Below are 55,732 nucleotides of genomic sequence, written 5' to 3'. Positions count from 1 at the left end.
TGGTCTTCGGCAGAATTCAGTTTCTGCTCCAGTACCCGGCCGGCAATTTCCGTGCTCAGCGCAATAATCTGTTCCCGCACATCCAGAAGGGCCTTTTTCTTTTCCAGTTCCACGGTTTCCCGGCCGGTAGCCAGGAGTTCTTCCCGCTCCTTCTGGGCAGCTGCCAGGGCTTCGTCATGGAGCTGCTGGGCCATGGTATTGGCCTGGGCCACAATGGCGTTGGCCTGCTGTTTGGCTTCCTTCAGCTGGTTGGCATAGGTTTCCTTCAGTTGTTCTGCCTGCTGCCGGGATTGTTCTGCCGAGTCCATATCCTTGACGATTTTGGTCCGGCGGTCATCCATGGTTTTCAGCAGCGGTTTGTAGGCAAACTTGGCCAAAATCCACAGGAGGATGATGAAGTTCACAATCTGCGCAATCAATGTATAGTTAATACTTACCATTCTTTACCGACACTTCCTTTCTCCCTATGGGGTTCAAAACGGCCCATTAATGGACAAAAGGATTGGCAAAAATCAGCACAATGGCAATAACGGAAGCAATGATAGGAATGGATTCAACCAGGCCGATACCAATCAGCATGTTTACCTGGAAGCTGCCGGCCTGTTCCGGCTGACGAGCCATGCATTCCAAAGCCTTGGAAGCTACCGTAGAGTCCCCGCGGCTAGCTGCCAGGGAAGCACCTACCCCAATCAAAGCTGCTCCCAGAATGGAAGCTACGATAATAAGCGTGTTGTTGTCAATCATGTTTATACACCCTTTCCAGCAAAATTTTTATTTTTCTTTTTCGTGATGCACTTGTTTAAAGATAGGCGCCAGGGCAATCACCGTCAGCATGGTGAAGATGAAAGCCTGCAGGAACCCGATGATCAAGCTGAACCCAATCCACAGGTTGGGCACAACCCAGGGAACCAGCTTGTAAAGCACTACCAGCAAAATTTCACCGGCAAGAATGTTGCCAAACAAACGAAGGGCCATGGTCAGCGGTTTGGACAATTCCTCGATCAAATTCAGGGGAAGCATCAAGGCAAAGGGGGAAACCAAATGCTTGAAATACTTCGGCCCCTGCTGGATGATACCAATAATATACGTTGCCACGGCAACTGTCAGAGACAAGCCCAAAGCCACGTTGATATCGTTGGTGGGAGAGGTCAGATGCACAAAAATGGAAGGCATCATGCCCAATTCGTTGCCAATAAAGATGTACAGGAACAAGGTAATCACAAACGGGGTTGAAATCCGTCGTCCCTCGATTCCCAGGTTGGCATCCATCAATTTATCCAGCCATTCAATAAACATCTCTACCAGGTTCTGAATCCCATAGGGTATCATTTGTACCCGCCGCGTGGCTGCAAAAACAATTGCTGCCACAATAAACATGGTAAGCCAGGACATGTAGAGCGTCTGCATGTTCAGTGTAATGCCGGGCAGCACTTCGGTAGTCCCGTACTCGATGACTCCCGAACTTGCAGCTTCTGCAATTCCCATACCGCAATCACTTCCTTTTTGTTTTGTAGATTTCTATATGGCAGACGGCCATGTGAACCAACAGGGTAACGTTGAAAAAGACAAAGCCCAGCAGCACCAGCGCCGTTTGACCCTGGAGCTTCAGGGACAGCAGCGTCAGGAACAGCAGATAAGCCAGGCGGGTAAACATCATACGCCGCATATACGCGGCAGCCCGCTCCGGCGTTTTCCGCATACCCCGGGCAATGCCCCAAAGGACCAGACCGCTGTCTCCCAAGCCGGCCAGAGCGCCCCACAGGGCACCGGCTATGGTGTGCCAGACCAAAGCACCCGCCAGGATTGCCACTAGAGCCAGCAGGCCCTGGCGGATCATAATCTGTCTCAACTGTAAATTCAGATTTTTTTGAGCGGCAGGGCTAATGCCCTGGGGTTCAAAAGTACCCAATTGTTTCGTGACCATCCTTCACCAGCTTATTTTTTCTCCGTGGTAAACTCCGGCATCAGTTCCACCGGATATCCATGGGTGTGAAGCAGGAAGGAAACAATCCGCTGGGAGGCTTTGCCGTCCCCATAGGGATTGACTGCTTCAGACATTTGTTTGTAGTATTTGGGATCTCCCAACAGGCGGCTGGTAGCCGCATATACATCTTCCTTCCCGGTGCCGATGAGTTTTACGGTACCGGCTGTAACGGCTTCCGGCCGTTCAGTGGTATTGCGTAGCACCAGCACAGGTTTGCCCAGTGCCGGGGCTTCTTCCTGAATGCCGCCGGAATCGGTGAGAACAATGTCCACCTCGGCCATCAGGTTTACAAAGGGTTCATAGTCCATGGGCTCAATCAGGTGTACCCGGTCCATTTTGCCCAGGACCTGTTCGGCCACTTCCCGCACCTTGGGATTCTTATGCATGGGGAAAATGGCTTCCGCTTCCGGGTGGTCCTTCAGTACTTCCTTCAGGGCCGTGTACACATGGCGCATGGGAGCACCCAGGTTCTCCCGGCGGTGGGTGGTCATCAGAATCAGCTTATGGTCGCTGCGGATGGCCTCCTCCAGTTTAGGATTATGGAGATCAAAGCCAGGACGCACCGTGGTCTTTAAGGCATCAATAACCGTGTTGCCGGTAACGTAGATGCCTTCCGGGCTGATGTTTTCCTTTAACAGGTTGCTCTTGGCGGTTTCCGTAGGAGCAAAGTGGTAGTCGGCAATGGCGCCGGTGAGCTTCCGGTTCATTTCCTCCGGGAAAGGAGAATATTTGTCGCCGGTGCGCAGGCCCGCTTCCACGTGGCCCACGGGAATCTGCTTATAGAAGGAAGCCAGCGCCCCCACAAAGGTGGTGGTGGTATCCCCATGGACCAGTACCAGGTCCGGTTTGGCTTCTTCCAGCACAGCCTTCAGGCCCATCAGGGCTTTGTCCGTTACGTCGTACAAAGTCTGTCCGGCCGTCATGATATTCAGATCATAGTCCGGCTTGATCTGGAACAGCTGCAGCACCTGATCCAGCATTTCCCGATGCTGGGCCGTAACGGCTACAATGGGTTCCAAATAATCCGGATACTTCTTCATTTCCAGTACCAGCGGACACATTTTAATAGCTTCCGGCCGTGTACCGAAAATCATCATGACTTTCAATTTGTTCATAACACTCGCGCCCCTTATATCAAGATCTATCCTGTAAGATACCTATTTTCTTTGCGCCGATGAAAATCACTGCCAGCAGGAATACCAGCAGGCCCACGGCATACATCCCTTCCATTTCCGTCAGCAGCACAGCCGTCAGGCACAGGCCGGCGCTGATCAAATACATAAAGATTACAGCCTGCCGCTGGCTAAAGCCCATGGCCAGCAGGCGATGGTGGATATGACCCTTGTCCGGGCTGAAAATGGGATGGCCATTTTTGTAGCGGCGGACAATGGCAAAGGCCGTGTCCATAATGGGCAGGCCCAAAGCAATGGCCGGTACCAGAAGGGCAACCGTAGCCGCGCTCTTTACCGCACCAAAAATGGAAATGGCCGCCAGCATATAGCCCAAAAACAGGCTCCCGGTATCCCCCATGAAAATGGTGGCCGGGTTGAAATTGTACCGGATAAAGCCGATGATGCCGCCGGCCAGGGCCGCCGTAAGAACAGCCACCGGATACATTCCCTGCTGCAGGGCAACCATGATTACCGTAACGGAGGCAATGGCGGAAACGCCGGCTGCCAGACCGTCCAGGCCATCAATCAGGTTCACCACATTGGTGAAGCTGACAATCCAAAATACCGTAAACGGTATGGATAAGTAGTTCAAATAAAAATAACCACCCCAAGGATTGTTCAGCCATTCAATCCGGACCCCGAAAAATACCGGTACCAGAGCTGCCACAATCTGCCCCAGGAGCTTAACTTTGGCGGCCAGCTGGAACATATCATCCAAGATGCCCACAAGAGCAATCACCGTGCCGCCCAGCAGGATGCCCACCACGTCCCGGGTGAGTTCCATACAGGTCAGCGCCGCCGCCATAAAGCCGATAAAAATGGCCAGGCCGCCCATTCTCGGCATAATCCGGTGGTGCACCTTACGGGCATTGGGACGGTCCACCGCCCCTACGCGGAATGCCAGTTTCTTTACAAAAGGAGTAAGCAGCCAGCTTAAAATCAACGAAATGGTCAACGCCAATAAATATGTTTTCACAAAGCAGCCTTTCTGCGGAACACCGCCTACAAATTTCTTCAGCTTATACAGGTTCATTATAGTACAGTTTGAACAAATCTACAATTTTTTCCCGGAGATTCCCCGGACAAATTTGTGATTTTTTGCGAAAATATTTTGTCAGTCCGCAGCTGTACCTGTTTCTATATTTACAGCTTCTTTCCTGGGTGTTACACTGAAGGAAGTTAACGGAGGTGCATGATGTCTGAACTTATCCAATTATTTCTTGTTTTTGCCCGTATTGGGGCGGTAACCTTTGGCGGCGGGTATGCCATGCTGCCCATTCTCCAGGCGGAAGTGGTGGAAAAATACCACTGGGCCACGGAAGCAGAGCTGGCAGACTACTTTGCCGTAGGCCAGTGCACTCCCGGGGTCATTGCCGTGAACACGGCAACTTTCATTGGGGATAAGCGCAGAGGACCCATCGGCGGCATTGTGGCTACCCTGGGGGTTGCCACTCCCTCGGTGATCATCATTACGGCCATTGCCGCATTCCTGTCCAACTTTGCAGACCTGTTGATTGTAAAAGATGCCTTTGCCGGCATCCGGATCTGCGTCTGTGTCCTGATTTTCAATGCCGTCTTCAAGCTGGCCAAAAGCGCCCTGGTGGACAAACTCACCGTTGGGCTATTTCTGGTCATTATGCTGGTGAACCTGTTCGTGGATATTTCCCCAGCTTATCTGGTAGTCCTGGCCGGGATTGTGGGCTTGGCTGCCAAGAAAGTGAGAGGTGAACTCTGATGCTGCTGCTTCGACTGTTCTATGAATTTGCCAAAATTGGCCTATTTGCCATTGGGGGCGGCATGGCCACCATTCCCTTTCTGACCAAACTGGCCTCCACCACCGGCTGGTTTACGGAAACGGATCTGCTGAATATGATTGCCGTATCCGAATCCACCCCCGGCCCCATCGGCGTCAACACCGCTACCTATGTGGGCTACCACATTGCCGGTTTCCAGGGTGCCTTGATTGCTACTTTGGGGCTTATTACCCCGTCCGTCATTGTCATCCTGATTATTTTCCAGTTTCTGAAAAAATTTGGCGACAGCAAATACGTGAAGGCCGTCATGTACGGGCTTCGGGCAGCTTCTGCGGGCCTGATTGCCGCGGCAGGTTTCCTGGTAGCCAAGGTCACCCTGTTCCATCCGGAAGCCTGGGGCACAGGAAACGTTATGGCCCTGTTTAACGGCCGGGCCCTTTTGGTAGCCCTGATTCTTGTGTACCTGACCCGGCGCTTTAAAAGCGTCCACCCCATTGCGTTCCTGGCAGCTTCTGCCGTGGTGGGCATTGTGTTCCATTTTTCGATGTAAGCGTTTTTCCTTCCGCCGATACCCCGGCGGAATTTTTTTGCCTATTTTTGCTGGACTTTGCCGGCGGTTCTTTCTTTTGCCTTGACCTCAGCCACAAAATTCTGGACATACTCAATGAATTTTTTAAGGGCTGGGGACGCATCCCGGTAGGAAGGCAGGGCAATGCCCAGTTCCAATTTTTCCCCGGTGGTAAAGGGCAGCACCTTGACCCTGCCCTGCCAGCGGGAAGAGCTGAGCTCATTGTCCATGGAAACGCCCAGCCCCGCTTCCACCAGGCACCAGCAGGTGTACATATCGCTGGTGGTAAATCGCACATCCGGCTGGATATGGTACTTCTTGAAAAAAGCCTCGATGGTGGTTCCCTGGTGGGGAAAGGGTTCAATAAAGGGCAGCTGGGCAATCTCCTCAGGGGAAATGGCTGCCTGCCGGGCCTGGGGAAAGCTTTCGGGAATCCAGGCCACATAGCGGTCGCTGTAGAGAGGCAGCCATTCCCCACTGTAATTCTGGGGCCGGCTGAACAAAACGCAGCTCAGCCGCCGCTCCTGCAAGCCTTCCAAAAGCCGGCTGTTGCCAGCCTCCTGGACGTGGATCCGGATGCCCGGATAATCCCGCTGGAATTTTTGGAGGATGGTGGGCAGCCAGCGGGCAGCAATGCTGTAGTAGCTGCCTACAAACAATTCCCCCTGCTCCAGCCCCCGGATGGCAGCGCAGTACTCATTTAACCGGCCCTGCCAATGCAACAGCTCCCGAAACACCGGCAGCAGCTCCTCCCCTTCGTGGGTAAAGCCCACCCCCTGGGGCCCCCGGGTCAGTACGGGAAATCCCAGATCTTTTTCCAGCCCGTCCAATAGCCGGGTCAGCCCGGAAGGGGAATAGCCCAGCTCCTGGGCGGCTGCCGTAATGCTGCCCAGTTCCACCGCCTTCAGCAGGGCTTTATATTTATTGGTTTCCATGATTCCATCTCCCTTTAGGAAGCAGCTCATTATGCGGATTCCACACAATTATATTGTATAAGTTGCGTTTTACACAATACCTTTTTGGATTTATAATAGAGAAAATTTAAGGAAAAGAAGGAATGTTCCATGAGTACCCGAGCTGCGAAAATTTTGCTGGCTTTTGTTATCCTGACCCGGAGCTGTGCCTTTATTTTTTCCAAAATCTCCTTACAGGAACTGGCCCCCTTCATGGTGCTGGGCATTCGCTTTACCATTTCCTGTCTGATCCTGTCCCTGATCTTCTGCCGTCACCTGTACCGGGAACTGAAAGCGGATTCTCAGCTGCTGCCCAAAAGCTTTCTTCTGGGACTGACCCTGTTCTTTGTTATGGGCTGTGAAATGATGAGCCTGCGGACTTCCGCCGTGCACATGGTGGCCTTTTTGGAAAATACGGCCCTGGCCTTTGTCCCCATCCTGAACGCCATCATCTACCGGCGGCTGCCGGACCGGCACATCGTCATTGGAGTTCTGGCCATCCTTACCGGCGTAGGCTTCCTGACCCTGGGCGGCGCCTCCCTGAGCTTTGCCGCAGGGGACCTGTTCGCCATTGGTTCCGGGCTGTTTTACGGGGCCTACATTGTGGCCACGGGGATTACCGTGGAACACAGCGATGCCTTCTCCCTGGGCATCCTACAAATGGGCATGATGGGTCTGCTCAGCCTGGGGGCTGCCGCCTTCCAGGGTGTAGTAGCCCTTCCCACCCACACCCCCACCCTGCTGAGCCTGACCGTGCTGATTCTGATGTGCAGCTGCTTTGGCTTTACCTTCCAGCCAGTGGCCCAGCAGTACGTACCCAGCGACGAAGCCGGTATGTTCTGCGCCATCACTCCCCTGTCCGCCTCCATTCTGGGCACCCTGGTGTTCCAGGAAACCTTTGGTACCAACGGCTTTATCGGAGCAGCCTGCATTCTGGCGGGAATGCTCTACGTAAACTGGCCCCGGAAAGAAAAAACGCTGCAGGTCTCGGAAGCCCACAGCTAAAAACAGGCATAAAAAAATCGGAAGCTCCCAGGCTTCCGATTTTTTTATGCTCCGAAACGCCTTTTCCGGCGCATCCGCTAGGACTAACAAATATGACTAAAAATATACTGCAAGGCCTCTTTGGCTTGGGCATACCTTTCCTTACTGCCGCTGAGGATGACGCTGTTTTCACTGGAGCGTTCTGCGTTGTCGCTGCCCACACTTAAGGGGCTGTTGGCTGTCTCAAACTCGATATAGCCGCTTAGCACTGTGGATTCCAGCTTGGCCTGGATAGCCACAATGGACCGGAAGGGAATCACCTTGAAATTGTTGTCCCCCAGGTTCCACAGTCCGCCGCCGGTCTTGTCGATGACCACGGCATTTTGGTGCACATACAAATTGGCGCCCCGGCAGTCCACCGCATACAATTCTTCTCCCAGAAATTCCCGTACCGGGCTGGGCCGCATGGCTTCGTCCTTACCGGCACCCTTTAACGCATCAAATAATCCCACGATAGCTCTCCCTTTCTCTGCCAGCCGGGCGCAGGGTTTCCGCCCCGGCCCGTCCGTTCTCTAGTATGTTTTCTAGTATACCATAGGACAGCCGTGCTTTGGAACACGCTCCCTACTCCAGCGCCGGCCCACTGAACTTGCGCTCAATATACCGGAGCCGCAAGGTCAGAAACAGGGCGGAGAAAAAGATGCCCGTAATCAGCCCCAGCCAGTAGCCGTCCGGACCCAGGTGCACCCCGTGGTCCAAAAACAGCCCCGCCGGCAGGGAAATCAGCCAGTAGGCCGCCAGAGCCGAATAGAAGGTGGCCTTTACGTCCTTGTAGCCCCGGAGTACCCCCTGAATGGGGGCGGCGGTACTGTCACAGAACTGGAAGGCTACCGCAAAAATCAGGAAATGCTTGATGGGTCCAATGAGGCTGGGATCCGTGGTGTACAGGGCCGCAATCCAGTCCCGGCCCAAAAGCAGCACAGCGGCGAAAAAGGCTCCGGTCATCAGATTGGCCAGCCGGCCCGTGGAGGCGTACTTTTTGGCTAGCCGAAAGTCCGCCGCCCCCACATACGCCCCCACCAAAATGGTGAGCGCCAGGGAAAAGCTCAAAGGAATCATGTACAGCATACTGCAAAAGCTCATAGCGGCTTGGTTGGCAGCTACAGCGATGGTGCCAAAGCGGGCCACAAACAAACATTCCACCCCGAAAATACTGGTTTCCAGGAAGATTCCCACGCCCATGGGAAGTCCCACCCGGAGGTGTTCCCGCAAATGGGCAAAGGAAAAACCGGAAGGATCAAAAATCCGGTAGCCGGCAAACACTTTCAGGCGTTTTAACACCACCACAAAGCATAAAAGCAGGATCCAGCAGGAAATGGAGGTCCCCACCCCGGCGCCGGGTCCGCCCAGGGCCGGGGCTCCCAGCTTGCCAAAGATAAAGATATAGTTCATGGCGGCGTTGATGGGCACCGTCAAAAGAAACAGCCGCATGGTCACCTGGGTATAGCCCATGCTGTCTACAAAACAGCGGAGCATATTGGAGGCAAAAAGGGGCAGAACGCTGAAAGCGGAAAAACCCAGGTAGCGGTAGGCCACCCGGTATACTTCCGGGGTCAGGTTCATGGTGCCCAAAATGGACGGCAAAAAGAGAATCCCCGCGGTAATGACCAGCACCGTCAGGAGGCAGGACAGCACCAGCCCACTGAACACAGCTCCGGCAATGCTTTTGTTCTCCCCGGCCCCCCGGTAGTTGGCCACAATGGGGGTCAGGGCCTGCTGGATGCCGTTTAAACCGGTAAACAGGGGCATCCAGATATTGGCGCCAATGGCCACGCCGGCCAGTTCATTGGTGCCCGCGTGACCGCTCATGACCGTGTCAAACAAACTGAGCCCCTGGATGGCCATCTGGGTAATCAGGATGGGCACCATAACGCTCATGATGCGCCGTAACCGGGAAGTAAAGGTTCCTTCCCTGCTGCTGTTTTCCACGCAAACACCTCCTTGGTAAAAATAAGCAGAAAGGGCAACAGCCTCCGTCTGGAACCTGCCAGGTACAAGAAAGAGGGTGCGCAGCCTGCACACCCTCCCGGGGACGTATCCCCCAGCCTGCGGGCCGCCAACGGCGGGGCCTGCTGCCCTTTTATTTAGGTTGAAATTCAATATGCCGATTGATGTAGTTGTACATAATGTAGTTGGCAAGGGCATCTTTGGCTTCCGTATCCGGATGCTCCTCGTCCAAGGTGGCAATGATGTAATCATCGGCTGCATAGTAGTAGGCCTTGCCTCCAAAGTATCCCAAACCATAGGGATGAGCTGCGGTCGTCAGCAGATCCCGGCCCATGAATTCCTTGGGCACCTGCTGGCCTTCCAGGGTCAGCAGGGTAGGTGCCAAATCTTCCTGGCTGGCATACATGGTTTCGTCCAGCTGGAAGAGCGGCGCCAAATTTTTGGAGATAAAGAGCAAGGGAATGGGAGCTACACTCTGCTTATCCTGGGGATTATCCACCAGGGTCTTGTATTCACCCCCGGAATGGGGGTTGTGGTCCGCCGTAACGATAAACAGGGTCCGGTCATCCATCAGTCCTTCCGCATCTGCTTCCGCAAAGAAGTGCTGCAAGGTCTTGTCCACCCAGTACATGCCGCAGACCGTGGCCGTTCCCTGATCCCGTACGGATTCCGGCATTTCTGCATAGCTGTAGCCGTAATAGGGATAGGGCTGATGCATATCCAGGGTCTTGCAGACCAGCAGCAGCTTGTCGTTTTTGTGCTCATTCAAGATCCGCAGGGCGGCATCGTACATCACATCATTGTGAAAGCCCCAGCCGCTAGCACCCTTGTAGCCCATACCGGCAATGTCTTCCTTGGCCAGGTAATGTTCCATGCCAAATTGGGCCGGATACTCCCGGTACTCATTGTTGTAGTACCGGCTGGAGGCGCTGAGGAAATAGCCGGTGTAGCCCGCCCCCTGCATAGAGCGGTACAGGGACGGCTGGTTTTCTCCCGGCAGGTCCCCATCGTAGATCAGCTGGGAGCGGAAGGTGGCATTCAGGCCCTGGGTGGTAGGCACCGCCGAGGAGTAGTAATGGTCCACCTTGGGATACCGTTTCAGCAGGGAGTCCAGGTATGGAGTGGTTTCCGCCGGAATATTGGAATTGTAGTAATGAATGTAGTCCCGGTGCACGGATTCCAAAATCAGCAGCACCACCCGGTCGTAGGCCGGCTGCTGCCGGGGCACCGCTTCCGGTTTGGGATAGATGCCCAGCTTGGACAGGGCTTCCTTATCCTGGTCCGTCAAGGTCCGTTCCGTATACTTCCAGGGCTCCTTGACCACCTTATCCGTCTTGAACAGGGCCTTGCCCACAAAGTTCACGTTAATGGGATAAGCAATGCTGTTGCGGGTAGGTTTCCGGGTCTTTTCCAGGTCCACCTCGATATCCAGGCCGCTGACGCTGTCAATGGCCTTGTAGGTGCCTTCCGCCAAAAGCGCATAGGCCACATTCAGGCCCATGGCAAACATCACCAGGCACAGCAGGGACCAGGGCAGGTTGGGCTTTTTCCGTTTGGGATGCACCACCCGGAAAAGGGGAATAAAGGCCAGCAGCACCACTGCGATTACGGCCAGCTGCCAGGGTGCTGTGGTTTCCAGAATGCCCTTGGCCGCATACCAGTTCAGGTTCTCAAACAGCACGCTTTCCACGTGCATGGAGGTATTCCAGAAGTAAATGGCGTCCCCCAGCATAATGATGCAGGTGAAATAGTACGCCAGGAAATACAGGGCCTTCATAGGGCGGTTGGGCCAGTGGTGGTACAGCATGGCGCACAGCAGTACCAGGACAATATTGTTGAACAGCCCGGTAATTACGGAAAGGACGGTCATAAAGCCCGTATCCATTTCCAGGTAGGTGACCATAAACACCGCATCCAGCAGATACAGAATGCCCACCACTACCACCGGAAAATACCGGAGGGTTCTGTCCTTGATTCTCCGCCGCTCCCGGTACAGGAACAGGGCCACCCCCATAAGCAGCAGGTCCCGGAGGAAGCCATTCAGGGCATGGTACCAGCATTCTGCCCAGGGAAAGGGGCGAATGTCCTGGACCAGGGTCCAGTTGTAGACGAATTCAATTGCCAAAAAAAGGAGTACGATCAGTCCCCCAAGAGATATTTTTTTCACAGTAGCCGCTCCTTACGAAATAAATTGGAGTGCTTTGGGAAGCAGCGAAATGGACAACGGCGACGTGACCACCGCGTCTCCGTCCAGCTCTGCGGCAAACTGCTTCACGTTGCAGCGAATTTCTACCCGGGACGCCGGGTAGATTTCCACGCTTTTGTCCAGGCTCAGCATATCGGCTGCAATCAGGGCCGTATAGCGCAGGAAATCCACGCACCGGTCCTTGGTAAACAGGCACACGTGGAGCACAGGATTGGACAGGGAGCCCCCATTCACCAGGGAGAACCGGCCGGCATAGTAGCGGCTTTTGGTAACAATGGCGGAGCTGGCCTCGTGCCAAACCCCATCATCATCAATCATTACCTGGAAGCGGTACTTCCAGTTATGAAGGAGCATTTCGCTGCCCACCACCTTGCCGCTCTGGCGCACATAGGCCAGCGTAGACAGATATTTCTTTTCCTTGGGGGTCACCTTATCCACCACCAGGGAGTCCACCCCAATCCCGGCCACGGTCAGGAAAATCCTGTCGTTGGCCCGGCCCAGGCAGACCGGGGTGGTAAAGCCCTTGGAAACCTGGAACATCCAGTTGTTCACGTCGGTGCGCTGCTGGAGCTCTTTGGCCACCAGGTTCACAGTGCCTGCCGGATAGATACTGACATAGGGCCAGTAATCCGCATCCACACAAACTTCCACCAAAGCCCGCAGGGTCCCGTCCCCGCCGGCCACAATCACCCACTCCACCTTTTCTTCGCAGATCCGCCGGCCCACTTCCTGGGTGGCGGCAAAAGTAGAGACCTGGACGTATTCGAACCGATCCGGTCCGTACAGCTGCAGCAGCTGCTTGGCCATCTTATCCACGTTTTTGTGGATGCCGCTGAAAAAGGTCTGTTTTCCGGCACTATAATTGTGCACCAGCAGCACCTTGTGAAATGCATCGATGTCTACGATTTGACGAAGCATGGCAAACTTACTCCTTTAGTAAATCCATTTTTTCCTGGAACAATAGTTCCAAACTGTCACAAGGGCAGAGGCTGCAATTTTGGACGGCATTACGCTGTAGCCCAGGGCTCCAACGAAAATTCGCATCAGCAGCACATTCAGTACCAATCCCATGGTGGAAACCAGCAGCACCAGGGAAAACTCTTTGGATTTGCTGTACCGGACACCACTGGTAAAAACCCAGATATTGGTGGCCAGGTAGTGGCAGACTGTGGAACAGAAATAGGCCAGGGCTGTGGCCAGAAGATAATTCCAGCCCCAGACCTGACTAAACAGGTAAACCAGCGCCCATTCAAACAGGGCCGCAGTGCCGCCGATCATCAGGTAGCACAAAATCCGGACTTTTTCGTTATCCGATTTATGCAGTTCCATAGGCTCAGTGCCCCGCCAGCTGGTACAGCAGCAGCAGGACAACCCCGGGGACGCCGAAGAAACCGGCTACCAGGGCGGAAACCACATCAATATGCAGCGTTACGCCCACCAGGGAGCCTACCATATTGAAAATCCACAACAGCACCATGCCGCAGAAGCCGTTCCACAAAAGCTTCAGGGACAGGGAAAACATATTGATGACAATAAAGAGCACAACCAGCGCCGCAGCGCCTACAGCCCAAACTTCCATGGTATTTCACCTTTCATAACTCACGCCGGTTTTCCAGCGCTTTATACAGGGTCAGTTCGTCCGCATATTCCAGGTCCCCGCCTACCGGCAGACCATGAGCAATCCGGCTGACCTTCACCCCGGTGGGACGGATCAATCCGGCCAAATAATTGGCCGTTGCTTCCCCTTCCACATCGGAATTGGTGGCCAGGATCACTTCCTTGATTTTTCCGTCCTGGAGACGGCGGAGCAGTTCCCGGATTTTCAGCCGGTCCGGCCCAATACCATCCAGGGGGGACAGGACTCCGTGGAGCACGTGATACAGGCCCTGGTAGCCCCGGGTCCGTTCCATGGCAGCTACATCCTGGGGCTGTTCCACCACGCACACCAGGCTTTGGTCCCGCTTGGCGTCCTGGCAGATTTCGCACAGGTCCCCTTCGCACAAATCAAAGCACTGCCGGCACAGATGGACGTGCTTCTTCGCATCCAAAAGGGCCTGGGCCAGAGCCTCTACATCCTCCTGCTTCATGTCCAGCACATGGTAGGACAGCCGCAGGGCGGACTTGGACCCGATGCCCGGCAGCTTCCGCAGCTGTTCGTACAGCCGGGCCATGGGTTTTACCATTCGCATGATTTTGCCTTAAAACATGCCGGGCAGTTTCATGCCGCCGGTAACCTTGCCCAATTCCTTTTCGGTCATGTCGTCCACCATTTTCATGGCTTCGTTGACAGCCGTCACAATCAGGTCCTGGAGCATTTCTACGTCTTCCGGATCCACTGCGTCCGGGGACAGGGTCAGGCTTACCAGGTTCTTGTTGCCGTTGACCACGACCTTTACGGCTTCACCGCCGGAAGTGGCTTCTACGGTGCGCTCCTTCAGCTCTTCCTGGAGCTTGCTCATTTCGCTCTGCATTTTTTGTACTTTCTTCAGCATGCCCTGCATGTTGTTCATACCCATTCCGCCTTTAAACATTGGTTCATTCCTCCTGAAATTGTGTTATGGTTCTTCTTTATATACCTTACCGCCAAATACCGAAAGCGCCTTTTTTACGCCCGGAGGCAATTCCTCCGGTTCCGCCGGCTTTTCCTTGGCGGCTGGCTGCTCATTTACGGCCGGGGCCGGAGCTGCTGCCTGAGGCGCAGGCTCCGGGGCTGCCTGGGGAGCGGCCTTGGGCGCAACCGGAGCTGCGGGCTGGGGAGGCGTTTGGGGCGCCGCCCAGCGGGCCGGTTCCGGAGGCAAACCTCCAGCCTGGAGCACCACGGCTAGCCCAATGGGCTGTCCCGTGCGCTCCTTTAAAATATCCGTCATTAGATTGTGCAGATCCGGGGTTTCAAAGCGCTCTTTCAGGCTTTCCGAATCCACTACCAAAGTCAGCACCTGGTTGGCAAAAGAGCCCACCTGGGCCATTTTGGCGTATACCAAAAACGCCCGTTTCCGGCGCTGCTTTAGCCCCTGTATCACAGTCTGCCATAGTTCTTCCCCTTGTGCAACCCCTTCTCGTGACAGAGGTGTGACATTTGCGGCAGCAGCTGCTGGCGCAGCCGTAGGAACCACTGGCGCACTAGGCACCACCGGAGCTGCCGGGGGCTTGGGCTCTGCCTTGGGGAAAACGGCCGGTTCCGGCGTCCAGGCTGGCACCGCCGGTGCGTCAGGTACACTGGCAGTTTTAGGCGTAAAGGCCGGCGCTGCCGGCGAAGCAAAAGCCGGGGCTGCCGGAAGCGCACTGCCGCCTAAGGGTGCCGCTGCCGGAGCCGTAAAGCCGCCGGCGGTCAGGGCCGCCACCTGTTCTTCCAGGCTGCGGATCCGGGCTTCCAAAGCCGCTTCTGACGACCCCTGGTGCTTACACAGGTCATACAGGCAAAGCTCCCCCACGATTTTCTTGCGCAGGGACCGCTTGCATTCGGCCGCTGCCTGGTGCAGCTTTTCTTCGCTGGCCATCAGCTGGGGCCGGCTGAACAAGGGGGCCAGCCGGGCCAGTTCCGTTTCCTCATCGGTTACGTAAATATCCTGATAGGCCGGGTCCACCTGATACAGCAGGAGAGCCCGGAAATATTCCATCAGCTCCGCCAAAATCTGCTCTAGCTCCTTGCCCTGCTCCAAAAGAGCGTTCAGGGTAGCCAAAGCGCCGGCCAAATCCTGTTTGCCGATCTGCTCGGTCAGAAGCCGGATTTTTTCCCGGCCGGCGGAGCCAATCATCTGGCGCACCGCTTCGGCCGTAATGGGACTGGCCATGACGCTGCACTGGTCCAAAAGACTGAGTGCGTCCCGCATGCCCCCATCCGCCTGGATGGCAATCAGCCGCAGGGCTTCCTTTTCCGCCTGAATATGGCTGCCTTCCGCCACCTTTTCCAGATGCTCGGCAATCTCTGGCACCGTTACCCGGTGAAAATCGTACCGCTGGCACCGGGACAGGATGGTGGCCGGAATCTTCTGGGGCTCCGTGGTGGCCAATATGAACACCACGTGCTCCGGCGGTTCCTCCAAGGTCTTCAGCAGCGCATTGAAGGCATCGGTGGTAATCATATGGACTTCGTCGATGATATAGACTTTATAACGGCAGGCTGCCGGGGCAAAAAACACCTGATCCCGGAGCTTTTTCATTTCTTCAATGCCCCGGTTGGAGGCCCCGTCGATTTCAATGACATCGGGGGCTGTGCCTTCGGTAATTTCCCGGCACAGGGTGCATTCGTTGCAGGGGTGGGCTGTGGGGCCGTGCTCACAGTTCAGGGCCTTGGCCAAAATCCGGGCCGTACTGGTCTTCCCTGACCCTCTGGGCCCTGTAAACAGATACGCATGGGAAATTCTTCCCGATTCCAGGGCGTTGGAAAGGGCCGTTTTGATATGCGCCTGCCCCACCAGATCCTCGAAGGTCTGCGGCCGCCAGGTGCGATACAGAGCAACGTATGCCATACTTCCCATCCTTTCTGTTCTATCTGAACAATGTGCTTTAGCTATTATACCTTTTTTCCCTAAAAAAATTCAACTAAAATGTTGACAAGTGAGCGCAAATTGGTTATACTGTACCTCGTGGTTGTCTTCAAGACTACTGCAAACAATTGAATAGCTTTATCTAAGCAATTCAACCTGGAGAGTTGTCCGAGCGGTTGAAGGAGCACGCCTGGAAAGCGTGTATACGGGAAACCGTATCGAGGGTTCGAATCCCTCACTCTCCGCCATTTTGTCTGTCAGCCGCGTCAAGCGGCTTTTATTTTTCCGGCGGACTGCAGCGGCGGGTCCTGCGCAATGGAGTCCTGTGAACCTTGTCAGGTCCGGAAGGAAGCAGCAATAAGCAGATCCCTTCATGTGCCGCAGGGGTGCCTGTTGCTGCAGCCCGCCGGGAAAATAAAAAGAGCCTGTGAACTTCGGTTTGCAGGCTTTTTTTGTTGCCGCTCCCCCACTTCAGCCTGAGTTAATCAAAAACGCTTTCCCGCCAAACCTGCGAGAAAGCGTTTTTTATTTCTTAGTATTGGGCCAGCACCTTGCCCGGATTCAAAACATCCTTGGGATCCAGGGCTTTTTTGATGGTCTGCATCATGTACAATTCCCCAGGATCTGCCAGGGAAGCCAGCTGCTTCACCTTCTTGGCGCCGATGCCGTGTTCGCCGCTGAGTTTGCCGCCCATGGCGTAAATATAGGGATAGGCTTCTGCATGGAAATCATGAAGGGCCTTTTCCCAGGCTTCATCTGTCATATTCCCCTTCAGAATGGAGAAATGCAGATTCCCGTCCCCGGCATGGGCCAGGGTAAATACCTGGAAGGGATAGGATTCCGCTACCTTGGACAGTTCGTTGATGGTCTGGGCAATCTTGTCCAGGGGCACCACAAAATCGTCGCTGGTCATTACCTTGCTCAGTACCCGGACGCTTTCCAAACAATTCTTCCGCACCGTCCAAACCCGGTCGTCGGCAATCATCACATCGTCGGCGCCGTTTTCCCGGCACAGTTCATCCAGCTTTTCCAGCTTCTTTTCCAGTTCGTCCTCATCAAAGGTTTCCAGGGTAAGAATCACATAGGAGCCGTCCTCGTAATGGGCCAGCCGGATTTTGGAATAATCGCTGGCAGACCTTACGAAACCATTGTCCATAAATTCCACGCTGGTGGGATTTAGGCCTGCCTTCAGTAAAATGGGTACCAGGCTGACAGCCTTTTCCTGGTCGGTAAATACCGCCAGTACGTCCGCCTTATACGGTGCCAGGGGCAATAGCTTCAGGGTTGCCTTGGTAATGATGCCCAGGGTGCCTTCGCTGCCGATCACCAGCTGGTCCAGGCAGTAGCCGGTGCTGTTTTTCTTGCTCCGGGTGCCCAGGTTGGCGATTTCGCCGTTGGGCAGCACCACTTCGATGGCGTGGACCTGGTTCCGGGTGGTGCCGTAGCGTACGGCCTTGTCGCCCCCGGCATTGGTGGCCAGGTTGCCCCCAATCAGGCAGCTGTCGGCGCTGCAGGGATCTCCTGCGTAGAACAGGCCTACGGCCCGGGCTGCTTCCTGGACCTTCACCGTGGGAACCCCGGCCTGGGCAATCAGGTACATCCCGTCCGCGTCCACTTTTTCAATCTTGTCCAGCCGTTCCAGCAGCAGTACCAGCCCGCCGCACACGGCAATAGCTCCGTCGGAAACACTGGTGCCCCCGCTCCGGGGCGTAACCGGGAAACCGTACTGGTTGGCCAGCTTCATAATGGCTGCCACCTGCTCCGTAGTTTCCGGAGCCACCACCGCTTCAGGGGTCCGGAACAGCCGGGGATCCGTTTCCTCATCGGTTTTATACTGCTCCAGATGGTCCGGATCCGTCCATACATACTTTTCGCCCACCAGGGCGTTTAATTTTTCAAGCACTTCTTGGGTAATTGGATTGTAGTTTTCCATGCTGCTTTGCTGCCTTTCTGCTTACTGTCCTGCGCCTTCCTGCTTTCCTACGCCAGCCACTTCTCAGAAATGGTTGTTCACATAATGGCGGATGGTATAGTGGTACGTATATTTCCGGGGAATCCGGGTGCTCAGTAAGCATAGCACCTCATACCCGATGGTCCCACACCAATCCGCTACCTGATCCAGGGAAATGGCGCCATCCCCAAAGATCACGGCTTCATCCCCTGCGTGCACATTGGGCACGTGGGTTACATCCACCATGAACTGATCCATGCAGATCCGTCCAATAATGGGTGCCTTATACCCCCGGATGCTCACATAGCCCTTATTGGACAGCTTCCGGGAAACCCCGTCCGCATAGCCCAGGGGCAGGGTGGCAATCAGGGTAGGTTCCTTGGTTTCGTAGGTGCAGCCGTAGCTGACCTTTTCCCCGGCGGGAACCTGCTTTACAAAGACCACTTCGGCCTTGAGGCTCATCACCGGCCGAATGTCCAGGCACTGCTTCACTTCCTTGGAAGGCCACCAGCCGTAAAGGGTAATGCCCTGCCGCACCATATTGAATTCCGTGCCGGGCATTTCCGTAATGCCGGCGCTGTTATCCAAATGGATCAGGGGAATCTCAATGCCCCGAGCCTTGATGCTTTCCACGGCCTGGTTAAACAAGGCAACCTGATGCTGGGCGTAATCCTTGTTGGTTTCATCAGCAGTGGCAAAATGGGAGAACAGGCCTTCCAGCTCCACATGGGGCAGATGGCTGATGGCTTCGGCCAAATCCGCCGCTTCCGATGGACGGCAGCCAATCCGGTTCATCCCCGTATCCACGGCCAAATGGACCTTCACCGTCTTATTTTCCTGCAAGGCCATGGCCGAAAGGGCCTGGGCCGTTGTCAGGTCGTACACCGTTTGGGTAATCTGATAATCCACAATGGCTTTTTCGTGTTCCGGGGTCATGGTGCCCAGAATCAGGATGGGGGCCATAATCCCCGCTTCCCGCAGTTCCACGGCTTCCTGGGTCATGGAAACCGCCAGGTAATTGACGCCGGCGGCCAATGCTGCCGTAGCAACAGGCACAGCTCCGTGGCCATAGGCATCGGCCTTGACCACTGCACAGATTTTTGTTCCCGGTTTCAATACCTTCCGGGTCACCTGCACGTTATGGGCAATTGCGGATAAATCCACTTCCGCCCAGACATTTCTTACTCTCATTTGGACGCCACCGTTCTCCTAAAATTGGCGGTCACGGAATCTGCCGTGGACCAGCCAGAATCCAGCGGGCAGGTGCTTGCATACAAAACACGTCCCTGCACTGTTATCCTTTATCATAGCAAAGTCTTTGGGCAGGTTCAAGTTTTTTCCATCTCCGGCTTCCGTCAAAAAGTGTGCTGTTCTGGCAGGGCCTTTTGTCCATTGTGCGCAGCTTGTGCGCACAATTCCCCCCAAAATGCCAAAAACCGGAAACTCTCCCTTCCCTGCAAAAGCCAAACAGCCGCAGACAGCCTGGCTTGCAGGAAAAAAGAATTTCCGGTCTTACGTAACAAATATTGGCGGATGGGGTGGGATTCGAACCCACGATACCTTGCGGTATACTTGATTTCGAGTCAAGCACCTTCGACCACTCGGACACCCATCCGTGAGTTCTCATTATAACACAATTGTTAGAAAGAAAACAAATCTAAAATTCTTGAATTACTGCACCCCTATTCGGACCGCCGGGCCCGGAAAAACTCCTGGAGTACCTGAAGGCACTCCTCTTCCCGGACGCCGGCGGTAACCTGGGTGCCTACGCTGAGGGAAGGCTGCCCAGGAAAATTAAACAGGGAGCCGCAGCAGCCCGCTGCACTATCGTAGGCCCCGTACACCACCCGGCCGATTCTGGCGTTCCAGATGGCTCCGGCGCACATGGGACAGGGTTCCAGGGTCACGTACAGCACGGCGTCCGGCAGCCGCCAGCGGCCCAGCTTGCTGCAAGCCGCCTGGATTACCCGCAGCTCTGCATGGGCCGTGGCATCGGGCAGCTGTTCCCGTCTGTTGTGGTCCCGGGCAATGACCGCCCCGTCCACAACCAGCACCGCCCCTACGGGGATTTCCCCCTCCCGGGCCGCCTGCCGGGCTTCTTCCAGAGCCAGGTCCATATAGTACAGATCTTCCTTTGCGGCTAGTGCTTCCATGGAATGTCCTTTCTTCTCCAAGGGCCTCTTACTCTTTCCGGGTAAGTTTGGTCAAATCATAGGGCGTATCCTGGTACACCCGGTTCAGCCAGTTCAGGTAGAACAGGTGGGCATAGCTGCACCACTTGAAGCAGGGTTGCTGGCTACTGTCGTTGTCCGGATAATAGAAGGCCGGCAGGGCAGGATTCAGGCCCTTATTCTTATCCCTGATGTATTCATCCTGGAGGGAATTCCGTTCGTATTCAAAATGCCCCATAACGAAAATATGGCGCATATCGTGGCTGCAGCAGATATTGATGCCGTTTTCCACGCTGCGGCTGAGCACATCCAGTTTGTCAGAAGCATCTACCGCCTGGTCATCCACGGAGGTGTACCGGGATTGGGGAATAAAGTACCGGTCGTCAAAGCCCCGGAGCAGCGGATGGTTGCGCACCGTCAGGCCGTAAGGATAAATGCCGCAGATTTTCTGGGGCAGCATCCGTTTGGCAACCCCATAGTAATAGTACAGGCCGGCCTGTGCGCCCCAACAGTAATGGAGCACGGAGTAGGCATGGTCCCGGGCCCATTCAAAATACTCCACCACTTCCGGCCAGTATTCCACTTCCTCAAACTCCAGCTTTTCTACAGGAGCCCCGGTGACAATGAAGCCATCGTAGTATTTGTCCTTGATATCGTTAAATTCCAGGTAGCAGCTTTCCAGGTAGGAATTGTCCGTATGGGTGCCCACCCGGCTTACCGGCCGGCAGAAGTCCACTTCCAGCTGCAGGGGGGAATTACCCAAAAGGCGCAGCAGCTGTAATTCCGTAGGTTTCTTTAAGGGCATCAGGTTGAGAATCAGAATACGCAAAGGACGGATATCCTGGGTTGCAGCCCGATCGCTATCTATGGTAACAATTTCTTCCTCTTCCAGTTTGGCTTTTGCCGACAGATGACTCGCAATTTTAATTGGCATAATTTCCACTCCTTTTCTGCAATAAAAAAAGCCTCCGCCCCCTGCAGGGACGAAAGCATCGTGGTACCACCCAGCTTCGCTTGGCCAGGCCAAGCCTCTCGAGTACGTGACTTGGTCGGATACTCCAGTGCTGTAATGGGCACACCCAGACGGCTTACTGCACTTCAGCCATCAGCTCCAAGGCCATGTTCTCCTCTTTGCCCGCTCTTCCTCTCACCAAAACAGAAGCTCTCTGTGCCGCAGCGCCGAAGGTACTCTTCTTTTCATCGCTCATGTCATATGAAATTGCTTACAATTTACCACAGAATGGTTTTCCCGTCAAGTGGTTTACCCGCCTTGCTTTCTTTCCGGAGCCGTTGTATACTGGAGAAAAGAAACGTTGTTAAAACAACGAAAAGGAGGAGCTATGGATACTGCATTTCTAAGCAAAACCGCCCTGTTCAAAAACGTTCCGCCCCAGGAAATCCTTTGCCGGATGAACTGCCTGGGCGGGGTAGAACGTTCCTATAAAAAAGGCACCTATATCCACTACGCCGGAGATATTGTCCACACCGTCAGCATGGTGCTTACCGGCCGGGTGATTATCGAAACCGACGATGTCTGGGGCAACCGGACCCTTCTCGGCCAGGCGGAACCCGGCTCCTTGTTTGCGGAAGCCTACGCCTGCGTGGAAAACGAGCCGCTTTTGATCAACGTGCTGGCAGAGGAAGACACCACCGTGCTGATGATGGACCTGAGCAAGGTCATGCGCACCTGCTCCCACAGCTGCCCCCAGCACACCCAGATTATCGAAAACCTGCTGCACATCTTGGCCCGGAAAAACCTGGCCCTGTCCCGGCGGATTCTCCACACCTCGTCCAAGTCCATCCGGGGACGGGTCATTGCCTACCTATCCTTCTTGGCCGCCAAGCAGAAAAAAGACAGGATCACCGTGCCCTTTAACCGACAGCAGATGGCGGATTATCTCAGCGTGGACCGAAGCGCGTTAAGCAGCGAGCTCAGCAAAATGAAAAAGGAAGGCATCCTGGATTACCATAAGGAAGAATTCCATCTGTTAAAGGATGCGGAGTAGGTGGCGGCCATGACCAAAATACCCACAGAACCTGTCATCGAAACCCATCCCTTTCCGCCCTTTCTGCCGCCCCAGGCCCGGGTACTGGTGCTGGGCACCTTTCCCCCGGCTGCCGGCAAGCGGGCCATGGACTTCTATTATCCCAACTTCCAAAACGATATGTGGCGGATTATGGGACTGATTTTCTTCCAGAACCCGGATTATTTCCGCAAAGGGGAAGCAAAGGCCTTTGACCCCCAAAAAATCCAGCAGGAACTGTCCCGGCTGGGCATCGCCCTGGGCCCCACCGTGCTCCGGGCCATCCGGGAAAAGGGCAACGCCAGCGACAAATTTCTCCAGGTAGTAGAACCGGCGGACCTAAAGGCTATGCTGCACCAGCTGCCCCAGTGCCAGGCCCTGGCCACCACCGGGGAAAAAGCCACGGAACTAGTGCTGGCCCAGTGCGAAAATCCCCCGGCCCTGCCCAAATCGGGAGCCAGCGTACCCATTACCTTGGGCGGCCGGCACTACACCCTGTCCCGCCTTCCCTCCACTTCCCGGGCCTACCCCCTGAAGCTGGAGAAGAAGGCCGCAGCCTACCAGGATTTTTTCAAGGCCTTTGGCCTGCTGTAACAGAAAAACAAAGCTCCCTTCCCAGGTGTTTGGCGCACCTTGGAAGGGAGCTTTGTTTTCTCTATTTTTCGATATTCACCACTACGATTTCCGGCATGGGGCCCGTCCGTACCGGAATGCCCCACAGGCCGTAGCCGCTGGAAACGGTGGCCAGCAGCTGGTCCACCTTTTGGCTGCCGTAATCCAGGAAGTACATTTTTTTCGTAATCAGGCGATTGGGGAACAGCTGGCCTGCATGGGTATGGCCGGCAAAATACAGGTTGTACCCCGCCTTGGCCGCTTCCTCAATATGCCGGGGCTCATGCTCCAGAAAAATATTGAACTTGCCGGGAGCCGGAGCAAACTGCACCCGTCTGTCCCCAAACAGGTAATCGTCCAGGCCGGTCAGGGACAGTTGGGGATTTACCTCCTGGTTTTCATCCACCAGGAAATGAATGCCGTCCTGCTCCAGCATTTTCCGTTCCAGGGGACCCGTACCCATCCGCCGGTCGTGATTGCCGTACACGGCGTATACCCCATCCCGGCTTTGGAGATTTTTCAGGGCATCCAGGGTGCCTTCCTTTTGCACAAGCAGTAGATTCCCGTCCACCATATCCCCACCCAGGAGCACCAGGTCGGGTTTTAGGCTATTGATCCGCTGCACCATACGGTCTGCATCAGCCCGGCCAAACAAACCGCCGTAATGCAGGTCGGACACAAAGACCACCTTGTAGGGTGCGGAAAGGGCCAAATCCGTATGGTAGGTTTCCTCCCGGACCACCGGATGGGTGGCCCGCCAGCAGCCAACCACTACAACCACCAGGTTCAGGGCAAACAGCAGCCGGGCTGCCATAGGCGCTGCCTTGGGAAAATGGCCAACCCAGCCCACCAGCCAAACCAGCAAAAATACCAAAAGGGTCAGGATGGAATAGTACCAAAAGCCCGCCCACAGGCCGCTGAGCCAGGCCAGAAACCGGGTAATGCTCCGGGGCAGCAGATTCAGGTACACATTGCTAAACACAAAAAGCAGCGGCATTACGAGAAAAATCAGCGCCGTCCACCAGGGCCGGAGGAAGGACAGCCCGGTCCGGTACATACTCCATACCGCTGCCGAGCCGCCCAGGCCCAGCACCAATACGGTGAGAAAAAATCGATTCATTTTTTGCCTTCTTTCTAGATTTCCCTATAAGTGAGAAAGGGACCGCCCTTGGCAGTCCCCCTATATCCAAGCATCAGAGCAGCGAACGTCCGGCCCAAAAGGCCAGGCCAGCCGCCAGCAGCCCCAGTGTATTCTGCAGCAGTAAATATAAAAATCCGCTCACATGATCCCCATGCAAAAAGAAATGCATGCCCTCCTTAATGAAGGAAGAAAACGCGGTAAAGCCCCCGATAAAACCCCAGTAGAAAAACGCCGCCCAACGGGGATGGGGCAGTTTGACATACAAATACGAAGCGAAAAAGCCAATGAGCACGCAGCCCAAGGTATTGACGAAAATCATTTCCCAGGGGAAATGGTGGCCCCAAACGCCCTTCAGCGCCGCTGCGGCCAAATACCTGCACACGGAGCCCAGGGCACCCCCCAGACCAATGCAGACCAACAAAAGAAAATCCGTTTCCATGGTAGTTCCTCCTCTATGCTTTTGCCATCCAATAACCGCCTCCTAAGAACTCTTTCAGCTGCCGCCCTGATTTGAAAAAACGGGCGCTGCGACAGCCGGCAGCGTCCTTGCTGTTTTTATCATACCAATTCCACAGGGTATCTGTCAATTCCTGATAATCATTCTTCTTTTCTTTCTTTTTCCCGTTTTTTCATGCACTGAAGGGGAATTCCGGCTGCTGCCAATAATTCCCCGGCCCTGCGGTTGCGTCCCAGGGGCCGCACAGGTATAATAGAAGGACTATGGAACATACACATATGCAATTTAAACCCAAAGAAAATATCGAATGCACCATTAACGGCCTGGGCAGCTCCGGCGAAGGAGTGGGCAAAGTCAGCGGCTTCACCTTCTTTATTCCCGGTGCCCTGCCGGGGGAACGGGTGCAGGCCCAGGTTACCCTGGTAAAAAAGAGCTACGGCCAGGCCAAGCTGGTAAAGGTACTGGTACCCTCCCCGGACCGGGAAAAACCGCCCTGCCCGGTGTACAAGCAATGCGGGGGCTGCCAGCTCCAGCATCTGTCCTACCCGGCCCAGCTGGCCAATAAACGGCAGACCGTGGTAGATGCCCTGGAACGGATTGGCCATTTCCACAAGGTGCAGGTCCTGGACACCCTGGGAGCCCTTCACCCCTGGCATTACCGGAACAAGATGCAGGTGCCCGTCGCACAAAGCAAAAACCACCAGCTGCGGATTGGCTGCTTTGCCGCTGGAACCCATCAGGTCATCGATGTGAAAGACTGCCTGATTCAGCAGGAAACCAACAACAAAATCGCCCAGATTACCCGGGAGTGGATGACCCAATACCATATTGCCGCGCTGGAAGAGGACAGCCGGAAGGGCCTGGTCCGTCACATTATGGGCCGCACCGGGGTAAAAACCGGGGAAGTGATGGCGGTGCTCATCACCAACGAATCTGTGGTGCCCCACCTGAAGGAACTGGCCCAGCTGCTGAGGGCCCAGATTCCCGGTTTCACCACTCTGGTCCAGAACATCAATACCCGGCATACCAACGTAATCATGGGCCAGAAAAACAAGGTCATCTGGGGCCCCGGCTTCATCCATGACCAACTGGGCAAATTCACCTTTGCCATTTCTCCCCATTCCTTCTTCCAGGTAAACACAGAGCAGGCGGAACTGCTGTACGAAACCGCCCTCCAGTACGCCGCTCTGACCGGCAAGGAAAACGTCATCGATGCCTACTGCGGCACAGGAACCATTACCCTGTTTTTGGCCCAAAAGGCCCGCCGGGCCCTGGGCATTGAAATTGTGCCCGCCGCCATCCACGACGCCCACGAAAACGCCAAACACAACCACGTAACCAATACGGAGTTCATCTGCGCCGATGCCGCCAAGGAACTGCCTGACCTGGTGCGTCACGGCAGCCGCCCCGATGTGGTGGTGCTGGATCCGCCCCGGGCCGGCTGCGAAAAGCGTGTTCTGGACGCCATCGCCCAGGTGCGCCCCAAACGGGTGGTGTACGTATCCTGCAATCCGGCCTCTCTGGCCCGAGATGCCGCCATTCTCCGGGACCACGGCTTTGTGCTGCGCAAAGTCCAGCCCGTGGACGTGTTCCCCCACACCTGCCATGTGGAAAGCGTGGCCCTGTTCAGCCGCAGTGAAAATTCCTAAAAAATCTGGGGGTGTGAAATAAGGAAACTTCTATCGTCGCCTTACGGCGACACTTCCTTCACGCTTTACGGTCGCATCCAAATGTCAATCAGTTTCCCGATGACATTTGGAATATGCGACCTATGTGATAGCCGTCCGTGAGCCGAACCCGCAGGGTGAAGGAGAACGGAGCACGGCGAACCACTCAGGAAGCCTTCTATGCCGCTACTGGTCAAGCAATAGACTAGGGTAGTGCAGGTATTTACAAACTATGCTCCTTTGCTATACCCGTTTTGCACATGACTCGTATAGGCCTAAGACTGGCCCCTGAGTGGTTCGCGGCATGCTGCTCAGCTTCACCTTCCAGGTTCACTTTGCAGGCCGCTATCACATGGCTCATATTAACCAATTCTCTGCGGCATACAGCCTTGAGAATTGGATATGAGCGCAAAGCGTGTGGGCAGTCAGTCCGCAGGACTGACTGAGGAAGTTTATTAGGATACGGTTATAAAGAATAACAAAAACGGCTTGCGAACTCTTTTGAGCTCGCAAGCCGTTTTTGCTTACGGGGGTATTATTTCACACCCCCTTTTTTCTAAGAAATGAGCTGCGGCAAAGGATGCAGGATTCCGGGTCAATTCCTGGGAACTTTCTTTTGCTATGCTAAAATAGCATTGGAATAACTGCTGAAAGGAAGATTGTATATGCCAAACCAGGAAGATGTGATCCGCATCCGCGGAGCTTCTGAAAATAACCTGAAAAATATTGATGTGGATATTCCCAAGGACAAGATTGTGGTCTTTACCGGCGTTTCCGGCTCCGGCAAAAGTTCCCTGGCCTTCGACACCATTGCGGTGGAAAGCAGCCGGGAATGGCAGGCCTCCTACCCCCTGTTCCTGCGGAACCGGATGCCCCATTATGAACGGCCCAAGGTGGACTTTATCGAAAACCTGACCCCGGCCGTAGTGGTGGACCAGCGGACCCTGGGCAGCAGCAGCCGTTCCAACGTGGGAACCGCCGTGGACGCTGCGCCCCTGCTCCGGCTGCTGTTTTCCCGCATTGGGGTCCCCAGTGCCGGGGGCTCCATGGCCTACTCCTTCAACCATCCCCTGGGGATGTGCCCGGACTGCACCGGCCTGGGAGAACGGCTGACCCTGGACGAGGACAGCCTGTTTGACGAGAACAAGACCCTGCGGGAGGGCGCCATCTGCTTCAGCCAATTTGCTGCAGGCTGGCAGGCGGACCTGTATGTAACCAACCAGTACCTGGATCCGGACAAAAAACTCCGGGACTTCTCCCCGGAAGAATGGGAAATACTCCGGAACGGTACCCCGGAAAAAACGGAAATCGAGATTCGCTCCAACAAGACCGGCCGGGTGGACTATGTGGACTACGAAGGGGTACTCCCCCGTTTCCGCCGGCTGTACCTGAACCGGGACATCAGCAAACTAAAAAAGAGCCTTCAGGACGAAATTATGACCCACGTCCACAAAGGCCCCTGCACCAGCTGTCACGGCACCGGGCTCAACGCCAAGGCTCTGGCCTCCAAAATCAACGGCTACAATATTGTGGACTACCAGAACCTTTCCGTCAGCGAACTGCTGCCTTTGTTGGAAGCCATCCAAAGCCCCATGGGCATTTCCCTGGCCCGGCAGCTTTCCTATACCCTGGAACGCATGGTGAACCTGGGCATTGGCTATCTTTCCCTGGGCCGGCCCACGGACACCCTGTCCGGCGGAGAGCGCCAGCGGCTGAAGCTGGTGCGTCACCTGGGCAACAGCCTCAACAACATTACCTATATCCTAGATGAGCCCACTGCCGGCCTCCATCCCGCAGATGCCCAGCGCATTGGCCACCTGCTGCTCCAGCTGCGGGACCAGCACAACAACGTGCTGATTGTGGAGCACCACCGGCAGATGATTGAACTGGCAGATCAGGTCATCGAACTGGGCCCCCTGGCCGGTTCCCACGGGGGCCAGATTGTCTACCAGGGCGATGTGGCCGGCCTGAAGCAGGCCGGAACCCTGACCGGCCAGGCCATTTTCCATAAAATCCAAATTAACCGCCAGCCCAAACCCTGGAGCGAAGCCTTTCTGGTAGAAAATGCCACCCTCCACAACCTGAAGAACCTGACCGTGAAAATCCCCCAAGGCGTTTTCACGGCGGTAACCGGGGTAGCCGGCTCTGGAAAAACCTCCCTGGTCTGCGGAGAATTTGCCAGCCGCTATCCAGAGGCCATTGTCATCGACCAGAAACCCATTGGCACCTCCATCCGGTCCACCCCGGCCACCTACACCGGCATCATGGACCAGATCCGCAAGCTGTTCGCCAAGGAAAACAACGTGCCGGCCAGCTGGTTCAGCTCCAATTCCAAAGGAGCCTGCCCGGTCTGCCACGGCAAAGGGAAAATCACCTACGATATGGCCTTTGCCGATGCGGTGGAAGAGGTCTGCGAGGAATGCGGCGGGCACCGGTTCAACCCCACCGCGCTCAGCTACCAGTTCCAGGGCCGGAACATTGAAAATATCATGGACCTGACCATTGAACAGGCCATGGACTTTTTCCAGGACAAAAAGATCCGCACCTCCCTGCAAAGCCTTTTGGACGTGGGCCTGGGCTACCTGACCCTGGGTCAGCCCACCAGCACCCTGTCAGGCGGCGAGGTCCAACGGGTAAAGTTGGCCAGCGAACTCCAGAAAAAGGGCAATATCTATATTCTGGACGAGCCCACCACCGGGCTGCACAACCGGGACGTAGAAACCCTGTACGCCCTTTTGCGCAAGCTGGTGGACAACCACAACACCGTGGTGATTGTGGACCACCGGCTGGAACTGATTGCCCAGGCGGACTGGGTCATCGATATGGGCCCGGAAGGAGGCACCAGGGGCGGAGAAATCCTGTTCCAGGGCACCCCGGAACAGCTGCTTTCCTGCACCAATTCCAAAACCGGCCATTTTCTCAAAAGCATGTCCCAATAGCACAAAAAAATCCCCCGAAGAGCACTTCTCCTCGGGGGATTTTCTTTTAGCGGTCTGTGAGCACCAGGAACCCGTGGGTCAGGACGGTCATCCCCAATAGGATGGCCGCCATTTCCCCATAAAAGGCCCCTAAAGCCGGGTGCGGTCCCCGGCCCAGGGGAAGACCCAGCCGAGCCCAGATTCCACTGTCAAAAAAGCAATACAGCCCCAGCAGCAGTACTAGAAACTCCAAAAAGTACCCGGCATATTCAAAGGCCGTATCGTGCCAGCGCCGTTCCAGCTTGCCCAATACTCCCTGGAGATGCAGACCCAAATGGAAAGCGATCAGCAAAAACGCCCAGTAGGCCGCCACCCCATGGACCCGTCCCCATTCCGGGGCAAAGGGGAAAATGGCAAGGGGGAAAACCATGCCTGCCAGCATATAAGAACTCAGGGCCAGCACCAGAGTTGCCAACAGCAGCAATACATCCGCCGTTACCAGCACTTTTCTCCGAAAAGGGTATTTTCCCTTAAAAAGCACCTTATAAAAGCTCCGATTTAGCCAGTTGTGCAGCAGGACCAGGGTAAAAAAGCCCATACCGCAGATGCCGTGGGCCAAAAGGCCCATTCCCGGGTGGTAGCTGAGCAGGTACAGAAACAGCCCCAGCATCAGGATATCCACGGTAATTTTCAACTTTCGCATCGTTTCACTTCTCCTTTAGGCCGCACTGGGCCAGCCAGGCAGACAGTTCCTGGGACAGGCTGCTGCCCCCGGAATAATGGAATTCAAAGGGCCGTCCCACATAAGTCTGGGGAATCTCCTTGGCCAGGTCGGACACACTGTCCCCAAACCGGTTACCCCCGTGGGAGCTGAAGGAAAACAGCAGCTTACCGCTAAAGTCCCCGCTTTCCAGGAAGGTAAACACCGGCATGGGCATGGTGGCCCACCAGGTGGGATAGCCCAAGAGAATCACATCGTAGCGGGACAGATCCGGCATGGCCCCTGCCAAAGCCGGGTGCACGTTCTGCATCAGATCCTTTTGGGAAGCCTCGTAGATATCTCCTGTATAGGGCTGGGCCATGGTAATGGCATACAGGTCCGCCCCAGTCTTTTCCTGCAGCAGCTGGGCCGCCTTCCGGGTATTGCCCGAATAGGAGAAATAGGCAATCAGCACCCGGGGCTGGGCGGGCATAGCCGGCTGCAGACTGGCCGTGGTTTTTACCAGGCCTTTTCCCGGCTGGGCGTTGCGGCAGATGCGAAAGCCCAGGTTCTGGTCATGGTCAAGGGGATTCGTGGCCGAGCGGTAGGCTGCCCGCAGGTGCTTGCCAAAATCGTTGTAGCCCCCGCCCCGGTTAACCCGAAGCGACCCTTTTTCCGCCCCTGCCGGGTCCTTTTGCGGCGAAGTCCCATAGGGTCCATAGTAATCAAAAACCCATTCGGATACGTTGCCCAGCATATTGTGCAGACCAAATGCATTGGCCGGCAACTGATCCACCGGAATAGTTTTGCCCCGGTTGGCGGAAGGCACCACCTTGGGGTCCCTTTGCACCACGTAGTTTTCTTCGATTAGGTAGGGATAGTCCCCTTCAAAATTGGCTTGATCACTGTTAATCTGATTCCCAAAATAGTAGATGGAATGGGTTCCTGCCCGGGCGGCATATTCCCATTCCGCTTCCGTAGGCAGCCGGTACCCATCCGCACTCCGGTCCCAGGTTACCGTATTTCCGTTTACCTGATAGGCCGGCGTCAGGCCTTTCTGGCTGCTCAGCTTGTTGCAGAACTCCACGGCCTGATACCAGGTCACGTTCTCCACAGGAAGCTGTTGGCCCTGAAAATGGCTGGGATTCTCCCCCATGACCTGCTGGTACTGCTCCTGGGTCACTTCCGTAGGGGACAAATAAAAGGCACTTACGGAAACCTCATGGGCGGTTTCGTCCTTTTCCCGCTGGCGTTCACTGTCCGGGCTGCCCATGGTAAACGTTCCCTGGGGAATCAGCACCAGTCCGTCCTGTGCCTAGGTACTGGGCGCTGCCCCGCTGCCAGAGGTTTCCGCCGGCTTCTGCTGGTAAGCCCGAATCCCCCAGGCCAGGCCTCCCACCACCAAAACCGTAAGCACCAGTCCGGCAATTTTTTGCATTTGTTTGTTCACCCTGCTCACTCCCCCACAAACTTGTATTTCTCAGCATCCCCTAGGCATAAACAAATAGAGATGCCTTTGGCATCTCTATTGTAGTTCAGGTTTTGGCATATGTATAATACCTATCAATTATGCAGTTTCATACGCACAGCACATGGTGTTAGTCTTTGTAGCCCATGAACACATCGGTCTTGATATTTTCTGCAGCTACGCCCAGTTTTTCCAGACGTTCCGTAAAGGCTTTGTTCATGCCCGGAGACCCGGCTACCAGGTACTCTGCAGCATTGCCCTGAGCTTTGGCATAGGCATCGGTGCCGTCAGTAAATTCATCCCGCACAGAGATCAATTTCAGGTCCAGCCCCGGTACCCGTTTTTCCAATTCCTTCCAGAAATCCCCGTAGGCAAATTCGCCCCGGTCATCGGAATACAAAAGGGTAATCTTGTGCCCGTTTACCGGCTGTTCCATATAGTGCCGCAGCAGGGAACGAATGGGCGTTACCCCAATGCCCCCGGCCAAAATCAGGGTTTCCTTGTAGTGCTCTGTATCCAGGGCAAATTTGCCCATGGGTTTGGCAACACCAATTTCTGCCCCCGGTTTGATCTGGTGCAGCAGCACTTCTTTCAGGCTGGTATGGGGTTCTGCAATCCGGGTGGTAAACATCAGATACCCATCTTCCGGAGCAGAAGCAATGGTGAAGACACGGGTATTCCGGTCTTCCGGATCCAGCTGAAAACCAGGAATCTGCCAGGCTACATGCTGGCCGGCCTTCCAGGTAAAACCTGCGGGCACGTCCATGATAAAGCTATAGGTATCACTGGTTTCCTGGACAATCTTCGTGAGAACTGTTTTCGTAAATTCCATAATAACCCTCCTCGTTTGGCTATAAATCCATGCAAAGGAGCTTCGGATTTTCCGCTTGGCCTCATAGGAAGCGGCTAAACCCTTGGTTGTCTATGTACTCTTGTACATAACTTACGCACAACATGCTCTACTATTTATTTCCCCGTTTCCCTTCGATTTCCTTCTTATTTTTACTTTTGTTTAACGCAAGATCCCCGGGAAAATAAACCGTGTTGTCCAATGCAGCCTGCAGCTCTGCCGGCGTATGGGCCGTAAAAACCTGCTGCAGTTCAGCTGCGGACAGAGGAATCCGCCCATGGATCCAATCGGCCAATAACCCAATGGTGCCATAAATATGGTAGCGGATGTCCAAGCGTTCCTCCAGCGAAGCTTCTGCTCCTTTTTGCTGGGTCAGCGCTTTTTCTGTCACCTGTTCCATAAAAGCAGCCACATAGGGATACACCTGGGGAATCAATTCCTCCGGCAGCGCTTTTTGGTAAAAGCCGCGTTTCTCTTCCAATTCCTGCATCATCGCCGTGAGGCGCTGGGCAGACAGTGTAATGCGGGAGAGCCCCATAAAGCCCATGAAGTCCCGTAAAAACATCCAGGCTAACAGTTCGTACTTATCATGAAAATGATAGTAAAACGTTTGAGGCGTTGCGCCGCATTCTTTAGCCATATCCAACACCCGTATCTTGTCTAGGCTTTTGTTTTCCAACAGTCGGGTCAGCGCATCTGCAAACAGACTTTTGGTCCGTTCCTTGAAAAGCATGGCGCAAACCTCCTTTCTAAAAAATAAATTCTCCCATTGTTATCATAGCCCTAAACTATAAAATTACAAGAGTTGACTTTTTTCTCCTTTTTACATAATAATGGTTTTATGATAAATTTTCTATCCCCCAGAGAGGGATTTCATAATTTTTCACGGTTTCGTCAAATTTTCTCGTTGCATTCCTAACGAAAAGTTTCTATGATTGTTATTCATAGAGGTTTAGTGAAAGTGGGGATTGCATAAATCGGTGTAAGTTTACCGTCTGCACGGACTTTTTTTACCACCTTCTCGGAATTCTTTTACCACCCCACCGCACTAGTAGGCCATTAAGAGATTCAGCCAAAAGCTCTGCCGGATGGTTGAGCCGGCAGAGCTGGTTATTTAGTTTTCTTTAAAGTATAGATAAGCTTTAGCTTTGAGTTGCTTTCAGGCCATACCGTTCTCTCATTGAGATACGGCCTTCAACCATAATTACGTATGAGTTATGGATAATGCGGTCCATAATAGCATCAGACACAGGGCTTGCAGATTCGGGGTTCGAATCAATCCTGGTATACCAGCCATCTGTGCTGTACTGGGTGCAGAAAATCATAGAACGTTGGCAACGAGTTTCTACAATTTCTAATAGATCATAACTTTCCTGCGGTGTTAGGGGGCGTATAAGCCATTCATCCAAAATGAGCAAATCAACCTTTTTGTAATTGGAGGTTAGTTGTAAAATGAATTTGAACAGTTAATCAAAAAACAAAAATCCATAGTGAAGCTTCATGTTAAAATGGTTTTGCGAGAAATCATCAACAAAGGAGCAATCACTATGGATCACATCCATTCTAACACAATTGAGGACGTACGTATACCCGGCCGCCATCTTTCTTTGGAAGAACGTGGCATGATTCAAGCTCTGCATCGTCAAGGGCTTTCCCTTCGCAACATTGCTGCTGCAGTAGGATGTGCTCATACGACTGTTTTCTATGAGCTTCGGCGTGGAACGCCGGAACGAAAAAGCAAGCACGGTCGTGCCCCACAGTATATGGCAAAGCGCGGTCAGAAGGCATACGCAAAGAATCGCAAGAACTCCAGGAAGACTTGCAAAATCGATCATGACGACTGCGAATCGTTCATCCAATGGATGGTAGAACAAGTCCGCCAGGAACGTTGGTCACTGGATGCCTGCGTTGGCTATGCTAGGCGGAACAAGCTATTTACGCCGGAACAGATTCCCTGTACCAAGACGCTCTACAACATGCTTTGGGCTAATAAGCTTCCGCTGTCGCTCTTCGAAGTCCCGCGAGCCTTAAAGCATAAACACCGGCGGAAATGGGTACGTAAGAACAAGCGTATGAAGGGTCGCTCCATTGAGGAACGTCCTGCCGTCGTCAATGAAGGTACCGAAATTGGCCACTGGGAAGTGGACACGGTCGTTGGTCAGCGTGCAGGCCGTGAGGCAGTAGTCTTCACTGCTGTTGAAAAGGTTACGCGCAACTACATCGCCATCCGCATTCCTGGACGTACCTGTGCCGGCGTTGAATCCGCTCTTGCACAGTTGCAGGAGCTATATGGCGCAGAGCGCTTCAGCCAGATTTTTAAGACGATGACGGCCGATAACGGTCCTGAGTTTGAGAACTTGTCACAGTTCGAGAGTCTCGGCACCAAGATGTACTTTACACATTCGTACAGCTCGTGGGAGCGGGCTCAAAACGAACGCCACAATGGCTTGCTGAGGGATTTCATCCCAAAGGGCATGTCCATAGAGCGGTTCTCTGATGAGGATATCCTGAACATGGCAGATAGGCTGAACCAGCGCCCACGTCGTGTTTTGGGCTACCATACGCCGTCAGAGCTATTTGATGCATTCCTCGATGAAGTTTATGCTATTGAGTGTGTTTCTTGATTATAGTTGTTCAAATTCAACTTGCAATTTACCTTTTGTAATTGGACAGGCATTTCTTTAATTCACCGCCGCTTCGGGCAATATTCAACTCATCCAGCAATTCTGGCATACGAATATATCGTACTTTCTTGAATCGTCGGCAGGCAGCGTTACCAAGAGCACAGGCAATGTAGGTTTTACCATTGCCAGAAGCTCCTTCCAGAATAATATGGTGTCCCTCGTCTACAAATTTGCAGCTGGATAGGCGTAAAATCTGTGCTTTATCCAACTTTCTATCTTCGTAGTACTCAATTTCTTCTACTGCGGCAGCTGGGGCAGAAAAATTTGCATTCTTAATGAGTCGCTGTACTGTATTCGTTTGGCGTCGGTTCCATTCGGCAGTCACCATCAGTCCTAATCGTTCCTCAAAGCCAAGCTCATTAAAGGTTGAGTCTTGTAATTGGTGGGATAATTCATCCGCCATAGCGGTCATTCTCATCTTCCTAAGCATCTCTACGGTTTCCTGGTCTATCATTGGCGGCCACCTCTATCCTTACTGAAATACGAGGCACCGCGTGTAATTCCGTAGTTGTTTGCTGCGGCTGGCTTTTTCTGCGGAGCGTTTTTAACAGGTTTATCTTGGTCATTTTTTAAAATGCTGCTGACGTTACGGACGGACGGAGTGGCCTTGTAGGCGAAAATACGTCCACAAGCGTTTTCAAGCCGTACTTTCCCGTAACGTTCTTCCAATTTCCTAAGGCTGGAGCAGGCTTTGTAGCCCTGTTCTGGGGCCTTTCCGCTGGTAAGGAAATACTGCACAGTCTTTTCTGTCATGGGACCAACAGTCGTTGCCCAACGAGTGAAATCATCCGTATTGTAGGTCAGGTACCTTTGGTGTGCAAGGGGCATGTGCTCTAGGTTTACCAGCGGATCTCTCTGGACGGTCCGCAAACGACGGTGGCTGGCAACACGGCTGCCGTGGAAGAATACTTCTACAGTAGTCTTTGTCACCCGAATGTCTACCTTTTCGCCAATCAAGTTGTAAGGGACTGAATATTTGTTCTTGCCATCTGAAATAAGATAATCATTGGGAACTTTGGCTACCGACCAAACAGCAGCCTCAAAATCTGTAGGTGGCAGAGGAAGCATATATTGCTTTTCTTCTTCCATATAGGCACTGTAGCGGGAGCCTGCCATCTGCTTAAAGGGGCGGTCGTTCATTTCTTTAAGTTTTTCCGCAATAGCCTCATTCATTTCATGAAGGGAAAAGAATTTCCTTGAACGTAAGGCAGCAAGAATCCAGGTTTCAGCAAAACGCACAGAAGCTTCTGCGGAGCTTTTATCCTTAGGCCTGCGCACACGGGCTGGTACAATTGCCGTACCATAATGTTCAGCCAATTCCTGGTAACTGTGGTTTAGGATTGTTTCATACTTAGTATTAGACGTGGTTGCAGTTTTGCAATTGTCAGGAATTAGAAGCCGAGGAACACCACCATAAAACTTGAAGGCGTGGATATGGCAGTTCAGCCAGTTCTCAGTTTTCATATCGTCGCAGGCTTCTGCATAGGTATAATAACTGCACGGCAAGGTGGCAATAAAGAGATACGCTGGGCTTGTACTGCCGGTTACCGGGTCATATACGGGAAGAGTATCCCCAGCCCAGTCGACCTGCATGGCATCGCCAGGTTTATGCTGAATACGCATGGTAGCTTTGGTTACCCGAGCCCATTTTCGGTATTTCTCTGCAAATTGTGTACTCATATAAGGCGTTTTGCCAGTCTCGTAGCACTGTCTGCAATATTCTTCCCATAGAAGCGTCATCGTTACACCAGATTTTGCTAGTTCCCGATGGATGTAGGGATAGTCTGGTTCAACATAAAAAACTTTGGTCATGCTCTTTCTTGGGAATAATATTGTTTCCAATTCAGCATTAGTGATGCTGGAATCCAGCGGCCAGCTAATGCCTTGTTGGTCTGCAGCCTTGTAGACTGCACTGATGGTTGGGCGAGAAGCAACTTTGGTTAAAGCTATCCCGCGTTGAGTGCACCCCTTGCTTCGCAGCATAAGAATCTTTCGGTAATCCGTCATATGAGGACCCCCTTATACTAAAGTCACACGAGAACCGTGTGCTATCTTCAGTATGAGAGTTATTGAGCAGGGTGGCAAATACTTCCGGAAGGATGGTCAAATAACTGCGGCAGAGTGGTAAAAAAAGTCCGTGCACATGGCAAAATCGTATCGGTATATTCAGGGATGGCAGCGCCATGCGTTTTATTTGGGATTTTATCCGTTATGTAATCTATCTTTGCCTGCTGCTCCTTTTGGGAGCCGGGCTGTACGCCGGAAATACGGCCTATAACCAGCTTTTTAGCGCCCCCTGGGACAAGATTCTGGGGATGGAAAACCACCGGGATGACCTGGACCAGGTCCACCGGGCCGAAGCCCGCTACGGCTGGGAGCAGGTGGTCATTACCTCCAAGGACGGCACCAAGCTCCGGGGCACCTATATAGAAAACGATCCCCAGAGCCACCGGGCAGTCATCTTGCTCCACGGCCTGTTCCAGAACCGGACCATGTGCCTGGGCTACGCCTCCATTTACCGTAACCTGGGCTACAACGTGCTGATGCCGGACCTGAGAGGCCATGGGGAAAGTGATGGCACCCATACGGATTGGGGTGTCCACGATATTGAGGATATGGACGGCTGGGTGGCCTTCCTGCGCAGCCGGGACCCCCAGGTACAGATTGGTTTCCACGGCATTTCCCTGGGGGCCGGGATGTCCCTGCTTTACGCCGCCAGTCCCCAGGGCCATGAAATGAAATTTTATGTGGCCGACAGTTCCTACGGAAACCTGTTGGAGTTGGGCAAGGAAAAACTATACAAGTACACGGAAGATGACCATTACGTGCTGGGCATGGACGCCCTGAACCCCTTCTTCCAGCTGGCCCTTTACTACCATACCCACAAATGGATGTCCGACCTGGATCCCCTTTCCCAGGTGGCCCACATGGACACTCCGGTACTGTTTCTCCACGGTAGCGCGGATACCCTGATTCCCCCGGACATTGCCCAGAAGCTGGCGGACCAGTGCACCAGCAAAGATAAACAGCTGGTCCTGTTCCAGGGGGTAGCCCACGCCATGGAAATGCCGGAGGACCCGGAAGCGTACACCCGGGCGGTCCAGCAGTTTGTCCAGCGGGTGGAATAGCCCCTAAAAAAAAAGCCGATTCCCACAGGAATCGACCAAGAAGTATTTTGACGGATGCCCTTACGGCATCCGTTTTTTTAAGGCTGAGGCAGAATGTAGCACCAGAAGAAGATGGTCAGCATGGACAGCAGGGTGGACAGAATGGTCAGCTGGGTAGCAAAGGGCGCATCACTGCTGTAGCGGGCGGCAAAAATAGCCGTGGTAGCCCCCGCCGGCATACCGGTCATCAGCACGGCAATCCCCGTGGCCACAGGATCCAGGTGCAGCAGCCGGCTGATACCCAGCGCCAGGGCGGGCAAAAGCAGCAGCCGCAGCAGGCTGTAGAGAAAGCTGTCCCGGTTAAAGATGGTCCGGAAAGGCACATCTGCCAAAATGGTGCCAATAAGAAACATGGTAATGGCCGCATTGCAGTTCCCGATGTAGGTCACTGTCATAGTGAAAAAGCCCGGAAGCTTCACCTGGGTCACCATAATGGCAATGCCAAGGTACACGGCCACCAGGCAGGGGTGGGTCAGCACCTTTTTCAGCGTGGCACTGCGACTCAGATTCGGCTGCTGCATGAAATAGGAAGTCCCCACGGACCACATGACCATACGCAGCGGAATGAGAAAGACCGAGGCGTAGAACAGCCCCAGGGTCCCGTACACCCCTTCCGCCACCGGGTAGCCCAAAAAGCCGCTGTTGGACACCAGGGTGCCGTATTGCAGCACCTTTTTCCGGGCTGGCGGATAACGGTTGAACAGGAACTGGTTCAGCACCATAAAGGCAAGCTGCAGCAGTGCCCCGCACAGCAAAATGGTGCCGCAGGTTACAAACAGGTTGCCCTTGAAGGGGAACAAACAGGACTTGATGATGTTGCAGGGAATAATCACATTCACGCACAAATCCGTCAGGCAGCGCTTGCCGCTTTCGTCAATAATGCCCCGTTTCATCAGCACCAGGCCAATCAGGATCATGAGAAACAGGGAAAGCTGCAGATTGCCCAAGCGAATTACATCCATAGGTTCACCTTCTTACAGTTTTTTCATGACCCGGCGGGCCAGGGCGTCAAACAGCGAGGTGGGCAAAATAGCGTGGAGGAACAAAATCAGATAAGCACCCCGGCCAGCCAGATACCGGCTTTGGGGCTGGGCTGCGTTGGCGGCCAGAAAGACCACCTTGGCTACTTCCGCGGGAGGACTGCACCAGCGGCTTTTGTACAGCTTGTGCATCCCCGCCGCCACGTGGGCTGCCAGCCGGGCATAGGGGCCTCCCTGGGAAACAGACTCCAGGTGGTCCGCCGCAATATGCCCCCAATCGGTTTTTACCAGGCCCGGCTCCACCAGCACCACCTTGATGCCCGTGCCGCTGGTTTCCATGCGCAGGGCGTCCGTAAGGGCTTCCAGGGCATACTTGCTGGCATGGTACCAGCCCCCAAAGGGTCCCGTCACCCGGCCGGCAATGGAAGAAATCATAACAATCCTGCCCCGATGCTGGTGGCGGAAAATGGGCAGCACGTATTGGACCAGCCGCATGGCCCCAAACACATTTACTTCCAGCTGCTGCCGGGCCTCACTTAGAGGCACGTCTTCAATGGCCCCGTAGGAGCCGTAGCCGGCATTGTTGATGAGAATATCCAGGGAACCCTGTTCCTGCCAAATCCGCTTGATGGCATTTTCGCAGGTGTATTCCTTGGTAATATCCATGTACAGGGGAATCACCCCAAAGGCGGACAGGCTTTCCAGCTTATCAATCCGCCGTCCCGCCCCATAAACAATATGTCCGGTCTTGGCCAGCAATATGGCCGTTTCCCGGCCGATGCCGCTGCTGGCTCCGGTAATCAAAACCACTTCTTGTTCCATGGCTGCTGACTTCCTTTCCGGCCCCACTCCCAGGCCCTGGTTTCCCTTACCCTTTTCTCAGCTGGGGATAGGGAATAATCGGCGGCTGCTTGGCCAGATGTTCCCCAATGGTCTTTCCCATCCAAATCATGTTGTACCAGCGGTTAAATTTGTAGCCGCAGGCATGAAACGTTCCGATTTCCTTAAAACCCAGGTGAGCGTGGAATTGGGCACTGTTGAAGTTCAGGTACTCGTCTTCCTGGTCCGGTACCCCAATACAGGCGTACAGGTTCAGCACCCCCATCTTTTTCAGGGCGTCTGTCAGAGCTGCGTACAGTTGTCCCCCCACTCCGGCATGGCGCAGGTTTTCAGCTACGTAGATGCTCAGTTCCGCCGCCCAATCGTAGGCAGCCCGGCCCACAAACGGGTGACCATAGGCGTACCCCACCGGGCGTCCCTCCAAAAGAGCCACCAGGTAAGGATACCGCTCCTGGACCTTTTGGATCCGGCGGCCAAATTCTTCCACCGTGGGAACTTCCGTCTCAAAGGTAATCACCGTTTTTTCCACATAGGGTTTATAAATGCTCCATAAAGCAGGTGCATCCGTTAAGGCTGCATCGCGAATCACAAGCTCACTCATTCTTTCCACGCCCTCTCCAAGTCAGGTACGAATCTCTTTTATTATAGTAAATTCCGCTACCCGGTGCAAACACTCTAGAAAAAAAGAGTATGGCCAATTGGCCGTTAATGCGGTATGATACAAAAAGAGTGAAAATTCAGGTCGTTTTTAGATTAGGGGAGGAATAATTTTGCTTACACAGATTACAACGGTTGTTTTCAGTCCCACCGGCCAAACCCGGACCCTGGTGGAGCAGCTGGGCAAAACCCTGGGCGAAAAGCTGGGCTTGCCCGTTAACCACGAGGATTTTACCCTGCCGGCTGGCCAAAAAGAAAAACGCCAATACGGCCCTGATACCCTGGTGGTTTTTGGTACACCTACCTACGCCGGACGGGTACCCAACAAAGCCCTGCCCTTTGTTGAAACCCTGTTTGAAGGCAAGGGTACGCCGGCCCTTGCCCTGGTAACCTACGGCAACCGGAACTACGACAGTTCCCTGACGGAACTGCGCAATGAGCTCCAGGACCATGGCTTTGTGGTGCTGGGAGCCGGTGCTTTTGCTGCTCCCCATGCCTTTGCCCAAATTGGCGGAGAGCACCCCACCGCCCAGGACAAGGAAGCTTTTGCAGCCCTTGCCCAGGCTGCCGCCGAAGTCCTAAAAAGCGGCAAACCCCTAAAGCCCGTAACCCTGGGGGACGAAAAGCCCGTAGCGCCCTACTACATTCCCCTGGGCGAAGACGGACAGCCCGCCAAATTCCTTAAAGCCAAACCCCTGACGGACAGCGCAAAATGCGACCACTGCGGCATCTGTGCCAAGGTCTGCCCCATGGGCTCCATCAATCCGGAAAATACTGATGAAGTTCCCGGCATCTGCATCAAATGCCAGGCCTGCGTGGTGTACTGCCCCCAAAAGGCCAAGTATTTTGACGATGCCCGTTTCCTGTCCCACAAGGCCATGCTGGAAAGCCATTACCAGAAGCTTGCGCCCTCGGTGGTATTCCTGCCCAAAGCCTGAACCAAGAAAAAAGCCCTGCCGTCCACAATTTCCGGACGTGCAGAGCTTTTTTATCAGGACAAAATATAGACCCGTTTTTCCTTGCGCTGGGCGGCAACAGGAATATCCCCGTCCACATAGCCCAAAATGCAATGGCCAATGCCTTCGTATTCCCCTTCTACGCCCAGGGATTTTAGCAGAGCCTTGCCTTCCGGCCGTTCAAATTCTTCCTTGGCCCGGTGGATCCAGCAGCTGCCCAAGCCTACGGAATGGGCGGCCAGCATCAGGTTTCCCATCACCAGGGAGCCATCGTAAACCCGGGTAGGACGGTCTTTCTTGGCCAGGACCACCAAAACCGCCGGAGCCCCGTAGAAAGGATCAAAATCCGGCTTCCAGCCGCCGATTTCGCAGTTGAGTTTGGACAGCCGTTTCACCATAGCAGGATTGGTAATGGCCAGGATGATGGTTTCCTGAGACCCTTTGCCGCTGGGAGCATACAGGCCTGCCTTGATGACCGCTTCCAAAAGCTCCTTGGGTACCGGATCTGGACGATAGCTGCGGATGCTGCGGCGCAGCTGGATGGATTCCAACACTTCATTATTCATAGGATTAGCCTCCTTTAGGAAAACGCAGGACCCAGGGAAAACCGCAGGTCCTGCTGCAATCAGCTTTATTATAGCACACCATTTTGCTGGGTTTCTAGGCTTCCGGTTTTTCCAGACCAAAGGTATAGCCGGTCATATCCATGGACCCCATATTGCACAAATGGTTGTACAGCTGAGGTTTCTCTCCCTGGGAAGCGCCCAAAGCGTATACCAGGGGCATAAAATGGTCCAGGGTGGGTACTGCATAGGCGGCGTCCTGGGCCTGCTTATAGTGGAGCACCTTTTCGTCCTGGCGGCTCAGCACCGCCTCCGCAATGTACTGGGAAAACCGCAGGGCCATAGGAGAGCCGCCGGGATTATCCCATTCCACCCGTCTCAGGTTGTGGACCACGTTGCCGCTGGCAAAAAGCAAATAGCCCTGTTCCCTAAGAGGTGCCAGCTTTTGCCCTAGGGCATAGGCCTCTTTCGTACTGCCCTGGGCCACGGACAGCTGAACCACGGGAATATCCGCCTGGGGAAACATATGTTTCAGCACCACCCAGGTGCCATGATCAATGCCCCAGTCATCATTTACGGAAACTTTCTCTCCCAAAAGCTGCTCCACGGCCTGGGACAGGGGCAAATAGCCTTTCACCGGGTATTTTACCTGGTACAGAGCATCGGGGAAACCGTACATATCGTAAATCTGGTCGGGCTCCGCCGCCGTCTGGATATACGTGCCTGGCGTGAACCAGTGGGCAGAAATGGCCAGGATGGCCTTGGGCTTGCCAAAGTTGGCCAATACGTCCTGCCCCACCCGGTTCATTTCCTGGGTAATGGCATTATGTTCCAGGGCCACCATGGGACTGCCGTGACCGGAAAAAATTACGGGCATTTTCATAAAAATCAGCCTCCCTCCCATCTATAGATGGGGTTCTATTAATTAAGAATAAATTTCTCCTAGCGTTTGTTTCATTATACCATATTTCCATTCTTTTCTCAGTTTATTTGCCATTTAGGGCAACTGGATTTGACTTTTTGCTTCCAATGTGTAATTCTATCCTTATATGCTGTAATTGTCAGATATGCCAAAGGAGGATTATTATGACATTTTTTAAGAACGTACGCGTTTTAGGACTGGCCGCAGCCCTCTGCTTCCTGTTCTCTCCCCTGGTTCCGGCCCAGGCCGCCAAAGTGGACCAGGCAGCGTTAAAAGAAGTGGTCCAAGCCCAGAAAAACACCAACCAGGAAAAATATATCCAATACCAGATCCACAGCAATATCTTTTCTCCGCTGGGGATGGGGACCATGACCCTAAACGGCCGGATGGTCCAGCAGCAGGAACAGGCTGACAAAAAAGCCGCCGAACCCCAATACATCCTGGAAGGCAAGGGCACGGCAGAAGTGGTTCCCCTGGCCGGGGTAGGCAGCAAAAAGATTCCTTTTTCTTTCTATGCGTCCAAAGATGATAAGCAGGTGACCCAATACTTCAACAGCGGCAAAGGCTGGACCAAAACCGTCCAAGTACTGGATCAGAAAACCCTGCAAAAAGCCAAAAAACAGGAAGAAATGCTGCCCGATTTTGAAAAAATGGTGCGTTCCGTCCAAGTACTCCAGGATTCGGAAATGGAACAGCTGATCAAGATTACCCTGGACAACGAGCGGCTTTTTGGTGACAATTCCGACAGCCTTTGGGCCAAGACCTTGAAAAAACAGCACGAACAAATGCGCAAGGCCCTGGCCAGTATGAAGGACTTCAGCTACAACGTGTCCATCGATAAGGAAAAGACCCGCTACAACCGGATTTCCTTTAACTTTACGCCCCTGGTCCACTCCCTGGGCCAAAGCGTTCTGGAAACCGTGTCCAAGGAAAAGAACCTGGATGACCGGAAAAAGGAAATGATTCAGAGCCTGATTGACAGCTCCACCTCCAGCCTGGATATCCAGCTGTTCTACGACCAGGGAAAAGAAGTCGTCATTCCGGACGAAGTAAAGAACGCCCCTTTGGCCATTGAGAAACTGGAACAGGAAGCCCAACAGGAAACCAAAACAGAAAAAAGCGCCTAACCGTAAAATAAAATCATACAAAACAGGGTAAGACAAATTCCCAATGATTTCGAGTGTTACGGCACACTCATATTTACCAACAGCTCAATTCTGTTTCTCTTATTGCTAAGTGGCACAACAAAATATAACTGTTGTTGTCTATTTTATAGTTTCCGTTAAGTACAAGGACTGCAATCTCTTGGAAGCAGTTCTTTCTTAACGGAAGTTTTTGTTTATGAGGACTTCTTTTTGCTTATATATTCATCTGCGAAGCCCTGACCTCTACGAGCAATAACATAACTTGCTCCTTGGTGAATAACGAGTTTCTTTTTGTCACAATACTTTTGCTTTGCAATCTTGCTCGTATACGCAGGATTGACTTGAATCAAATTAACATTTCGTCTAAAACAACAATTTTCGAAAGTTTCCTTATATCTCGAATAGTCAAAGGCGTGAATCATTTTATTGTACGCCTTGCCCTGGTCTGACTTTGCTTTGGTGATTTCTGCCTTAGATCCTTTAAAGTCTAAATCCTCAATAACAATGTCTTTCCCGACAGATATTGCGTAGTTTACAATCTTAGAGGTTACCTCTCGAATTTCGGACTTTGCTCTATTTCCCATACCATGATAATGCAAATCATAGTGTTTTAGCCCGACAAGATTTCCCGTTTCATTGGTCTCGGCAAGTTCGATAAAGCCATCATTGTAATCCAAGCCAATCGTTCCATACGTTTTTCGGGTCCTGTAGCTGTCGGTATCTATATCGAACGTTACCATAGCTTGCAGATAACACTTGCTGCCACGGAATACGATACGATAGCTAACGCCATGGCTTTTCTGTACAATGGTTTTTGCTAGCAAGCTGCTCATATACTTAAAAATACAAGCTCCATAAACGTACTCCCGAGCTTTTGTGTTCTTACGCAGCTGAATAACGAAACGATTACCTTTACCCGAGTGTACCATTGGTGTTAGTTGCAGTATCTGATTACAGCGAAATTCATCCTTCGCTCCGATATACAAGGAACGATTATCTCTCTGCTCACGGAAATGTTCCAGCCAGACCTTATGACTTGTCAGATTATTGTTTTCAAGATTATGCTGTGCATAAAACAGCTTCTTTGAGCCAAAGCAGAGATGCAAATCTTTGCTCTGAAGCTCTTTCAGCAGGTTAGCCTGCTTTTGTTTGAGGCGGTTAATCCTTTGACCCGTGTAAAAGATTTTCTCTTTTTGCCTGCGATAATATCTCAAAGCGGAAGGTGACAACTGATTGTTTCGAGCTTTTTCTTTCAAGGCAAATACTTTTTCACAAAGTTTCTTCCGCTCGCTGTAGAGTTTCGCAATTTTGCTATTCAACTGATTATACTCATGCCATTTCAATTGATATAAGGCTCGATATAAACCCTCGACTTCAGAGATAACTGAATTAGCAAAACGCTTGTTTACTCCAAATTGTATTTGTAAAAGCGTATTGAACTGGCTTTTCTTTACAGAGAACTTGCCGCCATTGTTATAACGATGCCACGCAAAGCGTAACATTCTGCCATAGAGAGCATTATACTCCTTGACGTATTTAATTAGATCAGCATTATCATTTTGATTGAGTCGTGTTTCAAGCGTAAAGGTTTTAGAGACAATCACAGCATCACCTCCATTCTGTAAATTATTAATACTATTATATTACAAAATGCAATTATATTGTTCGAATTTTGTACAAAATAATCATGTTTATATGGTTTTGTATGATTTTTAGAAACTGCTGTTCAACCCCCAGGTTCCCTGCCCAACAAAAATTGCTGCCCCCAAAGGCAGCAATTTTTTTATGCGCCCCTGGGGAGCATTTTATTTGGGATTATACAGCACGCCCAATTCCTGCAAAGCCTGGTGCACGGCTTCCATTTCTTCTTGCGTGGCGGTTTCCACCAGATGGGAATGTACGCCTCCTGACAGACTGGCCAAGAGCGGTGCCTTGGTTTCTTCCATCCGTTTGATGTACAGAGCCACATCCCGGCGGGAATGGAGATTTAACTGGGCCTCCATATAGCCGTAGACCTCATGTTCAATCATCACGTTGTGGACAATTCCTCCATTGTCCACAATGGCATTCAGCTCTGCAGCCACCTGCTCCTTGCCATGGCAGCACAAAAAGGATTCCTGCACTCCGGCCGGCTGAGGCGTGGTCAGCTGGTAGCCCCTGGGGGTAGAAATTACCGAAACTCCTCCAGCCCGCAGGAGGGCAATGTCTCCTACAATAATTTGACGGCTGACCTTACATTCCCTGGCCAGGTCCGTACCGGTCAACGGATTCTCCGCCTGCTGCAGCAAACCAAGAATCTTTTCGCGTCTTTCCCTATTTTCCATGCTGGCTTTCACTTCCCTTCTGTTTCCTGCCCTGGGCTCTGGTACCCGCCAGAGGAAGCAGCCGAAACAAACTGTCTATACTAAAACATTTTCGGGAAGAATGCGCCGTTTCCTGCAAATTTCTATCAGAAATAAGGCACTATTCGTAACTTTTTTGGAAACCTTGTTACTCTTTCCCCCCTGTGCTAGGATAACAAGGAAGTTATTTTTTGGAGGCTAGTATGACAACACCACAGGAATACAAAAGTAAATGGACCGTGTTTGCCATGTCCCTGCCTATTTTCATTGAAATCGGTCTGCAGATGCTGGTGCCCAACATGGACCAATTCATGCTGAGCCACTATTCCCAGGATGCTGTAGCAGCGGTAGGCAACGACAACATGATCATCAATATGATTATTTTGACCCTATCCGTGCTCTCCCAGGCGGCCACCATTTTGATTGCCCACTACCGAGGTGCCGGCAATCTGAGCCAGGCCAGCCGGGTCTGCTCCGTATCCCTGGCCCTGAACCTGACGCTGGGCACCCTAATCAGCCTGATTCTTTTCCTGTTTCCCCGCTTTTTCCTGCAGCTTTTGGGGGTACCCCTGGAAATTTACCCGGATGCCACCCTGTATCTGCGCTGGATTGGGCTTTTTATCATTATCCAAAGCGCCTACACCGCCTTTATCTCTTTTCTCCGGGGCTTTTCCCTGCTGCGGGAAACTATGCTCTGCTCCGCCGTCATGAACATCCTGAACATCTGCGGCAATATGGTGCTGATTCACGGGTTGGGCCCCATTCCTTCCCTGGGCGTCCTGGGAGTATGCATTTCCACCAATACGGCCAAAACCCTGGGCCTTGTGCTGGTGCTGTACCTGTGCCGGAAAAAGACCCCCATCCGCCTGTCCCTTTCCCATTTGCGGCCTTTCCCCAAAAAGGAACTGTCCAAGCTCCTGTATCTGGGAATTCCCTCGGCAGGAGAAACCTTCTCCTACCAGTTGTCCCAGACGACCCTGATGACCTTTGTGAATCTGTTTGGCATTGCGGTAATCACTACCAAGGTATATGCCTACATCATTGCCATGATCAGCTACCTGTACTCCCAATCCCTGGCTATGGCCACCCAAATTCTGGTCAGCTACTTTAAAGGGGCGGACAACAACCGGGAAGTGGACCAGCGGGTAAAATTCACCATCTTCGTTTCCATGCTGCTTTCTGGCTCCCTGGCGATTTTGGTCTACTTCCACAGCGACCTGATTTTCTCCGTCTTTACCAATGATCCAGAAGTCCACGCCTTGGGGAAGGTGATTCTTTTCATCGACATCTTCCTGGAAATTGGCCGGGCCGTGAATATGTGCATGGTTATGGCCCTGAATGCTGCCGGGGACGTAAAGGCCCCCATTACCATCGGCATCATCTTCATGTGGTCCTTTTCCGTACTGGGCGGCTGGTTCTTCGGCGTCCACCTGCTGTGGGGACTGGCCGGCATTTGGCTGGCCATGGCCCTGGACGAATGTACCCGGGGACTGGTGTTCTTCTGGCGCTGGCACCAGGGCACCTGGAAAAAAGCGTTGATCTGACAAGAAAAATCCCTTCTATCACGGGTTCTGCGAGAGAAGGGATTTTTTGGTTCAGACTGCTGCGCTTATGCTTGGTTCCGCTTTCAGGTCAATGAGGTGGAAACGGCAGTCCTTGGGATCCAGCATCCGGGCTGCCAGCCGGCGTCCCCGCTCCAGGTCCGCTGTAAAGCAGATGTCCACACTGCCTTCGCCGGCAGTTTTGGCAAGTCCCCGGGCTTCCAGGTCCGCTATGGCGTTCAGGGTGGTCTGCTCGGCCGGGTCCACAACCGTCACTGACGGTCCAAACTCCTCTTCAATTTCCTGCCGGACAAAAGGATAATGGGTGCAGGACAGCAGCACCGTATCCACCTGGTGCTGCCGCAGTTTATCGGCATATTCCTTGATGGCCGCCTTCAGCTCCGGGCTGCCAAAACGTTCCCCTTCAATCAAGGGTACAAACTTGGGGCAACCCTGGCCAAACACCTGAATGCTTGGATCCACTGCCTGAATGGCCTTTTTATGGGCACCGGTGGACACGGTAAAATCCGTGGCAAAAAAGCCCACCCGTTTATTCTTGGTCAGGGAAGGGACCAATTGGCCGCCCTTATCCATGCCAATCACCGTGAAATCATAATCCCCCCGAATGGTATCCGTACCCAGCACCGTAATGGTGTTGCAGGCTACCACCAACTGTTTGATCCGGCATTCATTTAAATACGCCGTCATATCCCCTACAAAGCGAGTAATTTCTTCCCGGGACCGGTTGCCGTAAGGCGTCCGGGCCGTATCCCCAATAAAAATAAAGTCTTCGTGGGGCATTTTGGCCTTCAGCCATTTCAGGACGGTCAAGCCGCCTACGCCGGAATCGATAACACCAATGGGTTGATTTTTGTTCATGATTTTCCCTCCCAAGTCTGCAATACCCTGTAGCCCCGCCCTTTGGGCAAATAAAAAAGGCCTGACTGCCATACCTTTTGGTATGCATTCTGGCCTTACGGACGGACAGAAACAGGGGAAACCATTTCCATGCCAATAAGGATCAGATGAAGTTGTCGAATAATTTTTTATACATTATACGATGTTCCCCGGCAAATTGCAAGCCTTATTTAAGCTGCAATACCCGTCTTCGTTCTTCTGGAACAAGCTCCCGCTGCCCCAGCCGCTGGAAAACGGCTAGGCAAATACGGACCTTCCTATCCAGACAGACGAAAAGCTCCAGGCAATTGCTTGCCTGGAGCTTTGTGTACTTTCCCAGTACAGTGAGCCGATTGTAGGGTTCGCTTAGATAATGCCTCTCAGCTTCATGGGTTCAGCCAAAGCATTCAGGGCTACGATGTAAGCGCCAACACGCATGGTGGTGTTGTACTTCTTAGCAGCATCGTAAACGTTCTTGAAGGCTTTAACCATCATTTTTTCCTGTCTTTCAACTACTTCTTCTTCAGTCCAGAAGTATCTGTACAGGTTTTGTACCCATTCGAAGTAAGAAACAGTTACGCCGCCGCCGTTGGCCAGAACATCAGGAACAACGGGGATGCCTCTCTTTTGCAGAATCTTATCAGCATCTGCATCGGTCGGGCCGTTAGCAGCTTCAACGATGATTTCAGCTTGGATCTTGTCAGCATTCTTGCCGGTGATCTGCAGTTCCAGAGCAGCCGGAATCAGAACGGTAACTTTTTGTTCCAGAACTTCTTCGTTGGTGATGGCTTTTGCACCAGGATAGCCTTTGATTACGCCGCCATTGGTCTTAGCGTATTCTTCCAGTTTGTAGGGATCCAGGCCATTTTCGTCATACAGGCCGCCGCTGATGTCGCTCAAAGCAACAATCTTCAGGCCGGCATCATGAGCGCATTTAGCGGTCCAGCTGCCTACATTACCGAAACCTTGGATAGCCAGGGTGGATTTCTTAGGATCCTTGCCAGCTACTTTCAGAGCTTCCAGAGCTGCAGTGATTACGCCGCGGCCGGTAGCGGAAGTTCTGCCCAGGGAGCCGCCCATGCAAACTGCTTTACCAGTGATAAAGCCCGGTTCGTAGGAGCCGCTGATCTTGGAGAATTCATCGCACATCCAAGCCATGATTTGGGCATTGGTGTTAACATCAGGAGCAGGGATATCTTTCTTTTCGCCGATTACCGGAGCAATCTTGTCGATCCAGCCACGAGTCAAGCGTTCCAATTCCCCTTTGGACAGCTTGGAAGGATCAACGATAATGCCGCCTTTGCCGCCGCCATAAGGCAGACCAGCAATTGCGCATTTGGTGGTCATCCAGAAACCCAGAGTTTTAACTTCATCCATGGACACGTTCTGATGGTACCGAACGCCGCCTTTAGCAGGTCCCAGGATGGTGCTGTTCTGAGAACGGTAGCCAGTGAATACCTTCACAGTGCCATCATCCATCTTTACAGGGATGCTAACTTCCAGAGTACGTTCAGGTTGAGAAATAACAGCCTCAGCGTTGGGATCCAAGTTGATCAGCTTGCTAGCTTCTTCCATCGGGATCTTTGCCATTTCAAATAAACTCATTTGTAACGCCTCCTAAAATATTATCTAGTGAACCCTTACATGCACATTATAGCATGATTCAGAAATAACAGTTTATTTTTATGTATTTTGTATACAATTTTGTATTCATTGAACAATCCGGCCTTTTCCAGAAGCCGGGTCATCCTCCATAAACTGTTGATAGATGCGGCCAAACGGGATTCCCCCTACAATTTTACCTTTATACTGACGGGGCAATTCGTCAATGACACGGGTCAGATGAACGGAAGAAATGCCGCATTGGACGCTGAGCCAGGCCTCCATAAAGGCAGCCAGATGGTCACAGCCCTTGAGCACTTCCCCATCCACCGGGCTATAGCGGTCTGCATTATACTGGGCAGGGATATCCCCCGACAGGAGAATCAGTTCTCCCCCGTCCCAAATCCGGTTCCGGAACTCATTGACCGTGAAGTTGAGGATATCCTTATGCCACGCTGCCGGCAAAAGGGGCAGCAGGATTTCTTCCATCTGCCGCTGCTCAATTTCCTTGATCAGTTCATCCAGGCCTTCAATGGAACGTTTGATGGGCGAAATGATATCCCGGGTCAGCACCTCCGGCAGGTCATGCCAAAGACCGGCCAGAAAATCGTTGACCACCCGGGCAGGGCAGGCTCCCATATACTGGGCACAGAAGTACCCCATAATGGCAACCACCAGCACATGCCCCATAACGGAGGTTTCCGGCATCCGAGGGGACTGGGACCAGCGTTTCTGGAAGCGAAGCTTCCCAATCAGGTCCACAAATTTCCGGGTTTTCCCGTTCATGGCAATCTTCTGTACCCCGGCCAAATTGGTGTGTTCCTCAATTTCGTCGGCAATGGCGGTTTTGATTTCCTCCACCCCAAAGATTCCCTGATTCATATGATAGATAATCCGGAATTCCCATTCCGTGGCCAAATAATGGGCTGCCCGGAGCAGCTGCTTTTCCAGGGGATGGTCATTGCCATCCAGGTACGCCTGCAGCCGGTCCATAAAGGCAGACCCTGCCAACGAGGGAACCCTCCTGGCCAGTTCCTTATAGACCCACCCATTCAGACGGGGACCACTTTTGCGCATCAATTCGTGAAAAACCGGGGGCTTGATGTCCGTCAAAACAATCCGGTGGAGGAATTCAAAAATACCTCCCTCAATCAGCACCTGCCAATCCAATTGGGCGTGATGATCCTGCTCCTCGTACCGGGCCAGAATATAGGCAATCATCATCTTGTGGGCCTGCTTGTCAAGCTCTGTAAAGCCCTGGGGACGAATGTGGTCATTCCAGCGCTGGATATAGGCAGCTTCAAACACAAACTGGATCAAATCCCGCGGAAGGGCAATCTCCGATGCTGTCACCGTAGTCATGCTGTACCTCCTCTCCCGGACCTAAAATCCGGCTTTCCCATTTTGGCTGCTTTCTGCTTCATATCTAAACTGTATTTCATAGAAACATATTCGTTAGCCTCCTATGAAATTCCTGCAATCTTTTCCGTAACATGAACCGTTTTTCGAATATCGTTTCAAAGGTAGCAAAATCCGGGAAAATTTTACAAAAAAATGGGTTTTTCTTGCCTTTCTTTTCTGTTATCGCAGGGGCAAACATGCTATAATGTGCGTATTGTTTAAAATGTGCGTATTGTTTAAAATAAGAAAGGTCGTGACAACTGAGAGATGAAAGAAATGATTCGCCTGGTGGGTATCACCAAGGAATTTGAGAACAACGTGATTATTCCGCCGCTGGATTTGACCATATACGACGGAGAATTCGTTACCCTGCTGGGACCGTCCGGCTGTGGTAAAACTACCATTCTGCGTATGATTGCCGGACTGGAAACTCCCAGTACCGGTCATATTTATCTGGATGACGAAGATGTAACAAAACTGGCACCCTATAAACGCAATGTCAATATGGTCTTCCAGCATTACGCCCTGTTCCCCCACATGACCGTGGAGGACAACATCCGCTTTGGCCTGATGATGAAGAAGGTCCCCAAGGAAGAACAGCAGGAACGCATCGACCAGGTGCTGTACCTGACCCAATTGGAGAACCTTCGCTACCGAAAGCCCCAGCAGATGAGCGGCGGCCAGCAGCAGCGGGTGGCCATCGCCCGGGCTCTGGTGAACAACCCCAAGGTACTGCTTTTGGACGAACCCCTGGGCGCCCTGGACTATAAGCTGCGGAAAAAAATGCAGCTGGATTTGAAAAATCTCCAGCGCGGCCTGGGCATCACTTTCATCTATGTAACCCATGATCAGGAAGAAGCCCTGACCATGAGCGACCGTGTTATTATCGTCAACGGCGGGCGGATTGAGCAGGACGATCCCCCCACCCGGATTTACCAGGCTCCCAAAAGCAAGTTTGCCGCCAGCTTTATTGGCGAAAACAACTTCTTTGACATTGAGGGAGATGAGGACCATCTGATTTCCGTGCGGCCGGAATTCGTCATCGTTACCAAGGAAGAAGACGAAGACCCGGACAAACCCGGTTCCTTCTATTACGGCACCGTGGTGGAAATCCTGTTCTGCGGCACCTTTGACAAGGTGTTCATCCGTCTGGACAATTCCAATGAGTTGGTCACTGCCTATCAATACTATGATGACCACAAGCGCTGGGAACCGGATGATCGGGTAGGAATCCGGTGGAACGCCAAGGACAGCGTTCGGGTGACGAAATGAAGCGGGGAAAATGGCTGGTATTGCCTTCCATGGGGTGGCTGACAATCTTTTTTGCGCTGCCCCTTTTGATTGTGGTTGCAGTATCCTTTGCCTCCCGTTCCACCTACGGACAGGTGATTTTTCATTGGACCCTGAACAACTACGTGCGTTTTTTTGAGCCTCTTTACATTCAAATTTTCGCTTCCACCCTGTTTACCGCAGTGGTGACCACGCTGTTTACCTTTGCCCTGGGCTATCCCATTGCCTACACCATTGCCATGATCATGCCCAAGCGGTGGCAGCAGATGGGGATTATCCTGGTGATGATTCCTTTCTGGATCAACTTCCTAATCCGGTCCTACGCCTGGGTAATTATTCTCCGGGCCCAAGGCCTGGTGAACACCTTCCTGCTCCATTTGGGCGTCATTGAAGTACCCATGATTCTTTTGTACAACGATTATGCAGTGATGCTGGGCATGGTCTACGCCCTGCTGCCGTTTATGATTCTTCCCATCTACGTTTCCCTGGAACAGATGGACAAACGGCTTCTGGAAGCTGCCAGTGACCTGGGCGCCAAACCCTTTACAGCTTTCCGTAAAGTAACCCTGCCCCTGACCATGCCGGGGGTAGCCGCCGGCTCCATCCTGGTATTCATTTCTTCCCTGGGCATGTTTGTAGTGCCCGATGTAATGGGCGGCGCCAAAAGCGCCCTGATCGGCAACGTCATCCAGGACCAGTTCCTGGCCGCCCGGGATTGGCCTTTCGGCTCCAGCTTGTCCATTATCTTGGCCATTTTGGCCCTGCTGCTCATTGTGCTTTACTATAAGGCCCTCCAGGCCCAGAAGGGAGGCCATCACCATGCAGAAAAGCTGGCGTAGTGCTACTTTGGTTGCCTATTCCCTGGGGGTTTTGGCGTTTCTGTACCTGCCCCTGGTGATTTTGTCCCTGTATTCCTTCAATGAATCCCGAATCAACGCTGTGTGGACGGGCTTTACCCTGAAATGGTACATTTCCCTGCTCCACGATGACCAAGTGCTGTCCGCCCTGGGCAACAGCTTGATTATTGCTTCCATTACTACGGTAGTTACCACCATTATGGGTACCATGGCCGCCCTGGCCCTTCACCGGTACCAGTACAAGTACAAGGCTGCCATGAACAGCCTGCTGTACCTGCCCATCCTGATTCCGGAAATCGTTATGGGCCTGTCCCTTTTGGTGCTGTTCTCCCAGGCCGGCATTCCTTTGGGCAAAATCACCCTGACCATTGCCCACATTACCTTCTGCCTGTCCTTCGTGATTATCACCGTAGGAGCCCGGCTGGAAGGCTGCCGGCAGGACCTGGAAGAAGCGGCCAGCGATCTGTACGCCACTCCCTGGCAGGCTTTCCGGTATGTGACCTTCCCCATGATCCTTCCGGGCATTGTGGCAGGAGCCCTGATGGCCTTTACCCTGTCCATTGATGACTTTGTCATCAGCTTCTTTGTGGCCGGGCCCAACTCCACCACCCTTCCCCTGTACATTTACGCCATGGTAAAACGGGGAATTTCGCCTCAGATCAACGCCCTTTCCACCTGCATGATGCTGATCACCATTTCCCTGGTGGTTGTTTCCCAACTGCTGCAAAAGCAGGGGTATCATTCTTCCAGAAAGGACTGAGCCATGAAAAAAATTAAGATTTTCTTTTTGGTCTGTCTGACCCTTCTCACCGCCCTTTTCAGTACCGGCTGCGGCAGTGACAAGGACAGCGATAAGGAAGTGCTGAACCTGTACAGCTGGGCGGATATCTACGATCCCGCCCTGATCAAGGAATTTGAAAAGGAATATAACTGCAAGGTCAACTACGACGTGTTCTCCAACAACGAAGAACTGCTGGCCAAACTCCAGGCCGGCGGCGCCCAGTATGACCTGATCCAGCCCTCGGACTACATGGTTTCCACCATGATCAAGCTGGGTATGCTGGAAAAGCTGGATAAGGCAGCCATGCCCAACATCCAAAACCTGACCCCCGAGCTGCAGCACCCGGAATTTGACCCCAACCAGGAATATTCCGTGGTCTATACCTGGGGCATGACGGGCATTGTGTACAACAAGAAGTACATCAAGACCCCGCCCACCTCCTGGAATGACCTGTGGGACCCCAAGTACAAAGGCCGTGTCATTCTTCTGAACGACAGCCGGGAAGTACTGGGCATGGGGCTGAAGAAAAACGGCTATTCCTACAATTCCACGGATCCGGAACAGGTGAAAAAGTCTTTCGAGGACTTGAAAGCCCTGGCCCCCGGGGTACTGGCCTATGATACGGACAGCCTGAAGCAGAAATTCATTGCCGAAGAAGGCTGGATTGGAACCATGTGGTCCGGCGATGCCTACTTCAGCCATCTGGACAACCCCAACCTGGGCTTTGTGATTCCCAAGGAAGGCACCACTGTCTGGGCCGATGCCCTGGCCATTCCCAAAGGGGCCAAACACAAGGAACTGGCGGAGAAATTCATCAACTTCCTGTATGACCCCAAGGTCAGCGCCCAGAACTACGAATACATCGGCTACAACGACCCCAACGTGAAAGCCCGGGAATTCCACTCCAAGGAATTCCTGGAGGATCCCATGCTGCAAACCGCAGCGGACAATTTCTCCAAAGGAGAATGGCTCCACGATATTGGAGATGCCATTACCATGTACGACCATTACTGGACGGAGCTGAAGACCGTCA

57 protein-coding genes, 2 tRNA genes, 1 other RNA gene and 1 other annotated feature (2 of these 61 cut by a window edge) are annotated in these 55,732 nt (G+C 53.1%); of the genes, 18 read left to right on the top strand and 42 right to left on the bottom strand.

What is annotated here, in order from left to right; all coding sequences use genetic code 11:
- The 6 genes in view from atpF to LKE88_RS11165 are tightly spaced (at most 46 nt apart) and all read right to left on the bottom strand, a layout consistent with a single transcriptional unit that may run on beyond the window.
- Nucleotides 1–440, bottom strand: the 5' portion of a protein-coding gene (gene atpF, locus LKE88_RS11190; RefSeq protein ID WP_105326947.1) for a F0F1 ATP synthase subunit B. Its footprint begins 52 nt before the window's first position; the window shows 440 of its 492 coding nt (coding positions 1–440); its start codon is at nucleotides 438–440; the stop codon falls past the left edge of the window.
- A gap of 46 nt (nucleotides 441–486) precedes the next feature.
- A complete protein-coding gene (atpE, locus tag LKE88_RS11185) occupies nucleotides 487–744 on the bottom strand; it encodes an ATP synthase F0 subunit C (RefSeq protein WP_105326946.1) in 258 nt (85 codons plus the stop codon).
- A 27-nt stretch (nucleotides 745–771) separates the two neighbouring features.
- Complete coding sequence (atpB, locus tag LKE88_RS11180; RefSeq protein WP_105326945.1) at nucleotides 772–1,485, bottom strand: F0F1 ATP synthase subunit A; 714 nt, start codon at nucleotides 1,483–1,485, stop codon at nucleotides 772–774.
- A 7-nt stretch (nucleotides 1,486–1,492) separates the two neighbouring features.
- On the bottom strand, nucleotides 1,493–1,924 hold the full coding sequence (locus LKE88_RS11175; protein WP_146109057.1) for a hypothetical protein: 432 nt from the start codon (nucleotides 1,922–1,924) through the stop codon (nucleotides 1,493–1,495).
- 11 nt (nucleotides 1,925–1,935) lie between these two features.
- Nucleotides 1,936–3,099: a non-hydrolyzing UDP-N-acetylglucosamine 2-epimerase gene (gene wecB, locus LKE88_RS11170; RefSeq protein WP_118286881.1), complete on the bottom strand. Its 1,164-nt coding sequence runs from the start codon at nucleotides 3,097–3,099 to the stop codon at nucleotides 1,936–1,938.
- 19 nt (nucleotides 3,100–3,118) lie between these two features.
- A complete protein-coding gene (locus tag LKE88_RS11165) occupies nucleotides 3,119–4,132 on the bottom strand; it encodes a glycosyltransferase family 4 protein (RefSeq protein WP_105327435.1) in 1,014 nt (337 codons plus the stop codon).
- A 219-nt stretch (nucleotides 4,133–4,351) separates the two neighbouring features.
- On the opposite strand from LKE88_RS11165, the gene LKE88_RS11160 reads away from it, so the two are divergent.
- Nucleotides 4,352–4,891, top strand: coding sequence for a chromate transporter (locus LKE88_RS11160; protein WP_105327434.1), 540 nt, complete (start codon nucleotides 4,352–4,354; stop codon nucleotides 4,889–4,891).
- Nucleotides 4,891–5,460: a chromate transporter gene (locus LKE88_RS11155; RefSeq protein ID WP_231086082.1), complete on the top strand. Its 570-nt coding sequence runs from the start codon at nucleotides 4,891–4,893 to the stop codon at nucleotides 5,458–5,460. The genes LKE88_RS11160 and LKE88_RS11155 overlap by 1 nt, the downstream gene beginning before the upstream one ends.
- 41 nt (nucleotides 5,461–5,501) lie before the next feature.
- Here LKE88_RS11155 and LKE88_RS11150 read toward each other — a convergent pair whose 3' ends face one another.
- Entirely contained in the window at nucleotides 5,502–6,413 is a 912-nt protein-coding gene (locus LKE88_RS11150; protein WP_158572324.1) for a LysR family transcriptional regulator, read from the bottom strand.
- Between the two features lie 129 nt (nucleotides 6,414–6,542).
- On the opposite strand from LKE88_RS11150, the gene LKE88_RS11145 reads away from it, so the two are divergent.
- The gene (locus tag LKE88_RS11145) at nucleotides 6,543–7,436 is read left to right on the top strand and encodes a DMT family transporter (RefSeq protein ID WP_105326940.1); all 894 of its coding nucleotides are present in this window, start codon (nucleotides 6,543–6,545) and stop codon (nucleotides 7,434–7,436) included.
- A gap of 83 nt (nucleotides 7,437–7,519) precedes the next feature.
- On the opposite strand, the gene LKE88_RS11140 is transcribed toward LKE88_RS11145, so the two are convergent.
- From LKE88_RS11140 to dnaX, 9 genes are all read right to left on the bottom strand, one after another.
- Entirely contained in the window at nucleotides 7,520–7,927 is a 408-nt protein-coding gene (locus tag LKE88_RS11140; protein ID WP_231086083.1) for a hypothetical protein, read from the bottom strand.
- 112 nt (nucleotides 7,928–8,039) lie between these two features.
- Entirely contained in the window at nucleotides 8,040–9,404 is a 1,365-nt protein-coding gene (locus LKE88_RS11135) for an MATE family efflux transporter (RefSeq protein ID WP_231086084.1), read from the bottom strand.
- Nucleotides 9,405–9,555: 151 nt separating this feature from the next.
- Nucleotides 9,556–11,547, bottom strand: a complete 1,992-nt coding sequence (locus tag LKE88_RS11130; protein ID WP_233547554.1) for an LTA synthase family protein — start codon at nucleotides 11,545–11,547, stop codon at nucleotides 9,556–9,558.
- A gap of 54 nt (nucleotides 11,548–11,601) precedes the next feature.
- Nucleotides 11,602–12,546 carry a diacylglycerol/lipid kinase family protein gene (locus tag LKE88_RS11125; RefSeq protein ID WP_105326938.1) on the bottom strand — a complete coding sequence of 315 codons (945 nt, stop codon included), beginning with the start codon at nucleotides 12,544–12,546 and terminating at the stop codon, nucleotides 11,602–11,604.
- Between the two features lie 15 nt (nucleotides 12,547–12,561).
- Nucleotides 12,562–12,957: a GtrA family protein gene (locus tag LKE88_RS11120; protein ID WP_105326937.1), complete on the bottom strand. Its 396-nt coding sequence runs from the start codon at nucleotides 12,955–12,957 to the stop codon at nucleotides 12,562–12,564.
- A 4-nt stretch (nucleotides 12,958–12,961) separates the two neighbouring features.
- On the bottom strand, nucleotides 12,962–13,207 hold the full coding sequence (locus LKE88_RS11115; RefSeq protein WP_105326936.1) for a pro-sigmaK processing inhibitor BofA family protein: 246 nt from the start codon (nucleotides 13,205–13,207) through the stop codon (nucleotides 12,962–12,964).
- Nucleotides 13,208–13,220: 13 nt separating this feature from the next.
- Nucleotides 13,221–13,817 carry a recombination mediator RecR gene (recR, locus tag LKE88_RS11110; RefSeq protein ID WP_105326935.1) on the bottom strand — a complete coding sequence of 199 codons (597 nt, stop codon included), beginning with the start codon at nucleotides 13,815–13,817 and terminating at the stop codon, nucleotides 13,221–13,223.
- 9 nt (nucleotides 13,818–13,826) lie between these two features.
- Nucleotides 13,827–14,159 carry a YbaB/EbfC family nucleoid-associated protein gene (locus LKE88_RS11105; protein WP_105326934.1) on the bottom strand — a complete coding sequence of 111 codons (333 nt, stop codon included), beginning with the start codon at nucleotides 14,157–14,159 and terminating at the stop codon, nucleotides 13,827–13,829.
- 24 nt (nucleotides 14,160–14,183) lie between these two features.
- The gene (dnaX, locus tag LKE88_RS11100; protein ID WP_105326933.1) at nucleotides 14,184–16,097 is read right to left on the bottom strand and encodes a DNA polymerase III subunit gamma/tau; all 1,914 of its coding nucleotides are present in this window, start codon (nucleotides 16,095–16,097) and stop codon (nucleotides 14,184–14,186) included.
- Nucleotides 16,098–16,273: 176 nt separating this feature from the next.
- On the opposite strand from dnaX, the gene LKE88_RS11095 reads away from it, so the two are divergent.
- Both LKE88_RS11095 and ffs read left to right on the top strand, forming a co-directional pair.
- Nucleotides 16,274–16,363, top strand: a tRNA-Ser gene (locus LKE88_RS11095).
- 51 nt (nucleotides 16,364–16,414) lie between these two features.
- An RNA gene (gene ffs, locus LKE88_RS11090) (signal recognition particle sRNA small type) lies at nucleotides 16,415–16,514 on the top strand.
- A gap of 133 nt (nucleotides 16,515–16,647) precedes the next feature.
- Here ffs and LKE88_RS11085 read toward each other — a convergent pair.
- The 5 genes from LKE88_RS11085 to LKE88_RS11065 form a co-directional block, all read right to left on the bottom strand.
- Nucleotides 16,648–18,048 (bottom strand): FAD-binding oxidoreductase, encoded by a 1,401-nt coding sequence (locus tag LKE88_RS11085; protein WP_105326932.1) that lies wholly within the window; start codon nucleotides 18,046–18,048, stop codon nucleotides 16,648–16,650.
- Between the two features lie 63 nt (nucleotides 18,049–18,111).
- Nucleotides 18,112–19,257: an alanine racemase gene (alr, locus tag LKE88_RS11080; protein WP_105326931.1), complete on the bottom strand. Its 1,146-nt coding sequence runs from the start codon at nucleotides 19,255–19,257 to the stop codon at nucleotides 18,112–18,114.
- A 336-nt stretch (nucleotides 19,258–19,593) separates the two neighbouring features.
- A tRNA-Ser gene (locus LKE88_RS11075) sits at nucleotides 19,594–19,681 on the bottom strand.
- A 67-nt stretch (nucleotides 19,682–19,748) separates the two neighbouring features.
- Nucleotides 19,749–20,219 (bottom strand): nucleoside deaminase, encoded by a 471-nt coding sequence (locus LKE88_RS11070; protein WP_118286880.1) that lies wholly within the window; start codon nucleotides 20,217–20,219, stop codon nucleotides 19,749–19,751.
- Nucleotides 20,220–20,247: 28 nt separating this feature from the next.
- Nucleotides 20,248–21,171, bottom strand: coding sequence for a homoserine O-succinyltransferase (locus LKE88_RS11065; RefSeq protein WP_105326929.1), 924 nt, complete (start codon nucleotides 21,169–21,171; stop codon nucleotides 20,248–20,250).
- Nucleotides 21,172–21,213: 42 nt separating this feature from the next.
- Nucleotides 21,214–21,447, bottom strand: a binding site (T-box leader).
- 130 nt (nucleotides 21,448–21,577) lie between these two features.
- On the opposite strand from LKE88_RS11065, the gene LKE88_RS11060 reads away from it, so the two are divergent.
- On the top strand, nucleotides 21,578–22,243 hold the full coding sequence (locus tag LKE88_RS11060) for a Crp/Fnr family transcriptional regulator (protein WP_105326928.1): 666 nt from the start codon (nucleotides 21,578–21,580) through the stop codon (nucleotides 22,241–22,243).
- A 9-nt stretch (nucleotides 22,244–22,252) separates the two neighbouring features.
- Nucleotides 22,253–22,855: a uracil-DNA glycosylase family protein gene (locus tag LKE88_RS11055; RefSeq protein ID WP_105327431.1), complete on the top strand. Its 603-nt coding sequence runs from the start codon at nucleotides 22,253–22,255 to the stop codon at nucleotides 22,853–22,855.
- Nucleotides 22,856–22,916: 61 nt separating this feature from the next.
- Here LKE88_RS11055 and LKE88_RS11050 read toward each other — a convergent pair whose 3' ends face one another.
- The 3 genes from LKE88_RS11050 to LKE88_RS11040 form a co-directional block, all read right to left on the bottom strand.
- Nucleotides 22,917–23,993, bottom strand: a complete 1,077-nt coding sequence (locus LKE88_RS11050) for a metallophosphoesterase (RefSeq protein WP_105326927.1) — start codon at nucleotides 23,991–23,993, stop codon at nucleotides 22,917–22,919.
- 73 nt (nucleotides 23,994–24,066) lie between these two features.
- Complete coding sequence (locus LKE88_RS11045; protein ID WP_105326926.1) at nucleotides 24,067–24,453, bottom strand: fluoride efflux transporter FluC; 387 nt, start codon at nucleotides 24,451–24,453, stop codon at nucleotides 24,067–24,069.
- Nucleotides 24,454–24,466: 13 nt separating this feature from the next.
- Nucleotides 24,467–24,601 (bottom strand): hypothetical protein, encoded by a 135-nt coding sequence (locus LKE88_RS11040; protein WP_255419937.1) that lies wholly within the window; start codon nucleotides 24,599–24,601, stop codon nucleotides 24,467–24,469.
- 148 nt (nucleotides 24,602–24,749) lie between these two features.
- Here LKE88_RS11040 and rlmD point away from each other — a divergent pair, with 148 nt between their 5' ends.
- Nucleotides 24,750–26,120: a 23S rRNA (uracil(1939)-C(5))-methyltransferase RlmD gene (rlmD, locus tag LKE88_RS11035; protein WP_231086085.1), complete on the top strand. Its 1,371-nt coding sequence runs from the start codon at nucleotides 24,750–24,752 to the stop codon at nucleotides 26,118–26,120.
- A 683-nt stretch (nucleotides 26,121–26,803) separates the two neighbouring features.
- The gene (locus tag LKE88_RS11030; RefSeq protein WP_105326924.1) at nucleotides 26,804–29,077 is read left to right on the top strand and encodes an ATP-binding cassette domain-containing protein; all 2,274 of its coding nucleotides are present in this window, start codon (nucleotides 26,804–26,806) and stop codon (nucleotides 29,075–29,077) included.
- Nucleotides 29,078–29,123: 46 nt separating this feature from the next.
- Here LKE88_RS11030 and LKE88_RS11025 read toward each other — a convergent pair whose 3' ends face one another.
- The 6 genes from LKE88_RS11025 to LKE88_RS13210 all read right to left on the bottom strand — a co-directional run bounded on the left by LKE88_RS11025 (nucleotide 29,124) and on the right by LKE88_RS13210 (nucleotide 33,528).
- The gene (locus tag LKE88_RS11025; RefSeq protein WP_105326923.1) at nucleotides 29,124–29,759 is read right to left on the bottom strand and encodes a DUF4405 domain-containing protein; all 636 of its coding nucleotides are present in this window, start codon (nucleotides 29,757–29,759) and stop codon (nucleotides 29,124–29,126) included.
- A 4-nt stretch (nucleotides 29,760–29,763) separates the two neighbouring features.
- Complete coding sequence (locus tag LKE88_RS11020; RefSeq protein WP_231086095.1) at nucleotides 29,764–31,056, bottom strand: flavodoxin; 1,293 nt, start codon at nucleotides 31,054–31,056, stop codon at nucleotides 29,764–29,766.
- Between the two features lie 15 nt (nucleotides 31,057–31,071).
- Nucleotides 31,072–31,206: a hypothetical protein gene (locus LKE88_RS11015; RefSeq protein WP_255668066.1), complete on the bottom strand. Its 135-nt coding sequence runs from the start codon at nucleotides 31,204–31,206 to the stop codon at nucleotides 31,072–31,074.
- A gap of 148 nt (nucleotides 31,207–31,354) precedes the next feature.
- Nucleotides 31,355–32,056 (bottom strand): ferredoxin--NADP reductase, encoded by a 702-nt coding sequence (locus LKE88_RS11010; RefSeq protein ID WP_105326921.1) that lies wholly within the window; start codon nucleotides 32,054–32,056, stop codon nucleotides 31,355–31,357.
- Between the two features lie 130 nt (nucleotides 32,057–32,186).
- On the bottom strand, nucleotides 32,187–32,807 hold the full coding sequence (locus LKE88_RS11005; protein ID WP_105326920.1) for a TetR family transcriptional regulator: 621 nt from the start codon (nucleotides 32,805–32,807) through the stop codon (nucleotides 32,187–32,189).
- Between the two features lie 409 nt (nucleotides 32,808–33,216).
- Nucleotides 33,217–33,528: an ATP-binding protein gene (locus tag LKE88_RS13210; protein ID WP_423767620.1), complete on the bottom strand. Its 312-nt coding sequence runs from the start codon at nucleotides 33,526–33,528 to the stop codon at nucleotides 33,217–33,219.
- Nucleotides 33,529–33,621: 93 nt separating this feature from the next.
- Here LKE88_RS13210 and LKE88_RS11000 point away from each other — a divergent pair, with 93 nt between their 5' ends.
- Complete coding sequence (locus LKE88_RS11000) at nucleotides 33,622–34,698, top strand: IS30 family transposase (protein WP_231087115.1); 1,077 nt, start codon at nucleotides 33,622–33,624, stop codon at nucleotides 34,696–34,698.
- A 28-nt stretch (nucleotides 34,699–34,726) separates the two neighbouring features.
- Here LKE88_RS11000 and LKE88_RS10995 read toward each other — a convergent pair whose 3' ends face one another.
- Together LKE88_RS10995 and istA are read right to left on the bottom strand one after the other, a co-directional pair.
- Entirely contained in the window at nucleotides 34,727–35,212 is a 486-nt protein-coding gene (locus tag LKE88_RS10995) for an ATP-binding protein (RefSeq protein WP_276803353.1), read from the bottom strand.
- Nucleotides 35,209–36,765, bottom strand: coding sequence for an IS21 family transposase (gene istA, locus LKE88_RS10990; protein WP_105326918.1), 1,557 nt, complete (start codon nucleotides 36,763–36,765; stop codon nucleotides 35,209–35,211). Before istA ends, LKE88_RS10995 begins: the two co-directional genes overlap by 4 nt.
- A gap of 176 nt (nucleotides 36,766–36,941) precedes the next feature.
- Here istA and LKE88_RS10985 point away from each other — a divergent pair, with 176 nt between their 5' ends.
- The gene (locus tag LKE88_RS10985) at nucleotides 36,942–37,886 is read left to right on the top strand and encodes an alpha/beta hydrolase (RefSeq protein ID WP_105326917.1); all 945 of its coding nucleotides are present in this window, start codon (nucleotides 36,942–36,944) and stop codon (nucleotides 37,884–37,886) included.
- Nucleotides 37,887–37,963: 77 nt separating this feature from the next.
- Here the strand turns inward: LKE88_RS10985 and LKE88_RS10980 are convergent, their stop codons facing one another.
- The 3 genes from LKE88_RS10980 to LKE88_RS10970 are packed head-to-tail and all read right to left on the bottom strand — an operon-like array spanning nucleotide 37,964 to nucleotide 40,346.
- Nucleotides 37,964–38,887, bottom strand: a complete 924-nt coding sequence (locus tag LKE88_RS10980) for an AEC family transporter (RefSeq protein ID WP_105326916.1) — start codon at nucleotides 38,885–38,887, stop codon at nucleotides 37,964–37,966.
- Between the two features lie 12 nt (nucleotides 38,888–38,899).
- Nucleotides 38,900–39,727, bottom strand: coding sequence for an oxidoreductase (locus LKE88_RS10975; protein WP_105326915.1), 828 nt, complete (start codon nucleotides 39,725–39,727; stop codon nucleotides 38,900–38,902).
- 46 nt (nucleotides 39,728–39,773) lie between these two features.
- Complete coding sequence (locus tag LKE88_RS10970) at nucleotides 39,774–40,346, bottom strand: GNAT family N-acetyltransferase (RefSeq protein ID WP_105326914.1); 573 nt, start codon at nucleotides 40,344–40,346, stop codon at nucleotides 39,774–39,776.
- A gap of 169 nt (nucleotides 40,347–40,515) precedes the next feature.
- On the opposite strand from LKE88_RS10970, the gene LKE88_RS10965 reads away from it, so the two are divergent.
- A complete protein-coding gene (locus LKE88_RS10965; RefSeq protein ID WP_105326913.1) occupies nucleotides 40,516–41,340 on the top strand; it encodes an EFR1 family ferrodoxin in 825 nt (274 codons plus the stop codon).
- Nucleotides 41,341–41,393: 53 nt separating this feature from the next.
- Here the strand turns inward: LKE88_RS10965 and LKE88_RS10960 are convergent, their stop codons facing one another.
- Both LKE88_RS10960 and LKE88_RS10955 read right to left on the bottom strand, forming a co-directional pair.
- Nucleotides 41,394–41,924 (bottom strand): nitroreductase, encoded by a 531-nt coding sequence (locus tag LKE88_RS10960; RefSeq protein WP_105326912.1) that lies wholly within the window; start codon nucleotides 41,922–41,924, stop codon nucleotides 41,394–41,396.
- Between the two features lie 94 nt (nucleotides 41,925–42,018).
- The gene (locus LKE88_RS10955) at nucleotides 42,019–42,804 is read right to left on the bottom strand and encodes a dioxygenase family protein (RefSeq protein WP_118286878.1); all 786 of its coding nucleotides are present in this window, start codon (nucleotides 42,802–42,804) and stop codon (nucleotides 42,019–42,021) included.
- 203 nt (nucleotides 42,805–43,007) lie between these two features.
- On the opposite strand from LKE88_RS10955, the gene LKE88_RS10950 reads away from it, so the two are divergent.
- Nucleotides 43,008–43,970 (top strand): hypothetical protein, encoded by a 963-nt coding sequence (locus LKE88_RS10950; protein WP_105326910.1) that lies wholly within the window; start codon nucleotides 43,008–43,010, stop codon nucleotides 43,968–43,970.
- A gap of 212 nt (nucleotides 43,971–44,182) precedes the next feature.
- Here the strand turns inward: LKE88_RS10950 and LKE88_RS10945 are convergent, their stop codons facing one another.
- Nucleotides 44,183–45,592: an IS200/IS605 family accessory protein TnpB-related protein gene (locus tag LKE88_RS10945; RefSeq protein ID WP_276803581.1), complete on the bottom strand. Its 1,410-nt coding sequence runs from the start codon at nucleotides 45,590–45,592 to the stop codon at nucleotides 44,183–44,185.
- 201 nt (nucleotides 45,593–45,793) lie between these two features.
- Nucleotides 45,794–46,312 (bottom strand): transcription repressor NadR, encoded by a 519-nt coding sequence (locus LKE88_RS10940; RefSeq protein ID WP_105327430.1) that lies wholly within the window; start codon nucleotides 46,310–46,312, stop codon nucleotides 45,794–45,796.
- Between the two features lie 221 nt (nucleotides 46,313–46,533).
- On the opposite strand from LKE88_RS10940, the gene LKE88_RS10935 reads away from it, so the two are divergent.
- Nucleotides 46,534–47,874 carry an MATE family efflux transporter gene (locus tag LKE88_RS10935; protein ID WP_105326908.1) on the top strand — a complete coding sequence of 447 codons (1,341 nt, stop codon included), beginning with the start codon at nucleotides 46,534–46,536 and terminating at the stop codon, nucleotides 47,872–47,874.
- A 51-nt stretch (nucleotides 47,875–47,925) separates the two neighbouring features.
- On the opposite strand, the gene murI is transcribed toward LKE88_RS10935, so the two are convergent.
- The 3 genes from murI to LKE88_RS10920 form a co-directional block, all read right to left on the bottom strand.
- On the bottom strand, nucleotides 47,926–48,750 hold the full coding sequence (gene murI / locus LKE88_RS10930) for a glutamate racemase (RefSeq protein ID WP_105326907.1): 825 nt from the start codon (nucleotides 48,748–48,750) through the stop codon (nucleotides 47,926–47,928).
- Nucleotides 48,751–49,134: 384 nt separating this feature from the next.
- The gene (locus LKE88_RS10925; RefSeq protein WP_105326906.1) at nucleotides 49,135–50,373 is read right to left on the bottom strand and encodes a Glu/Leu/Phe/Val family dehydrogenase; all 1,239 of its coding nucleotides are present in this window, start codon (nucleotides 50,371–50,373) and stop codon (nucleotides 49,135–49,137) included.
- A 105-nt stretch (nucleotides 50,374–50,478) separates the two neighbouring features.
- Entirely contained in the window at nucleotides 50,479–51,732 is a 1,254-nt protein-coding gene (locus LKE88_RS10920; protein WP_270441587.1) for an HD domain-containing protein, read from the bottom strand.
- Between the two features lie 306 nt (nucleotides 51,733–52,038).
- On the opposite strand from LKE88_RS10920, the gene LKE88_RS10915 reads away from it, so the two are divergent.
- The 4 genes in view from LKE88_RS10915 to LKE88_RS10900 are tightly spaced (at most 3 nt apart) and all read left to right on the top strand, a layout consistent with a single transcriptional unit that may run on beyond the window.
- Nucleotides 52,039–53,043: an ABC transporter ATP-binding protein gene (locus LKE88_RS10915; protein WP_105326905.1), complete on the top strand. Its 1,005-nt coding sequence runs from the start codon at nucleotides 52,039–52,041 to the stop codon at nucleotides 53,041–53,043.
- Nucleotides 53,040–53,900, top strand: coding sequence for an ABC transporter permease (locus LKE88_RS10910; protein ID WP_105326904.1), 861 nt, complete (start codon nucleotides 53,040–53,042; stop codon nucleotides 53,898–53,900). The genes LKE88_RS10915 and LKE88_RS10910 overlap by 4 nt, the downstream gene beginning before the upstream one ends.
- Nucleotides 53,881–54,678: an ABC transporter permease gene (locus tag LKE88_RS10905; RefSeq protein WP_105326903.1), complete on the top strand. Its 798-nt coding sequence runs from the start codon at nucleotides 53,881–53,883 to the stop codon at nucleotides 54,676–54,678. Before LKE88_RS10910 ends, LKE88_RS10905 begins: the two co-directional genes overlap by 20 nt.
- Before the next feature lie 3 nt (nucleotides 54,679–54,681).
- Nucleotides 54,682–55,732, top strand: partial view of an ABC transporter substrate-binding protein gene (locus LKE88_RS10900; RefSeq protein WP_105326902.1) — the 5' portion only. 5 nt of this gene lie beyond the right edge of the window; only the first 1,051 of its 1,056 coding nucleotides appear in the window; the start codon lies at nucleotides 54,682–54,684; its stop codon lies off the right edge, out of view.

This window comes from Acidaminococcus hominis, assembly GCF_022484025.1.
Classification (GTDB): Bacteria; Bacillota; Negativicutes; order Acidaminococcales; family Acidaminococcaceae; genus Acidaminococcus; species Acidaminococcus hominis.
The sequence above is the reverse complement of the archived record's forward strand: the minus strand, read 5'-3'. Positions and strand labels throughout refer to the sequence as shown.

Excerpts from the sequence above, each read along its gene's own strand:
- atpE (WP_105326946.1), bottom strand. The coding sequence starts at position 744 with ATGATTGACAACAACACGCTTATTATCGTAGCTTCCATTCTGGGAGCA.
- atpB (WP_105326945.1), bottom strand. The coding sequence starts at position 1,485 with ATGGGAATTGCAGAAGCTGCAAGTTCGGGAGTCATCGAGTACGGGACT.
- LKE88_RS11175 (WP_146109057.1), bottom strand. The coding sequence starts at position 1,924 with ATGGTCACGAAACAATTGGGTACTTTTGAACCCCAGGGCATTAGCCCT.
- wecB (WP_118286881.1), bottom strand. The coding sequence starts at position 3,099 with ATGAACAAATTGAAAGTCATGATGATTTTCGGTACACGGCCGGAAGCT.
- LKE88_RS11160 (WP_105327434.1), top strand. The coding sequence starts at position 4,352 with ATGTCTGAACTTATCCAATTATTTCTTGTTTTTGCCCGTATTGGGGCG.
- LKE88_RS11155 (WP_231086082.1), top strand. The coding sequence starts at position 4,891 with ATGCTGCTGCTTCGACTGTTCTATGAATTTGCCAAAATTGGCCTATTT.
- LKE88_RS11150 (WP_158572324.1), bottom strand. The coding sequence starts at position 6,413 with ATGGAAACCAATAAATATAAAGCCCTGCTGAAGGCGGTGGAACTGGGC.
- LKE88_RS11145 (WP_105326940.1), top strand. The coding sequence starts at position 6,543 with ATGAGTACCCGAGCTGCGAAAATTTTGCTGGCTTTTGTTATCCTGACC.
- LKE88_RS11125 (WP_105326938.1), bottom strand. The coding sequence starts at position 12,546 with ATGCTTCGTCAAATCGTAGACATCGATGCATTTCACAAGGTGCTGCTG.
- LKE88_RS11120 (WP_105326937.1), bottom strand. The coding sequence starts at position 12,957 with ATGGAACTGCATAAATCGGATAACGAAAAAGTCCGGATTTTGTGCTAC.
- LKE88_RS11115 (WP_105326936.1), bottom strand. The coding sequence starts at position 13,207 with ATGGAAGTTTGGGCTGTAGGCGCTGCGGCGCTGGTTGTGCTCTTTATT.
- recR (WP_105326935.1), bottom strand. The coding sequence starts at position 13,817 with ATGCGAATGGTAAAACCCATGGCCCGGCTGTACGAACAGCTGCGGAAG.
- LKE88_RS11105 (WP_105326934.1), bottom strand. The coding sequence starts at position 14,159 with ATGTTTAAAGGCGGAATGGGTATGAACAACATGCAGGGCATGCTGAAG.
- dnaX (WP_105326933.1), bottom strand. The coding sequence starts at position 16,097 with ATGGCATACGTTGCTCTGTATCGCACCTGGCGGCCGCAGACCTTCGAG.
- LKE88_RS11085 (WP_105326932.1), bottom strand. The coding sequence starts at position 18,048 with ATGGAAAACTACAATCCAATTACCCAAGAAGTGCTTGAAAAATTAAAC.
- alr (WP_105326931.1), bottom strand. The coding sequence starts at position 19,257 with ATGAGAGTAAGAAATGTCTGGGCGGAAGTGGATTTATCCGCAATTGCC.
- LKE88_RS11070 (WP_118286880.1), bottom strand. The coding sequence starts at position 20,219 with ATGGAAGCACTAGCCGCAAAGGAAGATCTGTACTATATGGACCTGGCT.
- LKE88_RS11065 (WP_105326929.1), bottom strand. The coding sequence starts at position 21,171 with ATGCCAATTAAAATTGCGAGTCATCTGTCGGCAAAAGCCAAACTGGAA.
- LKE88_RS11060 (WP_105326928.1), top strand. The coding sequence starts at position 21,578 with ATGGATACTGCATTTCTAAGCAAAACCGCCCTGTTCAAAAACGTTCCG.
- LKE88_RS11055 (WP_105327431.1), top strand. The coding sequence starts at position 22,253 with ATGACCAAAATACCCACAGAACCTGTCATCGAAACCCATCCCTTTCCG.
- LKE88_RS11050 (WP_105326927.1), bottom strand. The coding sequence starts at position 23,993 with ATGAATCGATTTTTTCTCACCGTATTGGTGCTGGGCCTGGGCGGCTCG.
- LKE88_RS11045 (WP_105326926.1), bottom strand. The coding sequence starts at position 24,453 with ATGGAAACGGATTTTCTTTTGTTGGTCTGCATTGGTCTGGGGGGTGCC.
- rlmD (WP_231086085.1), top strand. The coding sequence starts at position 24,750 with ATGCAATTTAAACCCAAAGAAAATATCGAATGCACCATTAACGGCCTG.
- LKE88_RS11030 (WP_105326924.1), top strand. The coding sequence starts at position 26,804 with ATGCCAAACCAGGAAGATGTGATCCGCATCCGCGGAGCTTCTGAAAAT.
- LKE88_RS11025 (WP_105326923.1), bottom strand. The coding sequence starts at position 29,759 with ATGCGAAAGTTGAAAATTACCGTGGATATCCTGATGCTGGGGCTGTTT.
- LKE88_RS11010 (WP_105326921.1), bottom strand. The coding sequence starts at position 32,056 with ATGGAATTTACGAAAACAGTTCTCACGAAGATTGTCCAGGAAACCAGT.
- LKE88_RS11005 (WP_105326920.1), bottom strand. The coding sequence starts at position 32,807 with ATGCTTTTCAAGGAACGGACCAAAAGTCTGTTTGCAGATGCGCTGACC.
- LKE88_RS11000 (WP_231087115.1), top strand. The coding sequence starts at position 33,622 with ATGGATCACATCCATTCTAACACAATTGAGGACGTACGTATACCCGGC.
- LKE88_RS10995 (WP_276803353.1), bottom strand. The coding sequence starts at position 35,212 with ATGATAGACCAGGAAACCGTAGAGATGCTTAGGAAGATGAGAATGACC.
- istA (WP_105326918.1), bottom strand. The coding sequence starts at position 36,765 with ATGACGGATTACCGAAAGATTCTTATGCTGCGAAGCAAGGGGTGCACT.
- LKE88_RS10985 (WP_105326917.1), top strand. The coding sequence starts at position 36,942 with ATGCGTTTTATTTGGGATTTTATCCGTTATGTAATCTATCTTTGCCTG.
- LKE88_RS10980 (WP_105326916.1), bottom strand. The coding sequence starts at position 38,887 with ATGGATGTAATTCGCTTGGGCAATCTGCAGCTTTCCCTGTTTCTCATG.
- LKE88_RS10975 (WP_105326915.1), bottom strand. The coding sequence starts at position 39,727 with ATGGAACAAGAAGTGGTTTTGATTACCGGAGCCAGCAGCGGCATCGGC.
- LKE88_RS10970 (WP_105326914.1), bottom strand. The coding sequence starts at position 40,346 with ATGAGTGAGCTTGTGATTCGCGATGCAGCCTTAACGGATGCACCTGCT.
- LKE88_RS10960 (WP_105326912.1), bottom strand. The coding sequence starts at position 41,924 with ATGAATAATGAAGTGTTGGAATCCATCCAGCTGCGCCGCAGCATCCGC.
- LKE88_RS10955 (WP_118286878.1), bottom strand. The coding sequence starts at position 42,804 with ATGAAAATGCCCGTAATTTTTTCCGGTCACGGCAGTCCCATGGTGGCC.
- LKE88_RS10950 (WP_105326910.1), top strand. The coding sequence starts at position 43,008 with ATGACATTTTTTAAGAACGTACGCGTTTTAGGACTGGCCGCAGCCCTC.
- LKE88_RS10940 (WP_105327430.1), bottom strand. The coding sequence starts at position 46,312 with ATGGAAAATAGGGAAAGACGCGAAAAGATTCTTGGTTTGCTGCAGCAG.
- LKE88_RS10935 (WP_105326908.1), top strand. The coding sequence starts at position 46,534 with ATGACAACACCACAGGAATACAAAAGTAAATGGACCGTGTTTGCCATG.
- murI (WP_105326907.1), bottom strand. The coding sequence starts at position 48,750 with ATGAACAAAAATCAACCCATTGGTGTTATCGATTCCGGCGTAGGCGGC.
- LKE88_RS10925 (WP_105326906.1), bottom strand. The coding sequence starts at position 50,373 with ATGAGTTTATTTGAAATGGCAAAGATCCCGATGGAAGAAGCTAGCAAG.
- LKE88_RS10920 (WP_270441587.1), bottom strand. The coding sequence starts at position 51,732 with ATGACTACGGTGACAGCATCGGAGATTGCCCTTCCGCGGGATTTGATC.
- LKE88_RS10915 (WP_105326905.1), top strand. The coding sequence starts at position 52,039 with ATGAAAGAAATGATTCGCCTGGTGGGTATCACCAAGGAATTTGAGAAC.
- LKE88_RS10910 (WP_105326904.1), top strand. The coding sequence starts at position 53,040 with ATGAAGCGGGGAAAATGGCTGGTATTGCCTTCCATGGGGTGGCTGACA.
- LKE88_RS10905 (WP_105326903.1), top strand. The coding sequence starts at position 53,881 with ATGCAGAAAAGCTGGCGTAGTGCTACTTTGGTTGCCTATTCCCTGGGG.